This window comes from Plantactinospora sp. B24E8 (assembly GCF_039871735.1).
In the GTDB taxonomy this organism is placed as follows: Bacteria; Actinomycetota; Actinomycetes; order Mycobacteriales; family Micromonosporaceae; genus Plantactinospora.
Map to the genome: position 1 here is coordinate 114470 of NZ_JBDPMH010000007.1, position 56822 is coordinate 171291.

Genomic DNA, 56822 nt, shown 5'->3' on the forward strand with positions numbered 1-56822 from the left:
GCACTGCGGCTTCGGCGGGCGGTGAGGCGAAGTGCGCCGGGATCCTGGTGGAGGGGGTGGCGACCACGACCGGGGAACCGCCGGCGGTCGTGCTCGGCATCGGGCTGAACGTGACCCTGCGGGCCGACGAACTGCCGGTCACCACCGGCCTGCCGGCGACCTCGCTGCAACTGGCCGGTGCCGTCGCCACCGACCGGGACCCGCTGCTGCGGGCCCTGCTGCGCGCCGTCGAACGCTGGTACGGCCGCTGGCGGGCCGCCGCCGGTGACGCGGAGGAGTGCGGACTACGCGAGGCGTACCTGCGGCACTGTGCCACTCTCGACCGGGAGGTACGGGTCCTGCTGCCGGACGGTGACGACCTGGTCGGCACGGCCAGGACGATCGACTCCGACGGTCAGCTGGTCCTCGACACCGCGAGCGGCGAGCGGCGGGTCGCCGCCGGCGACGTCCTGCACCTCCGCTGAACCCGTCTCTCCCGCACCCTGGGCCGCCGGGATCGGTGCGCCGACCCGCCCCGGGCCGGGCGGATGTCGCCAGGGGGACAGCGCGGTAAAGAGTCGGTACCGGATGGCGTGTCGGTGGCGGACAACCGCTACGGTCACCGGCGGACATTCGTGTATGGACGAGGAGGTTGGGGTGGCATTCCCTGAGGACGTGCTCACTTCGGACGAGCATGTCGTGGCGCACCTGCACCCACACTGGAAGGCGTTGATCCGGCCGGTCCTGGTGCTGGTCCTGGCCGTTGCCGCGGTCGTGGTCGGGTTCGTCCTCCTGCCGTCGGGCGGGGCGGGCGCGATCGCCGGCTGGGTGATCGCAGCCGCCGCGCTGGTGGCGGTGGTTCTGTTCAGCCTGTGGCCGTTCCTGGTGTGGCGGACCACGCACTACCTGTTCACCAACGAGCGGGTTCTGCTGCAGAAGGGCGTTTTCAACCGTGACCGGCGGGACATCCCGTTGAGCCGGATCAACGACCACTCCATGAACCAGCGGTTCCTCGAGCGGATGCTCGGCTGCGGCACGCTGACCATCGAGTCGGCCGGCGAGCGTGGGCAGTCCGTCCTGGCGGACATCCCCGGTGTGGAGAAGATCCAGACCACCCTGTACGAGCTGGTCGAGGCGAACCACGACAAGCACTCACTGGGCGACGGCGAGATGCGGGAGATCCTCGCCGACATGGCCGATGGCAAGCCGCTGCGCGAGGAGCAGGCCAAGCCGGCCAAGTAGGTCTCGAACGGTTCCGCGCCGGTCCGGATCCCGGGCCGGCGCGGTGGTGTTCTCCGCGTAGGTGCTGTGCCCCAGGGGGCACAGGTGTCTCAGCGGAGGCGTCGACGGGCCGCGGTGTCCAGTCTTGTGGCCTTCAACTCCGCGACGAGTTGTTTGTCCAGTTCCACGTCGAGGGTCTCGGCGAGATCGGCCGGCAGCGGTGGGACCCGGCGTTGGGCCGGCCGCTTCGCCCCGTTCGGCGCCGGAACCGTGTTGTTGCCGAACGGGGGCGTGGCACCGTCCAACGGGGTGGCGGCACCCTCGAGCGGGGCGCTCCGCCGAGCGTCGACGCCGCTGCGACCGGTCTGCCGCTCGCCGTCCGGCCGTGCCGCACGCGCATCGTCCGGCTGTGCCGCACGTTCGCCGTGGGGCTGCACCGCACGTTCGCCGTCGGGCCGTGCCGGACGCTCGTCGGAGAACTCGGCGGTCGCCTCGGCAAGCTCGGCCACGGGGTCCAGTTCGGCGAGGACGTCACCTTCGGGACCGTACGTCGGCTTCGCCCCCGTCCGGTCGACCTTGTCCGGACTGCTGGGCGGCTTCCGGAACACGAAGGTGCGGTACGACCAGAACCGGAAGATGGTGGCCAGTCCCACCCCGACCGTCTTCGCGATGTTCAGGGCGAGCAGCCCGCTGAGGCCGAAGCCGTACTTGGCCAGCGCCAACACGCCCAGTTCGATGGCCAGGCCGGTCGCGTTGAACAGGAAGAACAGCGCGGTTTCCCGGTGCACCGCCGACTTGGGCCGGTCCCGGTAGGTCCAGTGCCGGTTCATCAGGTACGACGTGCAGGTGGCGACGATCGTGGCCACGACGTTCGCCTTCAATTGCCCATCGGCGAACACGGTGAGCGCCAGCGCGTTGAACACCGCGTAGTTGATGACGGCGTTCACACCTCCCACGGCGCCGAACTTCAGCGCCTCATGGAGGAATTTCTGCCAGCGTTCAGGCAATAGTCGGACGAAACGCATTCGCACACCTTAGGCCAGTAGGACGGGCCGGGCGCACCGACCGTACGCGGATGGGCTGCTGGTCACGGCCCCGGGTGACCCTTGAGCACCTCGGGAGCGTCGGACGCCGCCGGACCGACGAAGACGAACCGCCGGTAGGACCAGAACCGGAAGAAGGTGCCCAACGCGGCACCGACGAAGTTGCCCGCGATGTTGTCGGCGACCAGGGACTTGAAGACCCCCGGCCAGATGCTGCCCAGCCCGTAGTGGCTGACCGCCAGGCAGACCAGCCCGATGCCGAGACCGACCGCGTTGAAGAAGAAGTAGAGCGAGTACTCGCGGGCCATGCCCGAGCGTTCCCGGTGTCGCCAGGTCCAGAACCTGTTACCGACGAACGCCAGGGTCGCCGCGATGACGGTGGAGAACGTCTTCGCGGTCAGGGTCTCCCAGTCGAGACTCGCCTTGGCGTAGTTGAACAGGGCGAAGTCGACCGCGAAGGCGATCGCGCCCACCGTGCCGAACTTGCCCAACTCGTGGACGAGGTGTCCGAACCGATGCCAGAGCTGCTGGAGGAGGCCGCGACGGGTGCCCGGGGATGACGGGGGTTCGCCGGTCGCGGTCGGGGACACGGGTCGAGCGTACCGGTTCCCGACGATGCCCACGTCCCGCAAGCGGCGACTCGCGGGCGCCGCCGTCGCGACCGGACGGTCGGGGTGCGTGTGACCTGAGCGTCGAGGTGTGTCCCTCCGGCAACGGGTGAGGAGCCAGTGACGCGATGTCATCGCCGGGAAGATTTGCGTGAAACTGCGCGCGGCGGCGGGGAAAGAGGCGCCTTATCGCACGGGCGCCGGATCCTGTGCAGTTCTTCACAACCAGTCTCGCTGCCCTGAACGGCCGCTCGGTTTACGCTGACGGAAATCCCAGGCTTTCACCGGCGGCACCGTCGCCGGTCTGTTCGGCACCGCAAGCTCTGTAAACGGTCAGCGTCGACCAAAGGAGATATGCCATGGCCGCTCCGGCTACCATCCGGGGACTCGATCAAGCTCCGACCAGCCACTCCAAACTACTCGCCTGGGTCAAAGAGGTGGCCGAACTGACCAGTCCGGACCAGGTCGTCTGGGCCGACGGCTCGGAGGCGGAATGGCGTCGACTCACCGACGAACTGGTCGAGGCAGGCACCCTGGTACGACTCAACCCGGACCGTAAGCCCAACTCCTTCTGGGGACGTACCGATCCCTCCGATGTGGCCCGCGCCGAGGACCGTACGTTCATCTGCTCCGTCGACGAAGCCGACGCCGGCCCCACCAACAACTGGATGGCCCCGGCCGAGATGAAGCGCATCATGACCGACCTCTACCGGGGTTCGATGCGCGGACGCACGATGTACGTCATTCCGTTCTGCATGGGCCCGCTGGAGGCGGAACAGCCCATGTTCGGGGTGGAGATCACCGACAGCGCGTACGTCGTCGCCTCCATGCACATCATGACCCGGATGGGCGCCAAGGTGCTGGAAGGAATGGGAAAGAACGCCGACTTCGTCCCCTGCCTGCACTCGGTCGGTGCCCCGCTGGAGCCGGGGCAGCAGGACGTGGCCTGGCCGTGCAACGACACCAAGTACATCTCGCACTTCCCGGAGACCCGGGAGATCTGGTCGTTCGGCTCCGGGTACGGCGGCAACTCGCTGCTCGGCAAGAAGTGCTACTCGCTGCGGATCGCGAGCGTGATGGGCCGGGACGAGGGCTGGCTCGCCGAGCACATGCTCATCATGAAGCTCACCTCGCCCGAGGGCCGGGTGCACTATGTCGCCGGCGCCTTCCCGTCCGCCTGCGGCAAGACCAACCTGGCGATGCTGGAGCCGACGCTGCCCGGCTGGAAGGTCGAGACGATCGGTGACGACATCGCCTGGATGCGGTTCGGTTCCGACGGCCGGCTCTACGCGGTCAACCCCGAGTACGGCCTCTTCGGTGTCGCCCCGGGAACCGGCTGGAAGACCAACGCGAACGCGATGCGGACCATCGACCGGGGCAACTCCCTCTTCACCAACGTGGGACTGACCGACGACGGCGACATCTGGTGGGAGGGAATGGGTGACCCGCCGGCCCACCTCATCGACTGGAAAGGTCGGGACTGGACGCCGGACAGCGACGAACTCTCCTCGCACGCCAACAGCCGGTTCTGCACCCCGCTCCTACAGTGTCCGATCGTCGCCGACGAGTTCAACGACCCGAACGGCGTACCGATCGACGCGATCCTGTTCGGTGGGCGCCGTAAGGACACCATCCCGCTGATCACCGAGTCCCGGGACTGGGTGCACGGTGTCTACATGGGAGCGACGCTCTCCTCGGAGACCACCGCGGCGGCCTCCGGCGAGGTCGGCGTGGTCCGCCGGGACCCGATGGCGATGCTGCCGTTCATCGGCTACCACGCCGGTGACTACTTCCGGCACTGGATCGAGATGGGCAAGGGCACCGACGGCGACGAGGCCAAGCTGCCGAAGATCTACTACGTCAACTGGTTCCGGAAGAACGCCGACGGCGACTTCATCTGGCCCGGCTTCGGGGAGAACTCCCGGGTGCTCAAGTGGATCGTCGAACGGCTGGAGGGGCGGGCCGAGGCGGTGGAGACGCCGATCGGGTTCGTACCCGCCCCGGGCGCGCTCGACGTCGACGGTCTCGACATGAGCCCGGAGGACCTGCGGATCGCCACCCGGGTCGACGTCGAGGAGTGGCGCCAGGAGTTGCCCCGGATCACCGAGTGGTTCGACAAGTTCGGCGAGAAGCTGCCGGGCGTGCTCTGGGCCGAACTGGACGCGCTGCGGGCCCGCCTCGACGAGGAGGCCGCCCGCACCGCCCGGTAGCGGGGTGGGGCAGGGCGCCCTTCTGACGGCCCGGTCCACCTGGTGTACGGGTGGACCGGGCCGGGCATCATCGACGGCATGACGACGGCTGTACCGACGGCATGACGACGGCGGCCGGAGAACCGCGCCGGCGGCCGTCCGCCGGTGGCAGACCGGACCGGAGGCCGGCCGCCGTCCGGGCCCTGACCTGGCTGCTCGTGGCGACCGCCGCGGCCACCGTCGTGGTCGACGTGCTCAACTGGTGGTACGCCCCGGAGCGCGGCTTCGGGCTCGCCGTCCGCAGCGGCTGGGCGCTGCTGCGGACGCTCGGTTTCCTCATCCTGATCCGGCACGTGCGGCGGGGACGGGCCGGTGCCCGCCCGTTCGGGCTGATTCTCGCGGTGACCACGATCTTCGCGGTGGGCCGGCTGGTCGTGCCCCGGGCCGGGGTGCCACCACTGCCGGGGCTGCTCGGGTTCGCGATCCTCGCCGCGCTCTGCGTCGCCGTCGTCTGGCTGCTCTACCGCTCGCCCTCGATACGTGACCACCTCGTCCGGCATCCCCACCGGCTGGTCATCGACCGGCGGGGCGTCTCCTGGCAGGAGGCGGTCCCGCGCCGGCCACCGGTGACCGGCTGGCTGCTCACCGCCCGGGTCGCGGCGTTCACGTACAGCCCGTTGACGCTGGTGCCCGCTCTGGTGGCAATCGGCACGATCCTCGACGGGCGGCTGCTCGCCGCGCCTACCGTGGTGCTGTGGTTCGTCGTGGGCGTCGCGGTCAGCTACGCGGTGCTGTTCAGCAGCTTCTTCCTGCTCCGCGGCAAGCGGTGGGCGGGCGTGCTGCTGATGCTGGTCACCGTACTCGTGCTCGGGGTGAACCTGCCGATGTGCTGGCTGCTGCTCGGGGTGGACGGCCTGGTCCGGGACGGTACGCCACTGGTAGTCGCTGCGGCCATGACGCTGTACGGGCTGCGCCGGGCCGCCCGGGCCGCCGCGCAACCGGGCCGGTCCGGGCCGGTGCCGGATCCGGGGCGGGCCGCCCGGGACCCGGCCGGTCCGCCGGTGACCGTGCGTCCCGGATGAGGTGAGTGGGCGTGGAGACGGTCGACGTGGCGGTGGTCGGGGCCGGTCCGGCCGGGGCGAGCGCCGCGCTGGCCGCCCGCCGGCTCGGGGCGAGCGTGCTGCTGCTGGACCGGGCGGACTTTCCCCGGGACAAGGCGTGCGGGGACGGCATCGCGGCGCACGCGCTGGACGTACTCGCGGAACTGGGTGTGCCGGACGCGGTGGCCGGCTATCGGCCGGTGCCGGCGCTGCGGCTGGTCGCGCCGGGTGGCGGTCAGGTGGCGCGCCCGCTGCCCCGACCCGCGTACACGGTGCCCCGCCAGGTCTTCGACGCCCGGCTGGTGGCGGCGGCGCTGGCCGCCGGCGCGGAGCTGCGCCGGCATCCGGTGCGGCGGGTGGAGGTCCGGGACGAGCGGGTGGTGCTCGACGGGCTGGTGGCCGCCCGGGCGGTGGTCGGCGCCGACGGCGCCGGTTCGGTGGTCCGCCGGGCGCTCGGGCACGGCGTCAACCCGGCCGGGCACCTGGCGTTGGCCATCCGGGGCTACGCGCCGGCCGCCGCCGGGCCGGTCGAGCAGCGGATCGTCACCTCGGCCCGGCACTGGCCGGGCTACGCCTGGGTGTTCCCGATCGGGGACGGCCGGGCCAACATCGGGTACGGCGAGGTGCTCGCCGGTCGTCCGCTGCGCCGGGACCAGCTGTTGGACCGGCTGGCCGCCCTGCTGCCCGAGATCGACACCGGCGCGGCGACCGGGATCCGGGCTCACCACCTGCCGTTGTCGACCCGCCGTCCGGTGCCGGGACGGGGCCGGATCGTCCTGGCGGGTGACGCTCTGTCCCTGATCAACCCGTTCACCGGCGAGGGGATCTTCTACGCGGTTCTCTCCGGTTCGCTGGCCGGGGCGGCCGCCGCGGGTTCGCCACACGTCGCGGCGGACCGGTACGCCGCCGCGCTGCGTCGACGGCTGGGCCGGCACCTGCGGCACAGTTCGGCGGTGGCCTGGCTGGCCCGGCGCCGGCCGGTGGTGGACACCGTGGTCCGGGCCGCCGACCGGGACGCCGAGGTCTTCCGGTCGCTGGTCGAACTGGGCCTCGGTGACGGGCGCTTGGACCTGCGGACATTGACCAGGATGGTCGCCGCCGTCCCAGCCGGGGTCAACCGGCACTTCCCTCGGCGGTTCTGATCGGTACGCTGCAGAGGATGAGTCTGCGCGACCTTATCTACTCGGTGTACGAGCGACGTCTGACGGCGAAGCTCGCCGGTAAGCCCGTACCGAGGCACGTCGGGGTGATGTGTGACGGCAACCGGCGGTGGGCCCGTGAGATGGGCTTCGTCGACCCGAACGACGGGCACCGGGTCGGCGCAGCCAAGATCAAGGAAGTGCTGGGCTGGTGTGACCAGGCCGGTATCGGGCACGTCACGTTGTATCTGCTCGCCACGGACAACCTGCGTCGGCCGGCCAGCGAGCTGGACCCGCTGGTCCAGATCATCGAGGATCTGGTCGTCGAGTTGGCCGAGGAGGGAAACCCCTGGCGGCTGCGGATGGTCGGCGCGCTCGACCTGCTGCCGGCGCAGACCGCGGCGGCGCTCAAGTCGGCCGAGGAACGGACCCGGGACCGGGTGGGTGGCGCCCAGGTCAACGCCGCCGTGGGGTACGGCGGCCGGCGGGAGATCGCCGACGCGGTCCGCTCGCTGCTCTGGGAGCACGCGGCGGCCGGCGGCACCATCGAGGAACTCGCCGAGGTCCTCGACGTGGAGCACATCGCGGAGCACCTCTACACCAAGGGACAGCCCGACCCTGACCTGGTCATCCGGACCAGTGGCGAGCAGCGGCTCTCCGGCTTCCTGCTCTGGCAGTCGGCGCACTCCGAGTTCTACTTCTGCGAGTTGAACTGGCCGGACTTCCGGCGCGTCGACTTCCTCCGGGCCCTGCGCTCGTACGCCAACCGGCAGCGCCGCTACGGCGCGTGACAGTCGCCCGGGCAGGGCAGCGGGAGCGCGTCACAGTCGCCCGGCCCGGCAGGGCGCCGGCGGCGCCTGCCAGTTGCCGGCCCGGCAGGGCAGCGGGAGCGCGTCACAGTCGCCCGGCCCGGCAGGGCACCGGCGGCGCCTGCCAGTTGCCGGCCCGGCAGGGCGCCGGCGGCGCGCGACCGGCCGGCGCCGGTCAGGTGAGCCGGTGCAGGGCCTCGGTGAGGAAGTCGCCGAGCGCCTCCGGCGACTCGATGGTCAGGTCGGCGGCGGTGGAGACCTCGTCGCCGGTCTCCGGGTTGGCGACGGCGACGCAGACGCCGAAGAAGTCCGGGTCGGCGGCCTCGCGGGCGCGCAGCGCGGCGAACGCCTTGATGTCCGAGACGTCGTCGCCGAAGTACCACGCGCAGCTGGCGGAGCGGACCGCCTCGCCGATCACCATCCCCTTGTCGCGGTCGACCGGGGGCTTGAGCTCCAGCACCATCCGCCCGACCTGCAGCCGCAGGCCCAGCTGTTCGGCCTGCTCCCGGCCCCACCGCTCGACGACGTCGGCGAGGTGCGGCGCGGTCCGCCAGTGCAGGGCGACCGAGAGTCGCTTGTATTCCACAAGCGTGCCGTCCGGCAGTTCCGCGCGGGCCCGGTCGGAGAGTTCGGCCATGGTCGGCACCCAAGGCAGGGCGGCTTCCTCGGTCACCGTCTCACCGGAGGCGAGCATGTGCTCCAGGCCGTAGAGCCCGTAGATGTCCACCCCCTCGACGCTGGCGAGCCGGTCCCGGAGGAACTCCACCGGCCGGGCCGAGACGATCGCCACCCGCCGTACCACCGAGGTGAGGGCGTTGATCGCCGCCAGGGCCTTCGGCGCCGGCTCCACCGCGGTCGGGTCGTCCCGTACCGGCGCCAGGGTGCCGTCGAAGTCGAAGAAGAGGACGCAGCCCTCGAGCCGGTCGGCAGTGGCCCGCCATGCCTGCTCAGCAGTCAGGGAACCGGTCGGGGACTGCCCCCCCGTGTTGATCGGCCGCACGGGCGTCAGCGTACCTCGACAGGTTGCCGCCGCAGACGTCGAAACGAAAACCTCTCACTCCGGCGTTGCGGCGGCAACCGCGTGCCATGGCGACGGCCGGTCGTCCAGCGGCGACCGCTCGTCCGCCGGCTCAGTCGTCGCCGCTGATCATCGCCCGGCGTCCGCGTAGCCGGGGTCCGATCGGTACCACCGCCGGGTCCTGGGCCCGGCTCAGCAGGTATCCCTCGACAAATCCCGTGTTGTGGTCGCCCGCGTTGCGGTCCAGCTCGTTGAGCCGGGCGACGAGGAACTCGGTGAGCGCGGTGACCCGCGCGTTGAGCCGTTCGTGGAGATCCGCGACGACGGCCAGGACGGTCGCGGTCCCGGCGACGGTCAGGGCCAGGGCGTTCACCAGGAACGGTGCGGTGCTGCTGTCACGGACGGCGCCGACCACGACGTTCGTGGTCACACACAGGGTCAGGGACACCGACGCGACGACAACTGCCATCCATTTCAGGGTCATGGCTAGACCCCTCCTTCTGTCCCGCAGGGCTGGGTTCGGCCTTGTCCCGTCCCCCCGCCGACGACGAGCCCAAGCAGTACGAAGAGGGACGTTAGCGCCTGCGTTTGACTACCGGAGGTGGTTGGATGAGTGCCATGCGCGAAGTTGCGCCATTTGACTAACTACCCAGCTCGTTTGCCCGCTTTTCGGACGTCCGTCGGCAAAGCGGGACGATAGGCCAGATAACGGATGGTCTCCCGGATGTGGAACTTCTCCGTGTCGGAGACGTTCGGATCGACCAGGCGACGGAGCAGTGCCTCGACGTCGGGATCCATCGGCGGGGCGGTCGGGGTGGGGCGCGCCGGGGCGTTGCGGTCCCAGCCGAGCACCCCGAAGGCCACCCCCGGGTCCAGTCCGAGGCCTTCGCAGAACGCGACGACCCGCTTCGCCTCGGGGTCGCTGGCCCACTCGCCGCGTACCCAGCGGTTGATGGTCTGGCGGGACACGCCGGTGCGGCGGGAGACCTCGGTGCCGGTCCAGGCGCGGGTGGCGCGGGCGTCGTCGAGTGCCTTGCGTACGAAGGCGGCGAAGGCAATCTTCCGTCCTTGACTGCGGTCCGGCACCCGTTGACGGTACGGCCAGCCGCCCTGTTTCGGGGGGTCAGGGGCCGAGGTGTACTGCGTGCGTGACAAAGGTTCACGTTCCCGTGGTGTCCTAGCACGGCTTGTGTCGAGGGGTATCACGTGGCCACAATAGGTGTACGTAGGTGTGGGGGTAATCAGACGAAGAGCTGATACTGTCACGCGTATGGGACGATTTACGGTGTGTCTCGTGCTTGAGACATTCTGTGTTCGCGAGGGTCACACCCTCGTGACAGGAGGAGTCCGGTGACCGAACTAGCAACCCGGGCCCAGGCATTCGGTCTGATCGCCGACGGCGTCGCCGCCGGTCTCAGCGCGCCCTGGCGGCTCTACCTCGCTCGCGGCTGCCGTTATCTCTCCCTGAACGTGGGTGACCGGGCGGAGTGGAACTCGTGGCGGGCCCATCTCGGCTGTCCGGAGCTGAGTGTGCGGGTGTACGACGCCGGGGGTGAGATTCGCCGGGCCTCGGTTGCCGAGGTCGTGCTCGACGGCTGCCGGATCAGCGTCGAGTTGATCGAGGAGGTGAGCACCGACGATCTCGACCGGCTGCTCGTCTCCGACCCGACCTCCTTCGACGCGGAGGGGACATGAGGGAGCGGACCGGCCGACCGGACGGGATGGTCCACGACGGCGCCGGACACCACGAGGAGAGGCCGTGAGCGGGAGCGGAGTGGAAGCGCGGGGGGAAGGAGTCAGTAGCGGGGGCGGTCGACGGGTCGATCGGGGTCGGGGTGGGGTGACCGGATGAGTCCCTTCTTCGCGGTTTTCCTCATACTGCTGCTCGCGTCGTCCAGCTACGCCGTCGGGCGGCTGCACGGCCAACTCAGCTACCGGCTCGGTTACCGGTTCGGCTACCGGCAGGGGTACTTCGACGGTGACCGGGGCGCCTGGAACCGTCGACGTCGGGAGGCGCAGGCGGCCATCGCCTCGGTGTTGGCGGTGCCATCACCCACCACACCGCACAACGCCCACACCGTCGTAGGTCAGGGAACGACGTATACGGGCGCCTCTTTCGCGGGGACCGCGACCAACGGCGGACGGCACTCCACCGACGCCTTCGCCGGTCGGAATGTCTGACCGGTGCGCGGTGGGGTGAGCGGTCACCCGCGAGCACGGTGCGGGGTCCGGCACGGACCCGCACCGTCGGGATCACCTCAGACCGGTGACGGTGATCCCCGCCGGCCGGGATGTGCGCAGGGGGCATGCATCCCGGCCGGTCCCCCGGCCGGCCCGTGGCTTTGCCGCAGGCCCTAGCCCAAGCTGGCATTCTCCGGTTAGCGTCTAGGCATGGCGCGGGGTCGTCCCGGGCCAGCCGGCCGGCCCGGACCTTGCGCGACCATGCACGCCACGGGGCCCGCATCCGACCCCGTGTCTCCGGGCACCGGACGAGGCGGATCGCGGGTGGACGGGTGCACGCCCGCCGGAGCAGGCCTGTGACGACTCGCCGTACCAATCCTCGGGCCGACAACCAGAGCGTGACCGCCGCCGAGAAGACCCCGGGCCGGGCCCGGGGCGGGCGCCGGACCAGGACCACCCCGCCGGCCGACACCGCGGAGCCCGGACCAGCCGGCCGGGCGTACGTCCTGGACACCTCGGTCCTGTTGTCCGACCCCGGAGCCTTCCACCGGTTCGCCGAACACGAGGTGGTCGTGCCGCTGGTGGTGATCACCGAACTGGAGGGGAAGCGTCATCATCCGGAACTGGGCTGGTTCGCCCGGCAGTCCCTGCGGCTCCTCGACGACCTGCGGGTCCGGTACGGGCGGCTGGACCAGCCGGTGCCGGCCAACGAGTCGGGCGGCACGCTACGGGTCGAACTGAACCACAGCGACGACGGTGTACTGCCGCCCGGGTTCCGTACCGACTCCAACGACGCGCGGATCCTCTCGGTCGCGCTCAACCTGGCCGCGGAGGGCCGGGAGGTCACCCTGGTCAGCAAGGACATGCCGCTGCGGGTGAAGGCGGCCTCCGTCGGGCTGACCGCCGACGAGTACCGGCACGGCCAGGCCAGCGACCCGACCTGGACCGGGATGGCCGAGCTGGAGTTGGCCGAGGAGCAGGTCAACCAGCTCTACGAGGATGTCTCGCTCGACCTGGACGAGGCGGCCGGCCTGCCCTGCCACACCGGACTGGTGCTGCACTCGCCGCGTGGCTCCGCGCTGGCCCGGGTGCTGCCCGACAAGACCGTACGACTGGTCCGCGGTGACCGGGAGGCGTTCGGGCTGCGCGGTCGGTCGGCCGAGCAGCGGATCGCGCTCGACCTCCTGCTCGACGAGTCGATCGGCATCGTCTCGCTCGGCGGCCGGGCCGGGACCGGCAAGTCGGCGCTCGCGCTCTGCGCCGGCCTGGAGGCCGTGATGGAGCGCCGCCGGCACAAGAAGGTCGTCGTCTTCCGACCGCTGTACGCGGTGGGCGGCCAGGAGTTGGGATACCTGCCCGGCTCGGAGGCGGAGAAGATGTCGCCCTGGGCGCAGGCGGTCTTCGACACCCTCGGCGCGGTGGTCCACGAGAACGTGGTGGACGAGGTGCTGTCCCGGGGAATGCTCGAGGTGCTGCCGTTGACCCACATCCGGGGCCGGAGCCTGCACGACGCGTTCGTGATCGTCGACGAGGCGCAGTCGCTGGAACGCGGGGTGCTGCTCACCGTGCTGTCCCGGGTCGGCCAGGGCTCCCGGGTGGTGCTCACCCACGACGTGGCGCAGCGCGACAACCTGCGGGTCGGACGACACGACGGGGTCACCGCGGTGATCGAGGCGTTGAAGGGCCATCCGATCTTCGCGCACGTCACGCTGACCCGTTCGGAGCGGTCCCCGATCGCCGAGGTGGTCACGGATCTGTTGGAGGAGGTGCCGCTGTAGGCGGCGCTCCCCAGGTGGTTCGTCCGGATCAACGGCGATTCGTGGCGTGACCCAGGTCACATATTTCTCCTCTGCTTTCCCGGCAGCCTCACCTTGCGCAATGGTGTCCCTCGAGCGTCCAGAGCCGGCGGGGATCGTCGACGATCGTCTTCCCCGCCGGCCACGGCGCCGACGGCCGCCGGTCGATCGGGGCCACGACCGGGTCAGGTCGGGGCGCTCGCGGCGTGACCAGGGCAGACCCGGATCGGGTTCCGGTGCGCCGTGTCCTTGCCCCCGACGAAGGGAACACTTTGTGAGTCGGCTGTGGAGCCGGTTCGGTGTCCGGGGACTTGCCGTCGCGTTGCTCCTCGGGGGCGTCGGAGGCGGTTACTACCTCGGCGAAGACCGGGAAGCGCAGCAGCGGAGCATCGACGCCCAGTCGGCCTACGACGCACAACAGGCCGAGTGGGAGCTGATCCGCCAGCGGCGCGCGGCACACCTGCTGGCCACCCTCGACCAGCGGGCCGCCGAGCGGGAGGCCGCGCGCAAGGCCGCCGAGGTCGCCGAGGACGCGGCCGAGCGCGCCGAGCGGGCGGACGAGGCGGTGAGCCGTAAACGGGAACGCGAGCGGCGGGAGCGGGAGGAGGCGGAGGCGGCGATCAAGCCGTACGACGGCCCCATCCCGGACTCGTGCAACGAGTACAGCGGTCACCGGGCGACCGGCTGCGCGCTGCTGCTCGACGCGGGCTTCGAACTCTCCGAGATGCCCTGCCTGGACAAGCTCTGGACCAAGGAGAGCGGCTGGAACCCGAAGGCCGCGAACCCCTCCGGGGCGTACGGGATTCCGCAGGCCAGGCCGGGGGACAAGATGTCCAGCGTCGCCTCCGACTGGAAGACCAACCCGGCGACCCAGATCAAGTGGGGACTCGGCTACATCAAGGGTCGCTACAGCACCCCCTGCGGTGCCTGGGGACACTCCCAGGCCGAGGGTTGGTACTAGAAGCACAGGGGCCTTCCCGAGGGGGCGCGGACCGGTTGGTCCGCGCCCCCTCGGCACTGGTGTCGGCTCGGTGATGCCGGCTCAGGTGGCGGTGAGCCTCCGGAGCTGATAGCAACGTGAGGGTGACGTTCGACCCGTACTCCCGGGGTAACGACCCCCACCGGTTCGGCACCGAGGCGTTCTACGCCTCGCTGGGCCGGGCCTTCGTAGCCATGTGCGCCGTCGTACCGGTGCTCTTCGCGATCGAGGCACTCGACGTCTGGCTGCAGGCGGGGCTCGACGCCAACGCCGGGATCATCCCCCGGCACATCGAGGGACTCGACGGGGTCTTCTTCAGTCCCTTCCTGCACCACGGCTGGGACCACCTCTACAGCAACAGCGTGCCGCTGATCCTGCTCGGCACCTTCGTGCTGGCCGCCGGGTCACGGCGGTTCATCTACTCCACACTCGTGATCATCTTCGTCAGCGGTCTCGGCGTCTGGTTCACCGGTTCGCCGCAGTCGATCGTGGTGGGCGCGAGTGGTGTCGTCTTCGGCTACCTCGGCCTGCTCTTCATGCGCGGCATCGTCGAACGGAGCTGGTGGAACCTCGGGGTGGTCGTCCTGGTCGGCCTGCTCTACGGCTGGCAACTGCTGGGGGTGCTGCCGACCGACGAGCTGATCTCCTGGCAGGGGCATCTCTTCGGACTGCTCGGCGGCATGATCGCCGCGGTGCTGTTCCGTCGGCGCCAACCGCGCGACGACGACCCGTACCGGTCGGAGTCGAGCATGACGCTGCCCTGACGGGCTCGTACCGGAAAGGCTTTTCCGGTCCGGTCCACCGGTGGTGGGACGACTATTGCCCCCATCCCGTCGGCCGCCTACGGTCAACGGCAGCAAGCCCGTGATCAGGCCATCGGCGGAGAGCGACGGTGAGCGGTACATGCGCGAGGTTGACGTCGCGATAATCGGGGCTGGTCCCACCGGACTCTTCGCCGCGTACTACGCGGGATTCCGGGGGCTCTCCGTCGCGGTCATCGACGTACTGCCGGAGCCCGGCGGACAGGTGACCGCGATGTACCCGGAGAAGATGATCTACGACATCGCCGGGTTCCCCTCGATCAAGGGTCGCGACCTGGTGGCCAACCTCGTCACCCAGGCCGCCACCTTCAATCCCGAGTACCTGCTCGGGGTCCGCGCCGAAAAGCTTTCCTACCTGGACAGCCGACCGGTGCTCAGCCTCGCCGGCGGCGACGTGCTGCGGTGCGGCGCGATCATCGTCACCGCCGGCCTCGGCAGTTTCACCCCACGGCCACTGCCGGCGGCCGAGAACTTCGTCGGCGGCGGCATCGTCTTCTTCGTGCCGCAGCTGGCCGAACTCGCCGGGCAGGACGTCCTGATCGTCGGCGGGGGCGACTCGGCGTTCGACTGGGCGTTGGCGCTGCAGCCGCTGGCCAGGTCGGTCACCCTGGTGCACCGCCGGGAGAAGTTCCGGGCCCACGCGGCCACCGTCGACCGGGTCCGGGAACTGCCGGTACGGATCATCGTCAACGCCGAGGTGACGAGGCTGCACGGCGACGGCGCGGTGACCGGGGCGGACATCCTGGTGAAGGGTGGCGAGTCGGAGACCGTGCCGGTCGACACCGTGGTGGCGGCGCTCGGCTTCACCGCCGACCTGGGACCGCTCACCGAGTGGGGTCTGGCGCTCGACAAGCGGCACATCCTGGTCGACAGCACCATGGTCACCAACCTGCCGCGGGTCTTCGCAGCCGGCGACATCACCGAGTACCCGGGCAAGGTCCGGCTGATCGCCACCGGTTTCGGCGAGGCCGCGACGGCGGTCAACAACGCCGCGGTGGTGATCAATCCGGCGGCCCACCTCTTCCCCGGTCACTCCTCCGACGCGGGCTGACCGGGTGCCGTGGGGCCTGACCCCGGCTGGTCGGGCAGGCCGGCGAGGTCGGCCATCAGCCGCATCTGGTGGTCGAAGTACGGCGTCCGGTCCTCGATCACCTGCGCCAGTCGTCCGAACACCTCGAAGTTGACCAGGCCGAAGAGTTGGCTCCAGCCGGCCAGCCCCCGACCGAGTTGCTCGACCGAGAGCGGCCGGTCGGCGGTGGTGTCGCCGGGACCGGCCGCGTCGAGGTCGGGTCGTTCCCGGATCAGCCGGTCCAGGTCGGCGCGGACCGCCGGCGGGGGTTCCGCTGCGGCGGGCGGGGCGAGCCGACCGGCGGCGGCACCGTCGATCAGTACCTGGATCAGGGCGAGGACCACCCGCTGGGCCGGGCCCACCGTCTCGGCCGGCGCCGCGTAACCGGGCACCGGGCTGCCGTACAGCAGTGCGTACTCGGCGGGGTGGGCCAGCCCCCAGCTCCGTACGGCGTGGCTGATGGCCAGCCATCGACCGCGCAGGTCGTCCCGGGGGCGTGTCGCGTCGGCCGCCTCGGCGGCGTCGCCGAGCGCCTGGTACGCCTCGACGATCAGCGCGGTGAGCAGGGAGTCCCGGCTCGGGAAGTACCGGTAGATGGCGGACGAGACCATGCCGAGCTCCCGGGCGACGGCCCGGAGCGAGAGGTTGCCGCCATCGGTGGCGAGCTGCCGCCGGGCGACGGCCTTGATCTCCTCGATCAGTTCGGCGCGTACCCGGGCCCGGATCGACGGTGCGGACATGCGTCCAGCCTGCCACATCGGACGGATGGGAGGGAGAGCGCCGTTCGGGTGGAAGAGCGGCAGACGTGACGAGGATCGCCAGTCAGAAATGAGAGCGGTGCTCTTGACGACGAGGTGATCACGGAGAATCCTCTCATCCGAGAGCGCTGCTCTCGGATCGGATTGCCGGACTTCAGGAGTGGCGGAGATGGATCTCCAGGTAATCGTCGGTGCGGGTCCGGTCGGCCGGGCCACCGCGCGACTGCTCGCCGACCGGGGCGACCGGGTACGGATCATCAGTCGGCGGGGCGGCGGACCCGACCACCCCGGCATCGAACGGGTCGCCGCCGACGCCGGCGACCCGAACCGGCTCGTCGAGGTGACCGCCGGGGCGGCAGTGGTCTACAACTGCGTCAACCCGGCGTACCACCGCTGGGCGACCGACTGGCCGCCGATCGCCGCGAGCCTGCTGACCGCCGCCGAACGGCACCGCGCCGTCCTCGCCACGGTCAGCAACCTGTACGGCTACGGTCCGGTGGACGCCCCGATGACCGAGCAGACGCCGATCCGCCCCGCCGGGGTGAAGGGGCAGGTCCGGGCGCGGATGTGGCAGGACGCGCAGGCCGCACACCAGGCGGGCCGGATCCGGACGACCGAGGTGCGCGGCTCCGACTACCTCGGTGCGGACGCGCAGACCATCTTCACCCGGCTTGTGGTGCCGAAGGTGCTGGCCGGCCGTCAGGCGCTCGTACCGGCGGACCTGGACGCCCCGCACAGTTGGACGTACGTCGGGGACGTCGCCCGTACCCTGGTCGCCGTCGCGACCGACGAGCGGGCCTGGGGTCGGGCCTGGCACGTACCCAGTCAACCGCCGGAGTCGATCCGCGGACTCGCCGACCGGCTCGTCGAGCTGGCCGGGGTACGACCTGCCCGGCTGGCCACCATGCCGGCGCCGGTGTTGTGGCTCGGCGGTCTCTTCGACCCGACGGTACGGGAACTGCGGGAGACCGCGTACCAGTTCCGCCGGCCGTTCGTGCTCGACTCCTCGGCGGCGACCGCGGCCTTCGGGATCGAACCGACGCCGCTGGCGACCGCGCTCCGGGAGACCGCCGGACTGCCGCCGGTGACCGGCGACTGACCGACGGGACCGTGCCCTGTGCCGCCCACCGGTCCGGTCGGTCGCGACCGGACCGGGGCCGGGTGACCGGCTACTCCTGTTCGGCGATCGGGCGGCCGTCGAAGTCGACGGCGGAATAGAGCGCCAGCTTCTCCAGCCGGTGGTAGGAGTCGATCACCCGGATGGTGCCGCTCTTGGACCGCATCACGATCGACTGGGTGTACGCCCCGCCGGCCCGGTAGCGGACCCCGCGCAACAGGTCCCCGGAGGTGATGCCGGTGGCGACGAAGAAGCAGTTGTCGCCGGTCACCAGGTCGTCGGTGCCGAGCACCCGGTCCAGGTCGTGACCGGCGGCGAGCGCCTTCTCCCGCTCCTCGTCGTCACGCGGCCAGAGCTTGGCCTGCATGGCCCCACCCATGCACTTGAGCGCACAGGCAGAGGTGATCCCCTCCGGGGTGCCGCCGATCCCCATCAACACGTCGACGTCCGACTCACCCCGGGCGGCGGCGATCGCGCCGGCGATGTCACCGTCGCTGATGAACCGGATCCCCGCGCCGGCCCGCCGGATCTCCTCGACCAGCCCGGCGTGTCGGGGCCGGTCCAGTACGCAGACCACCACCTCGGAGACACTGGCGTTCTTGACCTTGGCGATCCGGCGCAGGTTCTCCGCCACCCCGGCGTTGATGTCGATCACATCCGCGTAGACCGGCCCGACCGCGAGCTTCTCCATGTAGAAGACGGCGCTCGGGTCGAACATCGCCCCCCGCTCGGCGACCGCGAGCACGGCGAGCGCGTTCGGCATGCCCTTCGACATCAACGTGGTCCCGTCGATCGGGTCCACCGCGACGTCGACCTCCGGCCCGGAGCCGTCGCCGACCTGCTCCCCGTTGAACAACATCGGGGCGTTGTCCTTCTCACCCTCGCCGATCACCACCACCCCGCGCATCGGGATCGAGTTGATCAGCTTGCGCATGGCGTCGACGGCCGCGCCGTCCCCACCCTCCTTGTCGCCCCGGCCGACCCACCGGCCCGCCGCCATTGCCGCCGCCTCGGTCACCCGGACCAGATCAAGCGCCAGGTTGCGGTCGAGATTCTGTGGTACCCGGGTCCTGCTGTTGGTCATGTCGGCTCCTCCTCGCGACACTGCGGGGTGGCCCGGCACCGCGCGGCGTCCCGCCCCGCGGCCGGCTTTGTCAGGGATACTGACACGCTGGTCAACGTAACGCCGTTCGAGGGCTGGTGGCCCGGATCCCGGTAACCGGTGGAGCTGCCAAGATAGGTGGGTGGACACCACTGAGGCCGCCGGCCGTACCCCGGATGACCGCCTGACCGACGAGCCCGGCGGCCGGGTCGGCGCGCCACCGGCCGCGGACGCCGCCGCCCCGGACGGATCCGGGGCCGACGAGCGGCAGGTCGTCTCGACCGCGATCCGGTCACAGCGGTCGACGAAGGACATCGTCATCTCGCTGCTCGTGCTGCTCGTACCGATCGCCCTGTTGATCGGGCTCGGCCGGGTCTTCCTCGGCGCGGACACCCCGACCCAGGTCGACCCGGCGCCCACCGTCCAGCAGGCCCGGGCCGCCAACCTCTTCCCGGTCGGCGGGGTGACCGGGCTGGACGACGACTGGCGTACGGTCACCGCCGACTTCCGGCGCGGCGACACCGGCGCGACGCTGCGGATCGGCTACCTGACCCCCGGCGACGACGGGGTGCAGCTGGTGCAGAGCAGTGTGCCGGCCGAGCAGCTGCTGCCGGCCGAACTGACCCGGACCGGCCAGCCACAGGGTGCGGTCGAGATCGGCGGCCGCAGCTGGCAGCGGTACTCGGCCCGTGCCGGTGAGCTGGCGTTGGTGCTGCTCGAACCGGCGCGGACGGTGATCATCGTCGGCCCGGCGCCCGAGGAGGAACTACGTGAACTGGCCGCCTCCCTGACATAGCCCGCAGAAAAGCGGGCCTGCTGGTCAGGCTGCCGGGCCCCGGCGGTTGCTCAGGCCGACGGGGTCTGCCGGGCCTGGCGGGCGGCGTCGATCCGTTGCCGGGCGCCGTCGAGCCACCCCTGGCAGACCTCGGCCAGGCGCTCGCCCCGCTCCCACAGCGCCAGCGACTCCTCCAACGAGGTGCCACCCGCCTCCAGCCGTTCGACCACCGAGGCCAACTCGGCCCGGGCCTGTTCGTAGCTGAGTCCCTCGGCCGGTGCGCCGGCGCGCTTCTCCGCATCAGTCATGATGCTGCCATTCCAACACGGTGCCGGGTCGGAACCGTCGGCGGATCACCGTCGTACGGTCGCGGACAGTTCACCCTCGGCGAGGCGTACCCGGAGCGGGTCGTCGGCGGCGACCTCGTCCGGTGCCCGCACCACGTGCCCGTCGGCGCGCTGCACGATCGCGTACCCGCGCTGCAGGGTCGCGGCCGGCGACAGGGCACGCAGCCGGGCGAGGGTGTGCCGCAGCTCGTCGCTCGCCGTACCCAGCCGGTGCACCACACACCGGCCGGCGCGGTCCCGCAGCGCCGTCACGTCGGCGGCCCGCTGGTCGAGCATCACCTGCGGGCGGGCCAGCGCCGGGCGGGACCGCCACGCGTCCAGCCGGTGCCGCTCCCGGTCGATCATGCCGACGACCGCCCGGTCGAGCCGGTCGCGGGCCAGCCGGATCAGCCGGACCTCCTCGCCGAGGTCCGGGACGATCCGCTTCGCGGCGTCGGTGGGGGTGGAGGCCCGCAGGTCGGCGACGTAGTCGACAAGCGGGGTGTCGGTCTCGTGGCCGATCGCGCTGACCACCGGCGTACGGCATCCGAAAACCGCCCGGCACAGCGCCTCGTCGGAGAACGGGAGCAGGTCCTCGACACTGCCGCCGCCCCGGGCCAGCACGATGACGTCGATCTCCGGATCCGCGTCGAGCACCCGGAGCGCGTCGATGATCTGCGGCACCGCCGTCGGGCCCTGCACCGCCACGTTCACCGTACGGAACTGGACGGCAGGCCAGCGTCGCTGGGCGTTGGTCAGTACGTCCCGTTCCGCCGCCGACGCCCGGCCGGTGATCAGACCGATCCGGCCCGGCAGGAAGGGCGGACGGCGCTTGCGGGCCCGGTCGAACAGCCCCTCGGCGGCAAGCAGCTTCTTGAGCTTCTCCAGCCGGGCCAGCAGCTCCCCGAGGCCGACCTGCCGGATCTCGTCGGCGCGCAGGCTCAGCGTGCCCCGGGCGGCGTAGAACTCCGGCTTGGCGTGCAGCAGCACCCGGGCCCCCTCGGCCAGCTCCGGGGCACCGGCGTCCACCACGTCCCGGTTGGTGGTGACGGTCAGACTGAGATCGGCCGACGGGTCCCGCAGGGTGAGGAAGACGGTGGTCGCGCCGGGCCGCCGGCTGATCTGGGCCACCTGGCCGTCGACCCAGACCCAGCCGAGCTTGCCGATCCAGGCGCTCAGCTTCTGACTGACCACCCGGACCGGCCAGGGCTCTTCGGGCGTACTGCGGGGGGCGCCGGAGTCGGTCATCCGATCAGCGTACGGCGGCACCGGACCCCACCCGGTCCGGCGGTGCTGGCGGCGGGCGGATCCGACGGCGGCCCGTAGACTGGGCGGGTGACCGAGGCTCAGGCGACACCCCAGACCGGTAAGCGGGTCCTGCTGGCCAAGCCCCGTGGCTACTGCGCCGGCGTCGATCGTGCGGTGCAGACCGTGGAGGAGGCGTTGAAGCTCTACGGGGCGCCGATCTACGTCCGCAAGCAGATCGTGCACAACAAGCACGTGGTCTCCACCCTGGAACGGCAGGGCGCCATCTTCGTCGAGGAGAACGAGGAGGTGCCGGAGGGGTCGATCGTGATCTTCTCCGCCCACGGGGTGGCGCCGGAGGTCTACGAGCAGGCGAAGGCGCGGTCGCTGCGGGCCATCGACGCCACCTGTCCACTGGTGACCAAGGTGCATCACGAGGCCCGCCGGTTCGCCGCCGAGGATTACGACATTCTGCTCATCGGGCACGAGGGGCACGAAGAGGTGATCGGCACCGCGGGGGAGGCGCCGGCCCACATCCAGCTCGTCGACGGTCCGGAGGACGCCGACAAGGTGACCGTACGGGACCCGTCGAAGGTGGTCTGGCTCTCCCAGACGACCCTCTCGGTGGACGAGACCATGGAGACCGTGGCCCGGCTCAAGCGCCGGCTCCCGCTGCTGCAGTCCCCGCCGAGCGACGACATCTGCTACGCGACCCAGAACCGCCAGCACGTGGTCAAGGAGATCGCGGCCGAGTGTGACGTGGTGCTTGTCGTCGGCTCCCGCAACTCCTCCAACTCGGTACGTCTCGTCGAGGTGGCGGTGGACGCGGGTGCCCGGGCCGGTCACCTGATCGACTACGCGTCGGAGATCAGCGACGAGTGGCTGGCCGGGGCCGGCACGGTGGGGCTGACCTCGGGGGCGAGCGTGCCGGACGAGCTGGTCCGGGAGGTGCTCGACCACCTGGCCGCGCGGGGCTTCACCGACGTCACCGAGGTGACCACCGCCGACGAGCGGCTCACCTTCTCCCTGCCGCAGGAGCTCAAGCGGGACATGAAGGCCGCCCTGGCGGCCGGGTCGGCGAACGGGAACGGGCGGGGTGTCGTACCCGTCTGACCGACCATGAAGACGATGCGGATCGCCGCCGCTGTCCTGGCCGTCGGCCTGACCCTGACGGCCTGTGACGGGTCGGGCCCGTCGACCGAACCGGAGGGAGCGCCCATGACGTCGTCCGCCCAGCCGGACCCGACCGGCTCCGCCGCTCCGACCGGTCCGGCTCCCGGGCCGACCGGTTCCGCCGCTCCGACCGGAGTGCCGCCGACCGGTCCGACCCGGGGAGCGCCACCGTCGCCTGGGTCGGAGCTGACCCTGACCGGTGTGGTCCGGGAAGGTGTGGAACGCGGCTGCTACCTGCTCGACAACTACCTGCTCGTCGGCGGGCCGCGTGACGTGATCACCGCGGGCGGTCGGGTGACGGTGACCGGTCGGGTCCAGACCGATCTGATGACCACCTGCCAGCAGGGTGTGCCGTTCCGGGTGGAGACCGCGACCCGCGGCTGAGTTCTCCGCCGCCCGTCCGTCGACCCGTTGTCGACAACCGCCCGGTGGGCTGCCCGCCCCGGGCGTCGGCGTCGTATGCGACGAGTGCCGGGTCGCTACTCCCGGACGGCTCCCGGCTCCGACCTCGGTGCCGCGACGGCGGGACGCGGGACCGGCGGGTCGAGCAGCTCCGGGGCCTGCGGCTGTCGGGGGGCGGTCTCGACCTGCGGCGGGGTCGGCAGCTCGTCGTCGGCCACGCCCAGCTCGGCGAGCTTGCGGGCGCTGACCAGCACCCGCGCCTCCAGCGAACCGACCGCCCGGTTGTACGCGGTCACCGCGCCGCCGAGCGCGCCACCGAGCTTCGACACGTGGTCGCCGAGGGTGCCGAGCCGGCCGTACAGCTCCCGGGCCAGGGTGTGTACGGCCACCGCGTTGCGGGCCAGCGCCTCCTGCCGCCAGGAGTAGGCGACCGTACGCAGCAGCGCGACCAGGGTGGCCGGGGTGGCCAGCACCACGTTGCGGGCGAAGGCGTGCTCGAGCAGTGTCGGGTCCCGCTGCAACGCGACGTCGAGGAACGGGTCGGCGGGCACGAAGAGCACCACGAACTCGGGGGACTGTTCGAACGCCGCCCAGTAGGACTTCGCGGCCAGCGCGTCGACGTGCGCCCGCAGGTGCCGGGCGTGGTTGTCCAGTTGCCGGTCCCGTCCCGCCTCGTCCCGGGCCTCCATCGCGGTCAGGTACGCCTCGAACGGCGCCTTGGCGTCGACCACCACCGTTCGGCCACCGTGCAGGCGTACCACCAGGTCGGGGCGTACCCCCTGGTGGTCGGTGGCGGCGGTGACCTGCTCGGAGAAGTCGCAGTGTTCCAGCATGCCGGCGGCCTCGACGACCCGGCGCAGCTGGTGTTCGCCCCACCGGCCCCGGACCTGGGGGGCGCGCAGTGCCGCCACCAGCTGTTTGGTCTCGGTGCGCAGTTCGCCGGAGACGCTGGTCATCGCGCGGACCTGTTCGCGCAGTTCGGCGTAGGCGTCGACTCGGTCACGTTCCAGTTCGGCGACCCGCTGCTCGTAGCGTCGCAGGGTCTCGTGCAGCGGTGCGACGGCCCGGGCCACCGCCTCCTGGGACTGCGCGGTCGCCTCGTAGGAGAGCGCGCGCATCGACTGCTCCAGTCGCCCCTCGCCGTCCCGGGCGGCCCGCAGGGTCGCGTCGAGTCGGGCGATCTCGGCGCTCGACCGGGCGGTCGCGGCGAGCCAGCCGACCGCCCCGCCGGCGACGAGGCAGACCAGCACCACGGCCACCGTCGTCAGCTCCACGTGACGAAGCATGCCAAACGGGTACGACCGCCGCTCGCCGTCCTCGGCAGGTGGGCTGGTGGCCGCGCGTGGGTACCGTTGAATCATGAGCAGGTTCATCTGGTTTCTGCTGCTGCTGGTCCTGCTGGTCGGCGGCCTCCTCTGGTGGCGGCAGCAGAGCGCGGCCCGACAGGCCCGGGAGCTGGCCGAGGCGAGCCGCTGGTACGAGCGGCTGGGCGGGCAGCTGATGAACCTGCACGGTGACGCGCCGGCGGTCCGGCAGGCCCTCGCCGACGCGGGGGAGCGTTACACCGCGGCCGGCAGTCAGCTCGAACAGGCCCGCAGCACCCGGCAGTACGAGCTGGCCCGGGAGACCGCGTTGGAAGGGTTGGCCTATGTCCGGGCGGCCCGGGTCGCACTCGGCCTCGACCCCGGCCCCGACCTGCCGCCGCTGGCCGCCGCCCAAGGCGCCGGGGCGCTCACCAAGCCGCGTGAGGTGCAGGTCCAGGGCGAGACCTTCCGGGCCGGGCCGCAGCCCGGCGCCGCCACCCCCTACTACTACCCGGGTGGGCGGTGGCAGGGCCGGCCGGTGCCGGCCGGCTGGTACTCCACGCCCTGGTGGAAGACCGGTCTGGCGGCCGGCGCCGGGGTGCTGGGCGGCATGTTGATCGCCGACGCGCTCTTCTCACCCGCCTTCGCCGACCCCGGGTACGGCTTCGACGCCGGCTACCAGGAGGGCTTCTCCGACGGCGCGGACTTCGGCGGCGACTATGCCGGCGGTGATCTCGGTGGTGGCGGTGACTTCGGCGGTGGCGATTTCGGTGGTGGTGACTTCGGCGGCGGCGACTTCTGACCGGTGGCGGCGTCCTTGGCCCGGGTGACGCTCTCCCCGGGGTGACGCTCCGCCCGGCGTACTGCCGCCAGCGGGACGGGCGAAACGGCGGCTAACCGGCGGGCGGATGGTAGGGCTGGCGGGATGGTCCGGACCGGTGGCGGGCGGCAGAGTCGACAACTGTGAGTGTTGAGGTGGAGACGGTGGCGGTGGGCCGGCCGGGTACGGCCGCCCGGTGGTTGGGCAGCCTGGCCGTGGCGGGCCTTGCGGTCGCGGTGATGACCGCCACCGCGCAGGCGGTCGGCCGGTTCCACTGGTGGGCCGGCTTTGTCCTGGTCCCCGGGGCGTTGATCGCGGCGACCGGCGGGCCGCTGCTGTTCCGTACCGGTGGGCGGGCGTTTGTCGGCTACCTGCTGGCCTGTGTCGGCAGCCTCGTCTTCGCGGTCGGCGGGCTGCTGATGCTCGGACTGATGGGCCAGGGCTGGCCGTTCATGATCACGTTGCCGGCGTTGGCGGTCGCCGGTACCTATCTCTGGCGGTCGAACGATCCACTGCCGAGGGCCTTCCACCGGACCATCGCGATGCTGGCACTGGTCACCGCCGCGCTCGGCGTCACCTTCCTGCTGCTGGTCAACGACGTACTCGGCTTCGGGGCGCGCGGCTGGTGGGGCGGTTTCATCATGGCCGCCGGCGTGGTCATCCTCGGCAACGGGCTGGAACTGCTCCGGCACCGGATCGCCTACCGGGCCCAGGCGGTGACGTTGGCCATCGGCCCGGCGGTGATCGCCCTGCTGCTCGGCCTGCGTTTCCTGCGCGACTGGCCGTTCTACTTCTGAGTCCTCTACTTCTGAGCCCGCTTGACGGGGCACCGGCTGGGCGGGGGCCGGGCTCGCCTCAGCACTCCTCGCCCGCGCGTACCACCCCCGCCTCGTATGCGAACACCACGGCCTGGACCCGGTCCCGCAGGCCGAGCTTGCCGAGGACCCGACCGACGTGGGTCTTGACGGTCGCCTCGGCAACGCTGAGCCGCTCGGCTATCTCGGCGTTGGAGTGACCCCGGGCCACCTCGACCAGTACCTCCCGTTCCCGGTCGGTCAGCCGGTGCAGCCGCTCGTCGACCGGTGACCGTCCGGTCGACGGATCGGGCAGGTACCCGGCGAACGCGTCGATCAACCGGCGGGTCACCTTGCGGTGCGACCACCGCGTCGCCGGCCGCGACCGCCCGGATCCCGCTGAGCAGGTCGACTGGGGGCACGTCCTTGAGCAGGAAGCCGCTGGCGCCGACGCGTAGCGCGGCGAAGACGTACTCGTCCAGGTTGAACGTGGTGAGCACGAGAACGCGGGCCGGGGAGCCCGATTCGACGATTCGCCGGGTGGCCTCGATACCGTCCAGCACCGGCATCCGTACGTCCATCAGTACCACGTCCGGGCGGTGCGTACGGGTCATCGAGACGCCCTGTTCGCCGACCGCCGCGAGGTTGGTTTCGGCGGCGTCGGCCGTACGCCTCAGGTCGTACGTCGTCCGGCTGGCGGCTACCAGGTCAGGCCGTGGCCGTACGGGTCCCGGACGGCGACCACGATCACCGGCCGCCCGGCGGCAACCGAGGCGTCGATCCGGGACTCGGTCAGTTCGCCGTCGGCGACCGCGGCCAGCCGTCGGTTGTCGGTCAGAGCCTGTCGGCCACCTTCCGGGCCAGTTCGGCGTACCTGTCCTGTGGGATCAGCGCCGGCCCACTGAGGACGGCCATCCGCAGCTCCTTCTCGTACGGCTCGACGAACGCCAACACCCGGACGTTGTCCTTGGTGTAGGCGACCGCGTCGGCGCCCACCGAGTCGACCCGGGTGGTCTCGGCGTTGCTGCCCTCGGCCACCGCGTCGATCGTCTCGGTCGCGGTGTCGGCGCGGTCGGGATAGGCGATGGTGACGAGGGAGAGAACCTCACGGCCGTCGTTCTCGTACAGGCAGCTGTAACGCTTGGGGTCCGCCTCCGCGTCCGTGGAGTCCCGGGCCTCCAGTTCGGTGCCCTTCGAGCTGCCGAGGATCTTGACCACCACACTGGCGGACAGCAGATCGCAGGCCGAGGTGACCGTCTTGACCCTGGCCGGCGGACGGGCCGTCGCGGCGCTCGACTCGGGAGCCTGCCACACGGCGCCACCCGAGGCGCCGGCCCCGGTGTCACCGCCACAGCCGCCAAAGGCGAGCGCCGCCGCCGGGGCGGCGATGAGCGCGACAGATCGGCGTGCCTTCGTGAAAGGGAGCACGTGGGGATTCTCCTCATCGGTTTCTGGTGGAAATTCTCGATCTCTCGTGGAAATTGTCGGATCGGTCGGCGGCGGCATTGTTGCCTCCGGTGGCTGAGCCCGCCGAGCGAGTTTCTGCTGGCAGGGTGTCCGGCCCGACGGGTCAAGACAAGCAGAGTCACGATATTCCTGTCCAATACGCGATTCCCGTTTGGCGATATCCGAACGCGTATAGGTGCGCCGGTCGACGCGGATCGGCAGTCTGTGGAGGCCCGGCCACGTGGGCGCTGTGGGGTAAGCGCCCGAGCTATCCGATTTGTCAGTCCGATGTTCTGGGTTCCCTTGATCGGGTGTGCGTCATCGGGTCGGAATGTGTTACGTCGACGCGCGGCACAGGGCACGGGACATCAATCACGCTTTCCGCGGCGCTCATCGGGTCGTTCGTGCAGCAAGATCAATCCATGTCCGGCAACAACCGCGTCACGCCCGACACCCGTCCACCGGAGGTGCAGAGCATGTCATCAAGGTTGCCCCGTCGTCCGAGAAGATCCGCCGCGAGCCGGGGCGTCGCCACCGGCACAGTACCCGTCCAGGGCCCGGTACGGCGGACCGCCGTACCGTCGTCCGCGGGCGGGCCCGTCGGTGTCACGCTCAGACGCCACCTCGCGGTGGCGGCCGTGGCGCTCGTCGGGGTCGCCGGATCGACGGTGCTCGCCACCGGGCCGGCTGTCGCCCAACCGCTGCAGGCGCACTGCGGCACGGAGACCGGAAACAAGCCGGTCTCGGGCTTCATCAGCCACGACGAGTTGCGCGACCGCCTCCAGCAGATCGAGCACACCAGTGGCGGCAGGGTCGCCGTCGACATCGCCGGCCGCAGCAACCAGGGCCGGGAGATCTGGACGGCCCGGGTCGGTGAGGGCGACACGGTCGTGCTGATCCAGAGCCAGATCCACGGCAACGAGATGAACGGCACCGTCGCCCTGCTGGAACTGCTGAAGAGGCTCGGGGACAACTCGGCGCGCTCGGCGCAGATCCGCCAGAACGTCACCGTGGTCGCCGTACCGAGGCTGAACGCGGACGGCGGCGAACTGGACCAGCGGCAGAACGCCCGGACCTGGGACCAGGTCGTCGCCGACTTCCCACAGCTCGCTGGCGCACAACCGGCCTGGAACTACAGCTCCCGGGTCGGCGGTTTCGACGTCAACCGCGACTTCAACCCCAACCTCGACTACGTACCGCAGCCGGCCGACCTCCCCGGCGACAGCGGCTCGGTCGGCTGGTACCTCACCCCCGAGGCCCAGACCACCCGCGACGTGTACCGGGCCCTGGAGCAGGAGTTCGGCACGGTGGACGTCTTCGTCGACCTGCACAACCAGGCGCCGTGCTACACCGGCGAGGGGATGGACGACTACACCACCCTCTCGATCTCGGGCCGGTTCATCGCCGACCCGGCCGCGCACGGCAACTGGCCCAGGTTCGACTACGACGCCTCACGCCGGGTCAACGTGGCCGTGTACGACGCCCTGCAGGGTGGCAACTCGCCGCAGAGCAAGGTGACGCTCTACCCGCAGGACACCGACCTGCCCGGCACCGCGCTCGGCTCGTTCGCCCTGCGGGGCAGCGCGACCATCCTGTTCGAGACCCGGGGACAGACCCAGTCCTGGAGCCAGAAGCAGAACGGCCTGCTGAACAAGCAGATCGAGGTCGGGCTCTTCGGTATCGTCGACGCGATCACCGACGGAACCCTGGACGACATCAACCCCGCGCGGTACGAGTTGATCCCGGAGCGGACCAACCTTCCGAACGACTGACCGTACGGACACGCCCCCGCTCCGGCCGCCGTCGGCGGGAGCGGGGGCGTGCCGGTCGTGGTCCGGTAGTGGGCGTCAGCCGCCGTCACGACCGGAGTCGGCGGTCACGGCCGGAGTTGGGCCAGGGCGGCGACCGCCACCCCGTACGCCGACCGCCTACCTGCCTCGTCGAAAATCCTCTGGTGGTTGGGGAAGTCGAGCGGTGCTCCCCACGCCCACCGTCCCACCTGGTACTCCGTCCAGGAGCCGACGGTGGGGTCGCCGCTGACCGAGAAGCAGGTGTACCAGGCCGGAACCCAGCTCTCCCCGGGATACATGTCCCAGTACTCCTCCGACACGTTGGGCGTGGCGTAGCAGTACGGCGTGAACGAGATCCTGATCCGGTCGAAGGCCGCGACCAGCAGCGCCTTCAGGCCCGTGGTGTCGAACCGGGCCTGGGCCCGGGCCACCAGTGCGATCGGTCCGACCGCGCCGAGCGCCATGCCCAACTCGTGTCGCGTCACCGAGTTCCCCGGACCGCCGACCGCTCCGTAGAGGCTGTCGATCAGGGTGACGCAGGCGGTGACGTCCTGCGCCCAGCGCTGCTTGAGGCTGAGCGAGAACTCCTCGATGTCGGCGAACTCGAGCACGTGGTGCCGGGCGCACGCCTTCGCCTCGGCGGCGGCGAGCTGGTCCATGTGCGCGATGATCGCCGTCTGCGACGCCTGCACCTGCTGCACGATAAGCGTTGTCGCCTGTTCCAGCGTCATTCCGCCGCTCTGTGAACTGTTGTAGTACGACAGCGCCTGCGAGGCGAAGGAGATCACGGTCGCGATCGTGCCCACGTCCACCGCCCGGGCCGGTTGCGCACCCCCGGGCACCACGAGTGCGGTCGCCAGGGCGCTGGTCGCCACCACCCGTAGCAGTCTTCGTCTCATCCCGTCTCCTTCGGTTCCGGCCGGCGTCCGCGGCACTCCGGTCCACCCGGTGCCAGCCGCACGGTATTGAGCCGGGTTGGACGCGTACTGGAACGGAACTGGACGCGGTCGGTGGGGGACCAGTGGTGGACCAGCCGAGGTCCAGTCCCGTTCGGCACCCTGCCGGCAGCAGCTGTGAGAGGAGAGTCAGTATGAGAGCCAGTGCGCTGCGGAAACTCGCCGCCGCGGCGGTCGCCCTCGCGGTCGTGCTGCCCGGAACCGCGCAGCCGGCCCAGGCCGACCCGGACGGCCCCAACCCGTCACTGATCGAGTTCGTCGACCTGGCGCTCGACCTGGCGGGCCGGCTCGGCAGCGGCGGTGGTCTGAGCCCGGAGGCCATCGCCGGGATGACCCAGGACATCATCAACGCGCTCAACAACGCCGAGTCGGCGGTCATCGCACACGTCGACAGCATCGCCGCGGCGGACCTGCGGGGCGCCGCCCGGCACCACCTGCTGGAGTTCGACGACATCAACAACTTCGAGGAGGAGACGCTGGAGGACTGGGCCCAGTCGGTCAGCGGCGCGGCCAGTCTCGCCAACGAGTACCTCAACACGGTCTCGGACCGGCGGGCGGTCGACGACATCGGGTACGCCGCCATCACGCTCTACGGCCTGGCGTTGGTGGCCCGGGCGAAGGCCGGGTTCGGCACCACCCGGCTGAGGCAGGACTACCAGACCGCCCTGCTGAAGATCATCAACCGGCTGGCACCGAGCTGCCGCTACCACTATCCGGAGCCGAACGCGGTACCGATGATCCGGGCGTACACCTGCGAGGTGTACGGCGCCCACACGGCAACCCAGCTGGAGCAGTACCACCTCGGGGTGTGGCAGCTGGGACCGATCGACCCGGCGGCGGTGGAGGCGGCGTCGTACGCGAACACCAGCCGCCGGGTCGCGGTCGAGGTGCTGTCGACGCTGCCGTAACGGCACCCGGGCGCCTCGCGGGCCGGCTGACCGACCGGTCACGGCTCTCCGGCCGATGCCGGCCCGCCGCAGCCCCTGGCACACTGACCGGTATGGATGTCCTGGTGTCCTGGCGGCAGCGGGCCGTTCTCGCGGTCGCCGTGCTCTCCCTTGTGGTCAGTGGGGTCGCGCTGGCGGTGGCTCTGGCGGCGCGGCCCGACCGGACCCCGGTCGTCGCCGGGCGTGGCGAGGCCGGTCCGGACCTGACCCTGCGGTTGAGCGCCGCGATCGAGTTGCTCGGCGCGCCGAGCGAGACGGTACGGGCCGGCGCGGTCTTCACCCTGGAGGGCGTACTGCGGGACGCCCCCGAGCGGCAGCCCACGGTGACCGCCGTCCTCGCCGGGTTCATCCGGCAGCGGACCAGCACGGCGGATGCCACCGGCCGGACCGGACCAGACGGCGCGGTAAGGCCGGACAGTGCGGTAGGACCGGACAGTGCGGTAGGACCGGACGGCGCGGTGGAGCCGGACGGGGTGACACGGCGGCCGGCGGTGGACGTGCAGGCGGCGCTGACCGTGCTGGGCCGCCGGGACGTCGGCCGGGACCGTCCGGGGGACCGGCTCGACCTGACCGGCGCGGTGCTGACCGGGGTGTCGTGGCGGGGCGCGCCACTCGCCGGTGCACTGCTCGCCGGCGCCCGCCTGGACGGCGCCGACCTGCGGGGGGCCCGCCTCGACGGCGCCGACCTCACCGACGCGAGCCTGGTCGGGGTGACCCTGGACCGGGCCACCCTCCGGGACGCGGTGCTGGTCCGGGCCGACCTGACCAATGCCCGGATCAACCTGTCGACGCTCGACGGCGCGATCCTGACCGGGGCGGAACTCGTCGGCGCCGGGCTGGACGGGACCGGGCTGGTCGGCGCCGCCCTGATCGGCGCCGACCTGCGCGGGGCGCGGCTGGACGCCACCAACCTGGCCGACGCGAACCTGACCGACGCCGACCTCAGCGACGCGTACCTCGGCTACGTGACCGCGCCCGGGGCCGATCTCACCCGGGCGAGACTGGTGGGCTCGAACCTGATCGACATCGACCTCTCGGAGGCGCTGCTCGCCGACACCAACCTGAACCGCGCCTGGCTGCACGGGGCGACACTCGACGACACCCGGGTCACCGCCGACCAGATCAGCTGCGCGCTGCTCAGCGACCGGACCCTGCTGCCGGCGGCGATGCCCGTACCGGCCCGCCCCGCGCCCAGCTGCGCCGACTGACCGGCGCCCCACGCCACGGCGAGGACCACCACCGGCCGCCGACCGGCGACAGGAGAGGCCGGCCCCTTCCGCACACTCGTCAGAACGCGCAGGCGATGACCAGTTCCGGCGTACGGTCGGGCAGGAAGTCGAGCTTGCCGATCCGGCCGGCCGCCTTCAGGTCACCGGCGATGGTGGCGAGCTGCTCCAGCAGCGCCGCCGGTCCCAGGGCCTCGGCCAGCGGCACCTCGGTCCGCATCGAGAGCTTGCGTTCCGATTTCGCCCGCCGCACCTGGGTCAGTGCCGCGCCGGCCAGGTCCAGCAGCGCCGGGTCGCCGTCGGCGGCCACCCGCTGGACCTCGTACGTCGTCGGCCAGGGTGCCCGGTGCACCGAACCGTACCGCCACCAGGACCAGACCTCCTCGGTGACGTACGGCAGGAACGGGGCGAAGAGTCGCAGTTGCGCCGAGAGTGCGGCGGCGAGCGCGGCCCGGGCCGAGTCGGCGCCCGGCCCCTCGCCGTACGCCCGCTCCTTCACCAGCTCGATGTAGTCGTCGCAGAACGTCCAGAAGAACGATTCGGTGACCTGCAGCGCGTCGGTGTGGTCGTACCGGTCCAACGCGGCGGTCGCGTCGGCGACCACGGCGGAGAGCCGGGCGAGCATCGCGCGGTCCAGCGGCTCGGTCGCCGGCGCCCGCAGCGCGTCGGCGGCACCGAGACCGAGGGCGAACTTCGACGCGTTCAGCAGTTTGGTGCCGAGCCGCCGGCCGACCTTGATCTGGGCCGGGTCGAAGGCCAGGTCGGTGCCGGGCCGGCCGTTCGCCGCCCAGTACCGGACCGCGTCCGGGCCGTGCTCGTCGAGCAGGCCCATCGGGGTCTGCACGTTTCCCTTGGACTTGGACATCTTCTTCCGGTCCGGGTCGAGGATCCAGCCGGAGAGGATCGTGTCCCGCCAGGGCAGCACGCCGTGTTCCAGGTGCGACCGGACCAGCGTGGCGAAGAGCCAGGTACGGATGATCTCCTGCCCCTGGGGCCGCAGGTCCATCGGGAAGACCCGGGCGAACAGGTCCGGATCCCGCTCCCAGCCGCCGACGATCTGCGGGGTCAGCGACGAGGTGGCCCAGGTGTCCATCACGTCCGGGTCGGCGACGAAGCCGCCCGGCTGGCCACGTTGCGCCTCGACGTAGCCGGCCGGCACGTCCGAGGTGGGGTCCACGGGCAGCGCGGACTCGTCCGGCGTGAGAGGCTGGGCGTGGTCCGGCTCGCCAGTGTCGTCGAGCCGGTACCAGACCGGGAACGGCACCCCGAAATAGCGCTGCCGGCTGATCAGCCAGTCGCCGGTCAGGCCGCTCACCCAGTGCTCGTAGCGGTGCCACATGTGCGCCGGCACCCAGTTCAGCTCCCGCCCGCGGGCCAGCAGTCCGGCCCGGAGTTCGGCGTCCCGACCACCGTTGCGCAGATACCACTGCCGGGTCGAGATGATCTCCAGCGGGCGGTCGCCCTTCTCGTAGAACTTCACCTGGTGGGTCACCGGGGTCGGCTCGCCGACCAGGTCACCGGAGGCGGTCAGCAGCTCCACGATCCGCCGCCGGGCCGCGTTCACCGGCAGCCCGGCCAGTTGTGCGTACGGCTGCGCGGGCACCGCCTCCGGCGGCTCGGGGAGCAGCCGTCCGTCCCGGCCGATCACCACCCGGGTCGGCAGCCGCAGCTCCCGCCACCAGGTCACGTCGGTCAGGTCGCCGAAGGTGCAGACCATCACCAGGCCGCTGCCCTTCGCCGGGTCGGCCAGCGGGTGCGCGTACACCGTCACCTCGACCCCGAACAGCGGGGTGGTGACGGTGCCGCCGACCAGGTCGGCGTACCGCTCGTCGTCCGGGTGGCAGACCAGCGCCACGCAGGCGGGCAGCAGTTCGGGGCGGGTCGTCTCGATGTGCACGTACCGCTCGTCGCGTCCCGGCCCGGGCGCCGCAGCGGTGCCGGTGCTGCCCGGCCCCGACGCCACGACCTCGAACCGCAACCGGTGGTACGCCCCCTGGCGCTCCCGGTCCTCCAGTTCGGCCTGGGCGACCGCGGTGCCGAAGCCGACGTCCCAGAGCGCCGGCGCCTCGGCGGTGTACGCCTCACCCCGGGCCAGGTTCCGCAGGAACGCCCGCTGGGCGGCGGCCCGGGCCACCGGCCCGATCGTGGTGTACGTCAGCGACCAGTCCACCGACAGCCCGAGCCGCCGCCACAGCGCCTCGAACGCCTGCTCGTCCTCGGCGGTCAGCTGCTCGCAGAGCTCGACGAAGTTCCGTCGGGAGATCGGCACCGGCTGTTTGCGCGCCTCGTCGCTGACCGGCCGCCGCGGCGGCTGCCACGCGGGGTCGTACGGCAGTGTCGGGTCGCACTTCACCCCGTAGACGTTCTGCACCCGACGTTCGGTCGGCAGCCCGTTGTCGTCCCAGCCCATCGGATAGAAGACGGTCCGGCCGCGCATCCGCTGGAAGCGGGCCACCAGATCGGTGTGGGTGTACGAGAAGACGTGCCCCATGTGCAGTTCGCCGGATACGGTCGGCGGCGGGGTGTCGATCGAGTACACGTCCGAACGGGCCCTGCTCCGGTCGAACGCGTACGTGCCCTCCTCCTGCCAGCGGGGTGCCCACTTCTCGGCCAGCCCGTCCAGGCTGGGCCGCTCCGGGACCCCGGTGCGGTGGTGCCGCTCCGTATCGGTCATCCGCCGATGGTACGGGAGCGGTCTCACCGGCCGAGAGCTGTTTTACCGCCGCTGGCCAGCGGTTCCGCCGGTCGACCCGGTTCCGCGGGTCGCTCCGGTTCCGCCGGTCGGTCCGGGGTGGCGGATCCGGTGGGCCAGTCGTCGAGCAGGAACCGGCGGACCAGGGCGGCGTGCGACAGCGGGCTGCGTTCGTCGGCGACGTCACCGTTCGTGGTGTAGTCGAGCAGGACCACGTCCCGTTCGGCGGCGAGGCGCCGCAGCTCGGTGACCAGGTCGGCGGCCGGGTGCTCCAACACCCACCGGTACGCCGGCAGGTAGATCCGACGTCGCGCCTCGGCGTAGCCGAGCAGCGTCCGACCGGTCAGACCGGCCCGGTGACCACGCACCGGGCCGTACCGGCGTACCGTCCGCTTCAGGCCCGTCATGCTGGTCACCCGCAGTTTGCCCGGGTCGACGTCGGCACCCTCGAAGACCTTCAGCGCCTGCCAGATCCCCTCGACCGACTCGGCGTGGACCCCGGGGGTCAGCGGCACCGGGATGTTGCCGTGTGGATAGAACGGGCTGAGCCGGACCCAGGGCTGCGGGCCACGTGAGGTCACGTCGAGCACCAGGGCGCCGGGCGCCGCCGCCTCGATCGCCGCCGCCGACCGACGTCGGCTCAGTACCCGTACGACCATCGGTGTCCGTCCCCTTCCGGATCTGGTGCCCGGCATGCTGCCGTACGGGTACGACACGGTCGCTCACACCAGGGAGTCCCGCCACTGCCGGTGCAGGGCCGCGTAGCGTCCGCCCCGGGCCACCAGGCTCCCCGGTGGGCCGTCCTCGACCACCCGGCCGCCCTCCAGGACCAGCACCCGGTCGGCGATCTCGACGGTGGAGAGCCGGTGCGCGATCACGATCGCGGTCCGGTCGGCCAGGATGGTCCGCAGCGCCCGTTGCACCAGCCGTTCGCTCGGAATGTCGAGCGACGAGGTCGCCTCGTCGAGGATCAGCACGGCCGGGTCGGCGAGGAACGCCCGGGCGAACGCGACGAGCTGGCGTTGCCCGGCGGAGAGCCGGCCGCCGCGCCGGTGCACGTCGGTGGCGTAACCCTCGGGCAGCGCGGTGATGAAGTCGTGCGCCCCGATGGCGTCGGCCGCGGCCATGATCTCGGCGTCGCTCGCCGTCGGCCGGCCGAACCGGATGTTGTCGGCGACCGACCCGGCGAAGAGATGGTTCTCCTGGGTCACCATCACCACCGCCCGGCGCAGCTCGTCGTCGGCGACGTCGCGCAGGTCGACGCCGTCCAGCCGGACCACGCCCCGGGTCGGGTCGTAGAACCGGGCGACCAGCTTGGCCACCGTCGACTTGCCGGCCCCGGTCGCCCCGACCAGCGCCACGGTCTGGCCGGCCGGGATGGTCAGGGTCAGCTCCGGCAGGATCGTGGTCTGCGGCCGGTAGCCGAAGCCGACCGCGTGGAACTCGACCGCCCCGCGTGGCGGATCGGTCGGCAGTGGACGCGGGTGTGCCGGCTCCGGCACCTCCGGCCGTTCGTCCAGCACCCCGGCCAGCTTCTCCAGCGCGGCGGTGGCGGACTGCAACGAGTTGTAGAACTGGCTCAGCTCCTGCATCGGCTCGAAGAACCGGCGCAGGTAGAGCAGGAACGCGGCGAGTACCCCGATCTCCATTCCGCCGTCCAGCACCCGGGTGCCGCCGTACGTCAGCACCACCGCGATCGTCACGTTGCCGATCACCTTGATCGCCGGGGAGTAGACGGCGAGCAGCCGGAACGCCCGCAGGTTGGCCCGCCGGTAGTCGTCGTTGACGACGGTGAAGATCTGCTGGTTGCGGGGTTCGCGGCGGAACGCCTGTACGGCCCGGATGCCGCCGAGCGACTCGACGAAGTGGACGATCACCAGCGCCACCGCCTCCCGGGTACGCCGGTAGGCGTGCGCGGAGGCGCGGGCGAACCAGCGGGACAGCCAGAGCAGGAACGGGAACGCCAGCAGGGTGGCCGCGGCCAGCGGCGGGTCCAGCCAGAGCAGGATGCCGGCGACCGAGACGATGGAGAGCCCGGCGAGGACGAGGTCGTCGATGCCGCCGTCGACCAACTCGGCGATCGAGTCCATGTCGCTGGTCAGCCGGGCGACCAGCCGACCCGAGGTGTAGCGCTCGTGGAAGCTGACCGACAGGCGCAGGAAGTGGTCGTACACCCGGCGGCGCAGGTCGAGCAGGATGGCCTGGCCGATCCGGGTGGAGAGGGTGAGGAAACCGCGTTTGCCGGCGTACTCGGTGAGCGCGGCGAGCCCGAACGCGACGGCGACGGTGAGCAGCGGCCCCGGATCTCCGGCGCGCAGCGGCCCGATGGCCCGGTCGATGCCGAGCATCACCAGGTACGGGCCGGCCATACCGGCCGCGTTCTGCACCAGCAGCAGGGCGACGGCGACGGCGATCAGCCGCCGGTGTGGTCGGATCAGCGAGCCGAGCAGCACCCGGCTGCGGACCCGGAGCCGGCGGAGGCCCTGCGCGGTGTCGCTCTCGGCGGCGGTGCGGTCCGCGCCCGGGTCGGCGGCGACGCCCCGCCACCCGGCCACCCCGTCGACGGCCACGCCGTCAGCCACACCGGCGGCCGGTCCGTCGGCTACGCCGTCAGCTGCTCCGGTCGGCGTCACGACCGGACCAGTCCGAGTTCGTCGGCGTCGCCGGTGGCGGAGAGTACCGCCCGGTACGCCGGTACGGTGCCGAGCAGTTCGCTGTGGGTGCCCACGGCGGCGATCCGACCGTCGGCGAGCAGCGCGACCCGGTCGGCGAGCGCCACCGTCGACGGTCGGTGCACCACCAGCAGCGCGGTGGTGTTCCGCAGTACCCGGGCCAGCGCCGCCTCCACCAGGGCCTCGGTGTGTACGTCGAGGGCGGAGAGCGGATCGTCGAGGACCAGCACCCGGGGCCGGCCGAGGACGGCCCGGGCCAGGGCCAGCCGCTGCCGCTGCCCGCCGGAGAGGGAGAGCCCCTGCTCGCCGATCCGGGTGGCGAGCCCCCACGGCAGGTCGTACGCGAAATCGGCCTGGGCCACCCCGAGCGCGGCGCGGATCTCGTCCTCGTCGGCGTCGGGATTGCCGAGGGTGAGGTTCTCCCGGACGGACATCGAGAAGAGGGTGGCCTCCTCGAACGCGACCCCGACCCGCTGCCGCAGCGAGTCGAGTCGGATGTCCCGCACGTCGTGCCCGTCCAGGGTGACCCGTCCGGCGGTCACGTCGTAGAGCCGGGGAACCAGGGACAGCAGGGTGGTCTTACCGCAGCCGGTGGCACCGACGATGGCCAGTGTCTCGCCGGGTTCGACGGTCAGGTCGACGTCGCGCAGCACCGCCGGCCCGGTCGGGTAGCCGAACCGGACCCCGTCGAACCGCAGCGCCCCGCCGGGGTCGGTCGGTCCGGGTACGGCCAGGGCCACCGCGCCGGGCCGGTCGACGATCGTCGGCCGGGTGTCGAGCACCTCGTGGATCCGGTCGGCGGCGGCGATCGCCTCCTGGGCGTTGGCGATGATCCAGGCGAGGGACTCGATCGGCCAGATCAGCATGAGCTGCAGGGTCACGAAGGCGACCAGTTCGCCGATGGTGAGGGCGTCGTGTGTCACGGCGACGGCGCCGGCGGCCAGGACCGCGCCGAGGGTCAGGTTGGGCAGCAGGTCGAACTGGGCCGAGGTCCGGGCCAGCAGCCGGCCCTTGCCGGTCGCGGTGTCGTGCAGTTGCCGGGTGCCGGTGGCGAACCGACGTACCATCTCCGGCCGGCGGCCGAACGCCTTGACGGTGCGCATCCCCTGCGCCGACTCCTCGATCAGGGTGGCCAGGTCACCCTGTTCGTCCTGGAGCCGGCGGGCCGCCACCAGGTAGGCCCGGGTGAACCGCCGGCTGGCCAGGAAGAGCGGCACGGTGCCGGCGGCGACCAGCAGGCCGAGCCCGACGTGCAGGGTGGTCAGCAGCACCACCACGGTGACGTAGGTGGTGGTGTTGACGATGAGGAAGAGCAGCCCGAAGGAGAGGAAGCGGCGGATCACCGAGAGGTCGCTGGTGACCCGGGAGAGCAGTTGGCCGGACTGCCAGCGGTCGTGGAAGCCGATGTGCAGCCGTTGCAGGTGGGCGTAGAGGTCGTCGCGGATGCTGGTCTCCATGCCGACGGCCGAGGAGGACTGGGCCCACCGCCGTATGAAGATCAGGAACGCCTCGGCCAGCCCGAGCAGCAGCGCGAGCAGGCCGAGCTGGAGCACCCCGGCGGGGTGGCGGTCGGCGATCGGCCCGTCCACCACCTGCCGGATCACCAGTGGTACCGCGATCCCCGCCCCGGTCGCGGCGAACGCCGCGATCAGCAGCCAGCCGAGCTGACTCCGGTAGGGGCGGAGGTAGTGGCGTAGTCGCCAGAGGTTGCGGGGCAGCCGGACGGGTGCCGGGCGTGCTTTCCGGGAGGCCGGTCCAACCCTGGGCTCGTCGTCACGATCCGGGGCCATTCCCCGACGGTACGGTAAACATCGACGCCGGTTGAGTCATGTTGTTGTCAGCTGTTCGCCGGCTCCGTCCTGGACGGCACCGGTGGGGTGGCGCCGGTCGCGCGCAGCTCGTGGTCGAGCAGCCAGGTCTTGACCGGCAGGCCCCAGCGGTAGCCGCCGAGTCCGCCGTCGGTGCGCAGCACCCGGTGGCAGGGAACGAAGAGCGCGACCGCGTTGCGGGCGCAGGCCGCCGCGGCGGCCCGGACCGCGCTGGGACGCCCGGCCAGGTGGGCAAAACCGGTGTATGTCACCGGCGCACCCGGCTTGACCTCCCGCAACGTCTGCCAGGCGTACGCCATGAAGGCGCCCTCGGTGTGCTGGGTCACCGGCACCTCGTCGATCGCGGCCAGCTCACCGTCCAGATAGGAGCGTACTGCGGCGGTGACCGGACCGAGGTCGGCCCGGTCCCGGACCGGCCGGCGCAGTCGCGGATGCACCCGGCCGAGCAGCTCCTCGCCGTCCGTGCGGAAGCCGGCGGCGTACACCACGCCGGCCGGGTCGGCCAGGACCGTCAACGGGCCGGCCGGGGTGCCGACGGTGGCGCTGTGCAGTTCACTCACTGTGTTCTCCAGAGTCTGATCACCGCGTACGAGCGCCAGGGGCGCCACCGTTCGGCGTACGCGTCGAGGGTTGTCGGGGTGCTGGGGAGGCCGAGGGCGGCGGCGCCGTGCCGTACGCCGAGGTCGGTGGCGAGGAAGACGTCGGGGTCGCCGAGGGCGCGGAGCGCGACGTAGCCGGCGGTCCACGGCCCGATCCCGGGCAGCGCGACGAGTCGCCGCACCAGTTCCGCCCGGTCGGTGCCCGGGTCGAGGTCGAGGTCCCCGGCGGCGACCGCCCCGGCCACCGCCCGGATGGTCGCCCGCCGGCTGGCCGGCATGCCGAACGCGGAGTCCGGCAGCGCCAGTATCTGCGCGGCGGACGGGAACGGCCGCAGCGCCGGCTCCGGCGCCCCGTCCTCCTCGCCCGCCCCGTCCTCCTCGTCAGGCGTGGCCGATGCGGCGGCGACCAGCCGGGCCAGCGTGGTACGGGCGCCGGCGACCGAGATCTGCTGGCCGACGATCGCCCGGACCGCCATCTCGAAGCCGTCGACCGCCCGGGGCACCCGGACCCCGGGCTCCTTCGCCACCGCCTCGGCGAGCGCCGGGTCGGCGCCGAGCAGCCCGTCCACCGCGTCCGGGTCGGCGTCGAGGTCGAGCAGCCGGCGGCAGCGGGCCACCGCCGGGGCCAGGTCCCGTACGTCGGCCAGCCGCAGCTCGGCCGCGACGTGCCCGGGCAGCGGGGTCAGCGCGACGGTGGCCGGTCCGTGTGGCAGCCGCAGCCCGCGCCGGTACGTGCCACCGGTCACCTTCTCCACCCCGGGTACGGCCCGGAGGGCGAGGAACTCCAGCAGGGCGTCGGCGTGCAGCGGCGGCCGGTACGCCAACCGCAGGTTGATCGCGCCGACGGTGCCGGAGGGGTCCGGGTTCGGTGACGTTCCGCCGCGCTGGCGGGTCCGGCCGGCGCGCAGCTCGGACGGCGACACCGCGTACACCTCGCGGATTGTCTCGTTGAACTGCCGGACGCTGCCGAACCCGGCGGCGAAGGCGATCTCGGCCAGGCCGAGACCGGTCGTCTCGATCAGGATCCGGGCGGTCTGCGCCCGCTGGGCCCGGGCCAGGGCCAGCGGCCCGGCGCCGACCTCGGCCACCAGCATCCGGTGCAGGTGCCGCTCGGTGTAGCCGAGTCGCCCGGCCAGCCCGGGTACGCCCTCCCGGTCCACCACCCCGTCGCCGATCAGCCGCATCGCCCGCCCGACCACGTCGGCCCGGGTGTTCCAGTCCGGCGAGCCGGGGGCGGCGTCGGGCCGACACCGTCGACAGGCCCGCAGGCCGGCCCGCTTGGCGGCGGCCGCCGACGGGAAGAACCGGACATTTTCTCGTTTCGGGGTCACCGCCGGACAGGACGGTCGGCAGTAGATTCCGGTGCTGAACACACCGGTGTAGAACCAGCCGTCGAACCGGGGGTCTCGGCTGTCGACCGCCCGGTAGCACCGTTCGAAGTCCCACTCCACGCCTTCGATGGTGCCGCGCGGCGGCCGGCTTGACTGGCGGGATTCGGACCTGTGCCTGCTCAGCGGTGCCGACCGGCATGCTCGGCGAGGTCGACGGTGGTGCCGACGGGCAACCGCCGCCGGACCGGTGCGCCGGCGGCGGACGGACGTCGGTACGGCGCCGGTCCGCTGACCAGTAGACTGGCCGCCCGTGAGCCTAACCATCGGCATCGTCGGCCTGCCCAACGTCGGCAAGAGCACGCTCTTCAACGCGCTGACCAAGAACGACGTCCTCGCGGCGAACTACCCGTTCGCCACCATCGAGCCGAACGTCGGGGTGGTCGGGCTGCCGGACGACCGGCTGGCCAGGCTCGCGGAGATCCACGACTCGCAGAAGATCATTCCCGCGCCGGTGTCGTTCGTCGACATCGCCGGCCTGGTCCGGGGTGCCTCGAAGGGGCAGGGGCGCGGCAACGCGTTCCTCGCCAACATCCGGGACGCCGCCGCGATCTGCCAGGTGGTCCGGGTCTTCTCCGACCCGAACGTGGTGCACGTCGACGGCAAGGTCTCGCCGGGCGACGACATCGAGACGATCAACACCGAGTTGATCCTCGCCGACCTGCAGACGATCGAGAAGGCGCTGCCCCGGCTGGAGAAGGAGGCGAAGGTCCGCAAGGACCGCAACGCCGCCGTCACCGCCGCGAAGAAGGCGGCCGAGCTGCTCGACACCGGGGTCACCCTGTACGCCGGTGCGGCCAACGCCGGCATCGAGGTGGCCGAGCTGCGCGAGCTGCACCTGCTCACCACCAAGCCCTTCCTGTACGTCTTCAACGTCGACGAGGGCGAGCTGGCCAACGCCGAGCTGCTGGACGAGCTGCGGGCCCTGGTCGCCCCCGCCGAGGCGATCTTCATGGACGCCAAGGTCGAGTCCGAGCTGACCGACCTGCCCGAGGACGAGGCCCGGGAGCTGCTGGAGTCGATCGGCCAGTCCGAGCCCGGTCTCGACCAGCTGATCCGGGTCGGTTTCCGGACGCTCGGGCTGCAGACGTACCTGACGGCGGGGCCGAAGGAGACCCGGGCCTGGACCATCCCGATCGGGGCGACCGCGCCGGAGGCCGCCGGGGTGATCCACTCCGACTTCCAGCGCGGCTTCATCAAGGCCGAGGTGGTCTCGTTCGACGACCTGAGCGCGGCCGGCTCGATGGCCGCCGCCAAGGCCGCCGGCAAGGTACGGATCGAGGGCAAGGACTACGTCATGCAGGACGGCGACGTGGTGGAGTTCCGCTTCAACGTCTGAGTCAAGCTCGTCGTCATGCGGTAATACCGTGGTATGGTCGATCGATGGCGAGGACGAGGAAGGTCACGATCACCCTGCCGGTGGAGCTGTTGGAGAGCATGAAAACGCACACCGACAACGTCTCCGGCTACCTCACCGAGTTGGCCGAGCGAGCCGAGCGGCGCAGGCTTCTGCGCGAGGATCTGGACCGCTACCAGGAGGAGTTCGGGGCGTTCACCGACGCGGAGATGGCGGAGACCCGGGCACTCCTGCAGGGGGCCGAGGAGAGGGACCGTGCGGCGTGAGCCTGGAGTCGTTGGTGCTCGACTCGCAGGGTCTCTCGGGGTGGATCGACCGGGATCGCAAAGTGATGCGTCTGCTGGAGCAGGCGGAACGTGACGGAGTCGATCTCGCCATGTCGGCCGCGACGGTCATCGAAGTTTCCCACCCGGGTGTGGACGTCGCACGGCTGAGCTGGTTGCTGTCCCGGATCCGGGTGGAGCCGGTGACGAAGGAGAGTGCCCGTCGCAGTGCGGAGCTACTGAAGGCGGCGGGGCTGCATGGGCACAGATACGCCATCGACGCCATGGTCGCCGAGGTGGCACTCCGGCTAGCCGCGCCGGTAGCGGTCCTCACATCCGATGTCGATGACATGGCCAAGTTGTGCGGGCAGCGGGTTCGGATCATCGGGCTGTGAGTGGCTTCTCCGGCAGCAGCCCCTGCGCCGGGATCAGTCTTCCCTGAGGCGGTGACCCAGCGGCTCGCCGAGTGCCTGACACAGGACCTCGTACGCGGGATCAACTCTCAGCCACAGCAGCTTGTGGCGGCTGCCATCGCGCATTCTCAGCGCCAGCCGGTCCGTGAGAATGCCGCGATGGAGCCGAGCCTCAGCTACGGCGTCGAACGCCAGAACCTTGTTGGTCCGGTGGGCGTCGGCGATCTCGTTCAGGTCCAGGGACGCCGCCTCTACTTCGGGCAGCGGCTGGGACACCGTGGGAAGGTTCTTGTTGGCACGGGTGGCCTTGAGGGTCAGGCGACGTCGTACCAGCAGGTCGGGAAGCAACCACAGCTCTCCATGGATCCAGTCCGCCCAGCCGGTGGTGCAGCTTCGAGTGATCAACCGTGCCGTGTGGTCCACGGCGACACGCTAGCCAACCCGATCGCGGCCGTTCGGCTCGGGACACCGTCCGCGTCCGTGGGCGACGTAGTCCTCGCCCTTTACGTGGGCGACCGGTCCGACAACGACGTACGCCGTGCCCGATTGCGCTGACCCGTTGGCGAGAGTCAGCGCCCGACTCAGCTCTTTCGGCCGGGCACGAGCCCGTCCAGGTCGAGCTTGATCGCGAACGGTGTCGTGGTGCGCAGTTCGTGCCGATGGATACCGGTCGGCACGTACGACCGGGTGGGTTCGTCGAGCTCGTAGGCGTGGATCGCCGGTGATCCACCCTCGTCCTCGACACGCCAGTAGTTCGGTATGCCGGCTTCCGCGTACTTGCGCAGCTTGACCGTGCGATCTCGGTGTGCCGACTCCGGCGAGACCACCTCCACGACCAGGAGTACCTGGTCGGGTGTGTAGAAGGTACGGTCCGGGTCGAAGCACGGCGCCCGCGTAGCGAGGAGGTCGGGCTCGGGTCGATTGTGTCTGTCGAGCCGGATCGTCATCTCCCGTTCGACCTCGACACCATCCGGAGCCTGTTCCGTGAGGGCGAACAGCAACGCGGAGACAGCCCGGCTGTGCCAAGCCCGCTGCGGGGACATCATGAAGACGAGTGCTCCATCGATCAGCTCGGTGTGGCGGGGCGCCTCGGGAAGGTGATCGAGGTCGTCGGCGTACCACCCCTCAAGGCGAGGCGGGCGCATCCACTCCGGCACCGCGGTCATGCGGCCACCGTAGCATTCGGTAACCGTGGCTCAGGAGTGTTGGTGCGCCGCCGTCCGCCCTGATGGTTCACCGGACCGGCGGTCCTTGGCGAGGCGACGGGTCCAACCCTGAGCTGGTTCAATGATTCACCGTGGAGTGGGTGTTCGACGGCGAGATCATCGAGTGGCGTGGCCCGGCACCGTACTTTTTCGTGGCCATGCCCGAGTCCGACAGCGCCCAACTCAGGGAAGAGGCGCGGTCACTCATCTACTGGGGCCAGGTTCCGGTGCACGTCGTGATCGGTGGCACCGGGTTCAGGACGGCCCTTTTCCCCAGGGAGGGCCGTTATCTGGTACCGGTCAAGGCTGCCGTCAGACAGGCCGAAGACCTGGGCGAGGGCGATGCCGTGGCGGTGACGCTGCGTCCCGCATGGCGCGATAACGAGCAGCGTTGACGGGGCTGCCGGCGGTGGGATGAGGAAAGCCCGACCCTCGTTCGGCATCCGGTGTCGCCCGTACGCCTTGGCGCCCCCTGCTGTCCTGACCGAACCGGTGGTGCTGGCCTGACTGCCCGGCGGTCACGAGATGTAGTGCAGGATCACGTTGTGTACGTGGTGGCTCTTTTTGTCACCCCGGAACTCGACCTCGTACGTGTGGGTGCCGACGTGGATCGCGATCGCGCCGGTGGAGAAGAAGGATCCGCCCCAGGATTTGTTGCTGACCACGCTCACGCTGGTGATCTTCGCGTACGGAATGCTGGTGATGGCGTACTTCTTGCCGACGAACGACTTGTCCTGGATGATCACGCGTCGGTCGGTCAGCCCGATGAAGCCGGTGCCGGTGCCGATCGCGTCGTAGACGGCGATGACCTGCTCCCCGTCGAGCAGCCCGCTCTGGATCTGCTGAAGCTGTTCCCGACGGTCGTAGGCGATGTTGGTCATGACCCCAGGCTAGGCGCGCCGCGCCACCCGGCCTGACATCGCTCGATGGCGGGTCAGCTGTTGCTGGTCACGGCCCGGTAGACCTCCTCGATCCGGGCAGCGAGCGTGACCTCACCCTCGGTGAGTTCCTCGCCGTCCCGGCAACCGATCCTGATCTGGGTGTGACCGTCCAGGCGGCGCATCTCGGGGCGCAGGTGCAGGGCGTCCGCGATGATCTTCACGCGTTCGGTCAGCGCCGCGTGCTGGGTGTCGTCGAGTACCAGGGTCCGTCTGATCTGCTGACCCTCACGGGTCCAGTCGCCCAGTAAGGTGAGTGCGTCACTCAGGTAGTCGCGGTCCACCCGGCCACCCCACAGAGCACGCATCGCCATACCTCCCAGGCGTCGTTGCCGGCTTGTGGCCAAATCGTCGCCATCCCGTGTCTCGGTCGGTGTTCCCTAGTCTGTCGCTGAGCGGCTGGTGTGTCCACGTCCACCCTTCCGTGTTCTGCTGACCGTGGGGACGGCTCCGGTACCCGAATTCCCGATTGATCTGGCACGCTGGATGCTCGTGCGTGACGAACGGGCGAGTGGTAGCGGCCATCCCGTGCCGGATGGGGGATTTGCCGGGCGGGGAAGGCGTGACCCCCGGATTGTGGTGGGGGCGGCGATCATCGTGGCCGGGCGGGTGCTCGGCTGCGAGCGGTCCAGTCCGCCAGAGGCCGCCGGCCGCTGGGAGTTCCCCGGCGGCAAGGTCGAGCCCGGGGAGACGGAGATCGCCGCGCTGGTCCGGGAGTGCGCCGAGGAACTCGGCGTACGGGTGGAGATCGGTGACCGGGTCGGCCGCGACGTGCCGATGGGCCACGGCCGTTCGGTGCTCCGGGTGTACCTGGCCCGGCTGGTCGGGAACGACCAGCCCCGGGCGCTGGAGCACGCCGAACTGCGCTGGCTGCGTCCGGAGGAGCTGGACAGCGTCCCCTGGCTGCCGGCGGACGTGCCGATCGTGGCCGCGCTGCGCCCGGTACTGGCCGCCGAGACCGCCTGACGGCGCGGACCCGGACCGGGTGCCGGCGGAGAACCCGCAGAGCGTACGAGGGCCACCGGCATCGCCTCGGCCCTCGTACGCTCCGCGAGAGAAATCAGTCCTTCTGCTCCGGGTGGGCGTAGTTCAGATCCTGCGCCGGCATCGGGAAGGTCACGTCCTCGCCGAACGGCGACGGCGCGGCCGGCTTGTCGAAGGTGAACTCGCTGATCGGGAGGCGACCCCGGGAGTCCACCGCCGGAGCCTGCGGCTGGGGCACCTGCCGGTCCCAGTGCACACCCCGCTCGGCCTCGGCCTCGGCCTGCGCATCGTGGGACCCGCCGGCATGCGAGTGCGCCTCGCCGAGCTGGTCTGGATCACGCGGCGTCGGCTGCTCGGCCTGGCTCTGCCCGCGTCGGAAGATCTTGCTGCCCAACCACACAAGAGGATCGTACCGCCGGTCGACGACGCGTTCCTTCATTGGGATGATCGCGTTGTCGGTGATCTTGATGTGCTCCGGGCAGACCTCGGTGCAGCACTTGGTGATGTTGCAGTAGCCGAGGCCCTGGGACGCCTGCGCGTACTCCTTGCGGTCGGTCTTGGTGTCGAGCGGGTGCATGTCCAGCTCAGCCGCCCGGATGAAGTACCGCGGGCCGGAGAAGGCCTCCTTGTTCTCCTCGTGGTCCCGGACCACGTGGCAGGTGTTCTGGCACAGGAAGCACTCGATGCACTTCCGGAACTCCTGCGACCGCTCGACGTCGACCTGCTGCATCCGGTACTCGCCCGGCGCCAGGTCGGTCGGCGGCGCGAACGCCGGGGTCTCCCGGGCCTTCTCGTAGTTGAACGAGACGTCGGTGACCAGGTCCCGGATGACGGGGAACGTCCGCAACGGGGTGATCGTCACGGTCTCGGTCTCGTCGAAGGTCGACATCCGGGTCATGCAGCCCAGCCGGGGCATGCCGTTGATCTCCATGGAGCAGGAGCCGCACTTGCCGGCCTTGCAGTTCCACCGGCAGGCCAGGTCGGGCGCCTCGGTCGCCTGCAGCCGGTGGATCACGTCGAGGACCACCTCGCCCTCGTTGACCTGCACCTGGTAGTCGGTCAGGTCCCCGCCGGTCTCGTCGCCCCGCCAGACCCGGAAGTGCCGGGTGGTGCCGGCGTTGGCCGTCGCGTCCTGGGTGCCCATTACTTGGCCGCCTCCTCAGCGTGCGCCTCTGCGGAGAGGGCGTCGAACTCCGCCAGCTCCTCCTCGGTCAGGTACTTGCCCAGCTCGGTGCGGTCGAAGAGCCGGATCAGCTCCGCGCGCATCTTCGGCAGCGGCTTGTGCTCCAGCCGCACCTTGTCGCCGTCGAGCGAGCAGACCAGGTTGACGGTGCGCCACTTCGGCGCCATCGTCGGGAAGTCCTCCCGAGTGTGCCCGCCGCGCGACTCCTCGCGCTCCAGCGCCGCCTTCGCGGTGCACTCCGAGACGACAAGCATGTTGCGCAGGTCGAGGGCGAGGTGCCAGCCCGGGTTGTACCGGCGTCCGCCGGTGACGCTGACCTTGTTCACCCGGTCGCGCAGCTCGGCGAGCCGGACCAGGGCGTCCTCCAGCTCGCCCTTGCGTCGGATGATGCCGACCAGGTCGCCCATCACCGCCTGGAGGTCCTGCTGCAGCTTGTACGGGTTCTCCCCGCCGTCGCGCTCCAGCGGGGCCAGCGCCCGGTCCACCGCGGTCTCGACGTCGGCCGCCGACACCTTCGGGCGCTTGCTGAGCCCCTCGGCGTACGACGCCGCGTGCCCACCTGCCCGCTTGCCGAAGACCAGCAGGTCAGACAGGGAGTTGCCGCCGAGCCGGTTGGAGCCGTGCATGCCGCCGGAAACCTCACCGGCGGCGAACAGACCCTGCACGTGCCCGTGCGCGGCACCGCTGTCCGGCTCCACCTCGACGCCACCCATCACGTAGTGGCAGGTCGGGCCGACCTCCATCGGCTGCTTGGTGATGTCGACGTCGGCCAGCTCCTTGAACTGGTGGTACATCGACGGCAGCCGGCGCTTGATCTCCTCGGCCGGCAGCCGGCTGGCGATGTCCAGGTAGACGCCACCGGCCGCGCTGCCCCGACCGGCCTTGACCTCGGCGTTGATCGCCCGGGCCACCTCGTCGCGGGGGAGCAGTTCCGGCGGGCGCCGGTTGTTGTCCGGGTCGGTGTACCAGCGGTCCGCCTCCTCCTCGGTCTCCGCGTACTGCTTCCGGAAGACGTCCGGGACGTAGTCGAACATGAACCGCTTGCCCTCGGAGTTGCGCAGCACGCCGCCGTCACCCCGGACCGACTCGGTGACCAGGATGCCCTTCACCGAGGGCGGCCAGACCATGCCGGTCGGGTGGAACTGCAGGAACTCCATGTTGATCAGCGTCGCGCCGGCCCGCAGGGCCAGCGCGTGCCCGTCTCCGGTGTACTCCCAGGAGTTCGAGGTGACCTTGTACGACCGGCCGACACCGCCGGTCGCCAGCACCACCGCCGGCGCCTCGAAGAGCACGAACTCGCCGGACTCCCGGTAGTAGCCGAACGCGCCGGCGACGCGGTCCCCGTCCAGCAGCAGTTCGGTGATGGTGGTCTCGGCGAAGACCTTGATCCGGGCCTCGTAGTCGCCGTGCTGCCGCTTGTCCTCCTGCTGCAGCGAGACGATCTTCTGCTGCAGGGTACGGATCAGTTCCAGCCCGGTACGGTCACCGACGTGCGCCAGCCGCGGGTACTCGTGGCCACCGAAGTTGCGCTGCGAGATCTTGCCGTCCTTGGTGCGGTCGAAGAGCGCACCGTACGTCTCCAGCTCCCAGATCCGCTGCGGCGACTCCTTGGCGTGCAGCTCGGCCATCCGGAAGTTGTTGAGGAACTTGCCGCCCCGCATGGTGTCCCGGAAGTGCACCTGCCAGTTGTCCCGCGAGTTCACGTTCCCCATCGCGGCGGCGGCGCCACCCTCGGCCATCACCGTGTGGGCCTTGCCGAACAGCGACTTGGAGATGATCGCGGTCCGCTTCCCGGCGAGCCGGGCCTCGATCGCCGCGCGCAGACCGGCGCCGCCGGCACCGATGACCACGACGTCGTAGTGGTGTCGTTCGATTCGGGTAGTCATGTCAGAGGCCCTTTAGTTGATGAACCGCAGGTCGTCGAACCAGTTCAGGGAGAGCGCCATGATGTAGAAGTCGGTCAGCGCCAGCGTGCCGAGCGTGATCCAGGCGAGCTGCATGTGCCGGACGTTGAGCTTGGAGACGAACGTCCAGAACCGGTACCGGACCGGGTGCTTCGAGAAGTGCTTCAACCGGCCGCCGGCGATGTGCCGGCAGGAGTGGCAGGAGAGCGTGTACGCCCACAGCATCACCACGTTGCCGAGCAGGACGATGTTGCCCAGGCCGAACCCGAAGCCCTCGGGGCTGTGGAAGGCGAGCACCGCGTCCCAGGTGTTGATGACCGAGATGATCACGGCGGCGTAGAAGGCGTACCGGTGCAGGTTTTGGCCGACCAGCGGGAACCGGGTCTCCCCGCTGTAGGTCTTGTGTCCGTCCGGGACGGCGCAGGCCGGCGGCGACAGCCAGAACGACCGGTAGTACGCCTTGCGGTAGTAGTAGCAGGTCAGCCGGAACAGCAGCAGGAACGGCAGGGTCAACGCGGCGTCCGGGATGATCGGCCAACCCGGCAGCACCCGGCCGAAGTGTGCGGCCTCGGGGATGCAGGCCTCCGTCACACACGGCGAGTAGAACGGCGTCAGGTAGTGGTATTCGGCGATCCAGTAGTGGTCGTGCATGAACACCCGCACCGTGGCGTAGGCGACCCAGGCGGTGAGCCCGACCACCGTGATCAGCGGAGCGAACCACCAACGGTCGGTACGCAGGGTTTTTGCCGCGATGGCCGCGCGCTGACGCACGCTCCCCGGCAGTCCGGCCGGAGGTGGGGCCGTCCTCGTAGTCATCTGTGTCTCCCTGACGGGGCCCGATCTGGCTGACGGGCACTGGTGATGTTTCCGGCGGGGCCGCGCGGGCAGGGGAGGACCCGCAGCCGCGCTACCTGCGTCCGCGTCGGTGCACACGTTACGCCGCACACGGACGGTCATCTGCGCAAGGGAGTGTGGCGGGTTTCCCGTCGGTTACGAAAGTCCTGTCACCGGATCCGGGCATTGTTGTGCAGAACTTCACTCGACCCGACGACCTGTTCGTCTTTCCGCGCCGTCACGGATGCGGGCCGGCGGCTGTCCGATGAGGTCGGAGAGCTGCCGGCCCGGCGGTGTTGTTGTTCAGTGGGCCCGGTGGTGTCGCCGGCTCACAGGTCGGGGGCGGCGAGTCGGCGGGCGGCCGCCGCGCACGACTCGGGGCCGCGCGTCAGGCGCTCCAGCACCGGATCGCCCCGGTGGTCCCGCGGTGCGACAAAAAACGCCGGTTCGCCGGCGGTCACCTGCCGGTCGAGGGCGTCGGCGTAGCTGGACCGTGCGTCGACCAGCCGGCGCCACGCGTCGAGCCGGCCGTCACCCACCTCGTCATCGTCATCGTCGTCGCGCCAGCCCGGCAGTCGCTCGATCTCGGACAGGAACGGGCGGAGCGCCGCGTTCTCGTCCCGGATCGCCGATGCCCGCTGACCCGGGTTTCTCGCCGCGCCCGGCGGTACGAGGCGGTTGAGCCGCCGTTCCAGGTCCTGACAGGCGGTCTCGGCGCGGTCGCGTACCTCGTGACCACGCTCGACCCGGTTGGCGAGCCGACCGAAGCCGGCGGCGGCCGCGCCGAGAACACCGCAGACCAGCAGGACGAGTACGGCCGCCGCCACGCCGCCGCCGATCAGCAGGCGGCGCCGACGCCGGGCTGCCGGATCGGTCCGACCCCGCCGACCGGTTCCGTCGTCCGGCCGTACGGTGCCGGTCCCGCCGCCCGGGTCGGCCGGTCCCGTCGCGCCCACGAACGGCGGATCGTCCGGGCCGGGGGAGCGCGGAGTGTCGGCGCCCGGGTGGGGAGAGCGCGGGGTGTCGGCGCCCGCCGGGGGCGGGTCGCCAGCGGCGGCGGAGGGCGGATCGTCCGGGCGGGGGGTGGTGGCGTCGTCCGTCACGCCACCAGTCAAGCACCGCCGCGCGAACCCGGCATCCCGCCGACGGTCGGCCCGACGACCCGACATCGTCAGCCGGAGGCACCGCCGGTGAAGTTCCACGAGGCCAGCCGGAGCGCCGGCGCCGACCACCAGGCGCTGCTGAAGGTCTGCGACAGCAGCACGGCGTGCCGGCCGATCCCGAGCACCGCACCCGGGGCGAGCGCCTGCGGATACGACTGGGTGAACCGGAGGTTCTGTACCGCCGTGGTCACCTCGCCGTCCTCGACCAGCCAGACACCGTTGCGGGTCAGACCGGTGACAACAAGCGACTTCGGGTCCAGGACCCGGGTGTACCAGAGGTCGGTGACGAGTAGCCCGCGGCGCATCCCGGCGACCAGGGCGGCGGTGTCGGAGTCGACCACCGGACCGGAGACCTCGGTGGCCCGGGGGGTGCCGTTCGGCGAGTCGGTCGGCAGCAGTCCCAGGTGGAGCGGTATGCCCCCGACCGCGGCGCCACCCGGCACCGCGTGTCCGGTCGAGACCGTCCCGGCCACGGCGGCGGTACGCCGATCGTGCGCCACCGCGGTCGTCACACCGTGCTCGACCAGGGCGAACGGTGTCCGGGGCGTACCTTCGGCGTCGAACGGCAACGCCGGGGTGACCAGCGGGTCGTCGACCAGCGTCACCGTCCGGTCGAACTGCTCGGCACCGGGCACCGCGAACGACCGCTGCTCCTGGTACGCCTTGCCGTTGAAGCCGTACATCGCGAGGTTCTGCAGCAGGTCGACGACGGCGCTCGGCTCCAGCACCACCTCGTACCGGCCGGGCGGCAGTTCGACCGGGGCGACGCCGGCCCGGGCCTTCACCGACGCCCGGGCCCCGAGTACGGCACCGTGCAGGTCGGTCAGCCGTACCGCGCCGAGCCGGGCGACCCCGTCGACGCCGCCGGAGCGGGCGATGCCCTCCATCGCCGCCTCGGTGCTCCGGCCGGTCGCCGAGTGGCCGGCCGTGTTCGCGAACGCACCCTCCCGACGTCCGGTACGGCAGTAGCCGGCCGCCTCCAGCCCGCCGGCGGCGTCGACGAACTCGCGTACCCGCTCGGCGCGCTGCTCGGCGGTGGCGGTGGCGGTGCCATCGTCCCAGTTGCCGGTGCCGTCGACCGGGGTCGGTGTGGTCAGGCCCGGCCAGGCCGGGTCGGGTGGGCTGAGCCGGGCCGCGCCGACGGTCCGTTCGACCAGGTCACGCAGGCCGTCGTGATCGACCACGGTGGACGAGCCACCGGCGGTCCGGCCGTCGAGGTGCAGGCGCAGTCGGACTGTGGTGCCCTGTTCGGCGACGTTCTGGTGGATGAACGAGTTCGCGAACCGGGTCAGCGCCGACTCGGCGGTGTCGGTGCCGACCTCCGCCTCGGCGTTCGGGCCGGCGATCTGACGGACCAGGTCGACGACCCGGCCGGCGAGGTCGAGTGGAGTGGTCATCGGTGCGGTCCCTTCCTCTGCCGGTGGCTGCTGTTCACGGGACCTGCTTTCGTTCGCGACTGCGGGGCTCGCACACCCCGCTCACTCCTCGCGCTCACGGGACCTGCTTTCGTTCGCGACTGCGGGGCTCGCACACCCCGCTCACTCCTCGCGCTCACCCGTGGACTCCGACCCGGACGCCGGTGAACCGGGCCGGTGCGGCCGGGTGGCCGGTGTGCCCGATCTGCCCCGGCTGGCCCTTGCCGCAGTTCGGGGTGCCCCAGGAGACGATCTCCGAGGAGAGCATGTCCATCGAGCGCCAGAAGAGCGGCCCGATCCCGGTGTAGGTGGGGTTGCGGAGCATCCGGCCCCGGCGTCCCTTCTTGATCTCCCAACCGATCTCGCAGCCGAACTGGAAGTTGAGCCGCTTGTCGTCGATCGACCAGGACCGGTTGAGGTCCATCAGGATGCCGTCGTCGGTGGCGGCGATCATCTCGTCCAGGGTGTGCGGGCCGGGTTCGAGGCCGACGTTGGTCATCCGGACCATCGGCAGCCGGGCCCAGCCGTCGGCCCGTACGCTGCCGGCGTAGTCGAGGCCGGCGACCGCGGCGGAGTCGCGCCCGGCCAGGGTGCCCACCCATCGTCCCTCGCGGACCGCGTCCCGTTTTGTCGCCGGGGTGCCCTCGTCGTCGAAGCCGAAGCTGCCCAGCGCGCCGGGGATCGTCGGGTCGATGGTGATGTTCATCAGCTCGGAGCCGTACCGCAGTGTGCCGAGCTGGCCCAGGTCCAGCCAGGAGGTGCCGGCGAAGGCGGCCTCCCAGCCGAGGATGCGGTCCAGTTCGATGGCGTGCCCCACCGACTCGTGGATCTGCAGCGCCATCTGCTCGCCGCCGAGGATCAGGGTGGTCTCGCCGGCCGGGCAGAGCGGGGCGGTGACGAGTTCCCGGGCCTCCTCGGCGATCCGGCCGGCGTGCGCGGTGAGGTCGAGCGAGTTGACCAGCTCCCAGCCCTGCGTGCCGTACTGGCCCCGGTAGCTGGGGTAGGAGCGGCGCTGCGTCTCGCCGTCACCGATGACGGTGGCCGAGATGCCGGCGCCGCACTCCCGGATGTGCTGGTCGATCCGGTGTCCTTCGCTGGAGACGAACCACTTGCGGGTGTCCCAGATCTGGTAGATCCCCTCGGCCTGGTCGGCGCCGTGGTCCCGGGACAGGCCGGTGGCCCGGACCAGCAGGTCGCCCTTGTCGGCCAGGGAGACCGAGAGCGGGTCGATCTCGCAGGGGGAACTCCACGAGCCGGTGCTGGCCGGCACCGGGAGCAGGGTGCTGCCGGGGCCGGCGACCCGGCCACTGGCGGCGGCGATCCGCGCGGCCCGCTCGCCCGCCGCCCGGGCCGCCGAGTCGGTGAGTTCGGGTACGGCGTAGAAGCCCCAGCCCGAGCCGACCAGCGCCCGGACCCCGAGGCCGGCGCTCTCGTCCTGGTTGACCGACTCGACCTCGGAGTTGCGGGCGGTCATCGACTCGTAGCGGCGGTGCATCACCCGGGCGTCGGCGTACCGGGCCCCGGCGTCAAGGGCCGCCTGGACCGCCGCCGTCGCCACCTCGAACTCGGCCATCAACATCCCCCTCGGTGCGCCCCCGGATCGTTCCGCCGATTCCGGTCGACCGGCTCCAGCGGAGGCCCGGCCGGTCCGACGGCGTGACCGGCTGCCGGGGTCACCGGCAGCCGATCATGGAACGACCTTATGCGAAGAAGCCGCTCAGCGGGGTGGGAGGAGTTCTTCGGGCCGGATTTCCGCCGTCACCGGTTCGGTCAGCCGCAGCACCTCGCCGGGCTTGACGATCGCGTGCTCGACGTAGTGGGCACCGTCCAGCCGGTGCAGCCGCAGGGTGCCGGTGTCCTGCTCGACCAACAGGTACCACGGGATGGCGGCGGTCGCGTAGTAGTGCATCTTGAGCACCTGGTCGGTCGCGGCGTTGCTCGGCGAGGTGATCTCGCAGACCAGCCGGACCGCCCCGGCGTCGACGACCAGTTCGTCGAAGTTGATGTCTTCGACGATCACCAGGTCCGGGATGGGGATCCGACCCGTACGCAGTCGTACGTTGACCGCCTCCAGCACGTGCAGGCCGGCGGTGTCGGCGCCGGTCTCCAGTGCGTTCCCGAGTCGCCGGGAGATACGCTGGTGTCGAGGGGTGGGGGCAGGGCTCACGTGCAGGCTCCCGTCGAAGAGTTCGACGCGATCCCGGGTCTCGCCGAGGGCGAAGTATTCCGCTTCGGTCCACGGGCCGCCGTGGTCGAACACCGCCGCGGTCATGGTCACCTCCGAGTCGTCGTCGCGGTGCCGGGTCTGGGCGCCTCCACCCGTACGGCGCCAGTCTGGCACAGCCGACCGACACGACGGGGTGGCGACCGGTCACTCACTGTGGACGGGGTCGACAGGTTCCGGTGCGGCGGATTTGAATGGGGCCACGTGATGTGCAGGCTTCCGTCGAGCCGGCGGACAGATCAGGATCTGGAGCTTATTTTCACTCTCTGAACTCTGTTGTAAGTTACCTTCACCCGCTGTCCGGGTGCGTCTCCGCCGGAAACCGGCAGACGACCAGCGGAAACCGGCGGCGGTGCGGGAGAGGAGGGTGGAGCGTGGCGGCACCGACCGTGACTGCCCCGGTCGCCGACGACGGGCCGTACCTCGACGTGCGTGACCTGCGGGTCCGGTTCCGTACCGAGGATGGACCGGTCCGGGCGGTCGACGGGGTCTCGTTCGCCGTCCACCGTGGGCGGACCCTCGGCATCGTCGGCGAGTCGGGCTCCGGCAAGAGCGTCACCAGCCTCGCGATACTCGGCCTGCACGATCCCCGGCGCACCGAGATCAGCGGCGAGATCCGGGTCGCCGGACGGAACCTCGTCGGGCTCCCCGACGCCGCGATCCGCAAACTACGTGGCCGGGACCTGGCGATGATCTTCCAGGATCCGCTCTCCGCGCTGCATCCGTACTATCCGGTCGGACGGCAGATCGCCGAGGCGTACCGCACCCACCATCCGGGCGCGGGCCGGCGGGCGGCCGCACGGCGCGCCGTCGAGATGCTGGACCGGGTCGGCATCCCGCAGCCGGCACGCCGGGCCGAGCAGTACCCGCACGAGTTCTCCGGCGGCATGCGCCAGCGGGTGATGATCGCGATGGCCCTGGTCAACGACCCGGACCTGCTGATCGCCGACGAGCCGACCACCGCGCTGGACGTCACCGTGCAGGCGCAGATCCTCGACCTGCTGGCCGACCTGCAGCAGGAGTTCAACTCCGCGATCATCCTGATCACCCACGACCTCGGCGTGGTCAGCCAGGTCGCCGACGACATCCTGGTGATGTACGCCGGCCGTGCCGTCGAGCACGGCAGCGTCGAACAGGTGCTGCGTCGGCCGCAGCATCCGTACACCTGGGGTCTGCTCTCCAGCGTGCCGTCGTTGCACGGTGACCCGGACGCGGACCTGGTGCCGATCGCCGGCAACCCGCCGAGCCTGATCCACCTCCCACCCGGCTGCGCGTTCCACCCCCGCTGCCGGTACGCCGACCACACCGGCGACCGGTCCCGCACCGCGGTGCCGGAACTGCGTCCAGCAGGTGGGACCGGGCACCTGGTCGCCTGCCACCTCCCCGAGGAGGAGCGACGGCGGTACGCCGAGCAGGCCGCCGAGGCGGGGGTGGACCGGTGAACGCGCCGCACGAACCACTGCTGGAGGTCTCCGGGCTGACCAAGCACTTTTCGGTCCGGGGCGGGTTCCGGGGGCGGGGCGGCGGCGTGGTCCGGGCGGTCGACGGGCTGGACTTCGTGGTCCGGCCGGGGGAGACGCTGGGTCTGGTCGGCGAGTCCGGCTGTGGCAAGACCACCACCGGCCG

At 71.2% G+C, this 56822-nt stretch carries 55 protein-coding genes and 3 pseudogenes (1 of these 58 cut by a window edge); 28 read left to right on the plus strand and 30 right to left on the minus strand.

All coding sequences use genetic code 11. The annotated features are described in order from the left end of the window. Window positions 1–20: 20 nt before the first annotated feature. Window positions 21–464, plus strand: a pseudogene (locus ABGB21_RS13700) (biotin--[acetyl-CoA-carboxylase] ligase); the annotation flags it as partial. Window positions 465–636: 172 nt separating this feature from the next. Continuing rightward, on the plus strand, window positions 637–1221 hold the full coding sequence (locus tag ABGB21_RS13705) for a PH domain-containing protein (RefSeq protein WP_347678039.1): 585 nt from the start codon (window positions 637–639) through the stop codon (window positions 1219–1221). A 458-nt stretch (window positions 1222–1679) separates the two neighbouring features. Here the strand turns inward: ABGB21_RS13705 and ABGB21_RS13710 are convergent. Further along, window positions 1680–2225, minus strand: a pseudogene (locus ABGB21_RS13710) (GtrA family protein); the annotation flags it as partial. 62 nt (window positions 2226–2287) lie between these two features. Next, on the minus strand, window positions 2288–2833 hold the full coding sequence (locus ABGB21_RS13715; protein ID WP_347652968.1) for a GtrA family protein: 546 nt from the start codon (window positions 2831–2833) through the stop codon (window positions 2288–2290). A 377-nt stretch (window positions 2834–3210) separates the two neighbouring features. On the opposite strand from ABGB21_RS13715, the gene ABGB21_RS13720 reads away from it, so the two are divergent. From ABGB21_RS13720 to ABGB21_RS13735, 4 genes are all read left to right on the plus strand, one after another. Further along, entirely contained in the window at window positions 3211–5061 is a 1851-nt protein-coding gene (locus ABGB21_RS13720) for a phosphoenolpyruvate carboxykinase (GTP) (RefSeq protein WP_347678041.1), read from the plus strand. 101 nt (window positions 5062–5162) lie between these two features. Beyond that, a complete protein-coding gene (locus ABGB21_RS13725; protein ID WP_347678043.1) occupies window positions 5163–6122 on the plus strand; it encodes a hypothetical protein in 960 nt (319 codons plus the stop codon). An 11-nt stretch (window positions 6123–6133) separates the two neighbouring features. Further along, window positions 6134–7282, plus strand: a complete 1149-nt coding sequence (locus ABGB21_RS13730; RefSeq protein WP_347678045.1) for a geranylgeranyl reductase family protein — start codon at window positions 6134–6136, stop codon at window positions 7280–7282. A 17-nt stretch (window positions 7283–7299) separates the two neighbouring features. Then, window positions 7300–8070, plus strand: a complete 771-nt coding sequence (locus tag ABGB21_RS13735; protein ID WP_347652964.1) for an isoprenyl transferase — start codon at window positions 7300–7302, stop codon at window positions 8068–8070. Between the two features lie 193 nt (window positions 8071–8263). Here the strand turns inward: ABGB21_RS13735 and otsB are convergent, their stop codons facing one another. The 3 genes from otsB to ABGB21_RS13750 all read right to left on the minus strand — a co-directional run bounded on the left by otsB (window position 8264) and on the right by ABGB21_RS13750 (window position 10192). Further along, window positions 8264–9088, minus strand: coding sequence for a trehalose-phosphatase (otsB, locus tag ABGB21_RS13740; protein ID WP_347678047.1), 825 nt, complete (start codon window positions 9086–9088; stop codon window positions 8264–8266). 130 nt (window positions 9089–9218) lie between these two features. Continuing rightward, the gene (locus ABGB21_RS13745; RefSeq protein ID WP_347678049.1) at window positions 9219–9590 is read right to left on the minus strand and encodes a hypothetical protein; all 372 of its coding nucleotides are present in this window, start codon (window positions 9588–9590) and stop codon (window positions 9219–9221) included. Between the two features lie 161 nt (window positions 9591–9751). Beyond that, window positions 9752–10192, minus strand: coding sequence for a helix-turn-helix transcriptional regulator (locus tag ABGB21_RS13750; RefSeq protein ID WP_347678051.1), 441 nt, complete (start codon window positions 10190–10192; stop codon window positions 9752–9754). Window positions 10193–10456: 264 nt separating this feature from the next. On the opposite strand from ABGB21_RS13750, the gene ABGB21_RS13755 reads away from it, so the two are divergent. The 6 genes from ABGB21_RS13755 (at window position 10457) to ABGB21_RS13780 (ending at window position 15934) form a co-directional block, all read left to right on the plus strand. Then, window positions 10457–10801: a hypothetical protein gene (locus tag ABGB21_RS13755; RefSeq protein WP_347652960.1), complete on the plus strand. Its 345-nt coding sequence runs from the start codon at window positions 10457–10459 to the stop codon at window positions 10799–10801. Window positions 10802–10954: 153 nt separating this feature from the next. Further along, window positions 10955–11287 (plus strand): hypothetical protein, encoded by a 333-nt coding sequence (locus ABGB21_RS13760; RefSeq protein WP_331212082.1) that lies wholly within the window; start codon window positions 10955–10957, stop codon window positions 11285–11287. Between the two features lie 506 nt (window positions 11288–11793). Then, the gene (locus ABGB21_RS13765; protein WP_347653073.1) at window positions 11794–13065 is read left to right on the plus strand and encodes a PhoH family protein; all 1272 of its coding nucleotides are present in this window, start codon (window positions 11794–11796) and stop codon (window positions 13063–13065) included. Between the two features lie 292 nt (window positions 13066–13357). Beyond that, on the plus strand, window positions 13358–14044 hold the full coding sequence (locus tag ABGB21_RS13770) for a transglycosylase SLT domain-containing protein (RefSeq protein ID WP_347652959.1): 687 nt from the start codon (window positions 13358–13360) through the stop codon (window positions 14042–14044). Window positions 14045–14166: 122 nt separating this feature from the next. Then, window positions 14167–14826, plus strand: coding sequence for a rhomboid family intramembrane serine protease (locus tag ABGB21_RS13775; protein WP_347652958.1), 660 nt, complete (start codon window positions 14167–14169; stop codon window positions 14824–14826). Window positions 14827–14965: 139 nt separating this feature from the next. After that, the gene (locus ABGB21_RS13780) at window positions 14966–15934 is read left to right on the plus strand and encodes an NAD(P)/FAD-dependent oxidoreductase (RefSeq protein ID WP_347652957.1); all 969 of its coding nucleotides are present in this window, start codon (window positions 14966–14968) and stop codon (window positions 15932–15934) included. Here ABGB21_RS13780 and ABGB21_RS13785 read toward each other — a convergent pair. Then, a complete protein-coding gene (locus ABGB21_RS13785; RefSeq protein WP_347652956.1) occupies window positions 15913–16692 on the minus strand; it encodes a TetR/AcrR family transcriptional regulator in 780 nt (259 codons plus the stop codon). The two genes, ABGB21_RS13780 and ABGB21_RS13785, sit on opposite strands and share 22 nt — an antisense overlap. Window positions 16693–16879: 187 nt before the next feature. On the opposite strand from ABGB21_RS13785, the gene ABGB21_RS13790 reads away from it, so the two are divergent. Next, on the plus strand, window positions 16880–17809 hold the full coding sequence (locus ABGB21_RS13790) for an NAD-dependent epimerase/dehydratase family protein (protein WP_347678053.1): 930 nt from the start codon (window positions 16880–16882) through the stop codon (window positions 17807–17809). Between the two features lie 70 nt (window positions 17810–17879). On the opposite strand, the gene glpX is transcribed toward ABGB21_RS13790, so the two are convergent. Continuing rightward, window positions 17880–18911, minus strand: a complete 1032-nt coding sequence (glpX, locus tag ABGB21_RS13795) for a class II fructose-bisphosphatase (RefSeq protein ID WP_347652954.1) — start codon at window positions 18909–18911, stop codon at window positions 17880–17882. A 160-nt stretch (window positions 18912–19071) separates the two neighbouring features. Here glpX and ABGB21_RS13800 point away from each other — a divergent pair, with 160 nt between their 5' ends. Beyond that, window positions 19072–19725, plus strand: coding sequence for a DUF4245 domain-containing protein (locus ABGB21_RS13800; protein ID WP_347678055.1), 654 nt, complete (start codon window positions 19072–19074; stop codon window positions 19723–19725). Window positions 19726–19775: 50 nt separating this feature from the next. Here ABGB21_RS13800 and ABGB21_RS13805 read toward each other — a convergent pair whose 3' ends face one another. Beyond that, window positions 19776–20012, minus strand: a complete 237-nt coding sequence (locus ABGB21_RS13805; RefSeq protein ID WP_347652952.1) for an exodeoxyribonuclease VII small subunit — start codon at window positions 20010–20012, stop codon at window positions 19776–19778. Between the two features lie 45 nt (window positions 20013–20057). After that, window positions 20058–21278, minus strand: a complete 1221-nt coding sequence (xseA, locus tag ABGB21_RS13810; protein ID WP_347652951.1) for an exodeoxyribonuclease VII large subunit — start codon at window positions 21276–21278, stop codon at window positions 20058–20060. Between the two features lie 87 nt (window positions 21279–21365). Between xseA and ABGB21_RS13815 the strand changes: the two genes are divergently transcribed. Continuing rightward, entirely contained in the window at window positions 21366–22388 is a 1023-nt protein-coding gene (locus ABGB21_RS13815) for a 4-hydroxy-3-methylbut-2-enyl diphosphate reductase (RefSeq protein WP_347652950.1), read from the plus strand. Between the two features lie 6 nt (window positions 22389–22394). After that, a complete protein-coding gene (locus ABGB21_RS13820) occupies window positions 22395–22832 on the plus strand; it encodes a hypothetical protein (RefSeq protein WP_347678057.1) in 438 nt (145 codons plus the stop codon). 95 nt (window positions 22833–22927) lie between these two features. Here the strand turns inward: ABGB21_RS13820 and ABGB21_RS13825 are convergent, their stop codons facing one another. Further along, a complete protein-coding gene (locus tag ABGB21_RS13825; RefSeq protein ID WP_347652948.1) occupies window positions 22928–24136 on the minus strand; it encodes a DNA recombination protein RmuC in 1209 nt (402 codons plus the stop codon). A 73-nt stretch (window positions 24137–24209) separates the two neighbouring features. Here ABGB21_RS13825 and ABGB21_RS13830 point away from each other — a divergent pair, with 73 nt between their 5' ends. Both ABGB21_RS13830 and ABGB21_RS13835 read left to right on the plus strand, forming a co-directional pair. Beyond that, entirely contained in the window at window positions 24210–24956 is a 747-nt protein-coding gene (locus ABGB21_RS13830) for a hypothetical protein (RefSeq protein ID WP_347678059.1), read from the plus strand. A 161-nt stretch (window positions 24957–25117) separates the two neighbouring features. Next, a complete protein-coding gene (locus ABGB21_RS13835) occupies window positions 25118–25771 on the plus strand; it encodes a hypothetical protein (protein ID WP_347652946.1) in 654 nt (217 codons plus the stop codon). Between the two features lie 58 nt (window positions 25772–25829). Here the strand turns inward: ABGB21_RS13835 and ABGB21_RS13840 are convergent. Together ABGB21_RS13840 and ABGB21_RS13845 are read right to left on the minus strand one after the other, a co-directional pair. Further along, a pseudogene (locus ABGB21_RS13840) lies at window positions 25830–26370 on the minus strand (response regulator transcription factor); the annotation flags it as partial. Window positions 26371–26602: 232 nt separating this feature from the next. Beyond that, window positions 26603–27196 carry a hypothetical protein gene (locus tag ABGB21_RS13845; protein ID WP_347678061.1) on the minus strand — a complete coding sequence of 198 codons (594 nt, stop codon included), beginning with the start codon at window positions 27194–27196 and terminating at the stop codon, window positions 26603–26605. Window positions 27197–27852: 656 nt separating this feature from the next. Between ABGB21_RS13845 and ABGB21_RS13850 the strand changes: the two genes are divergently transcribed. Next, window positions 27853–28986 carry a M14 family zinc carboxypeptidase gene (locus ABGB21_RS13850; protein ID WP_347678063.1) on the plus strand — a complete coding sequence of 378 codons (1134 nt, stop codon included), beginning with the start codon at window positions 27853–27855 and terminating at the stop codon, window positions 28984–28986. A gap of 104 nt (window positions 28987–29090) precedes the next feature. Here the strand turns inward: ABGB21_RS13850 and ABGB21_RS13855 are convergent, their stop codons facing one another. Then, the gene (locus ABGB21_RS13855) at window positions 29091–29903 is read right to left on the minus strand and encodes a hypothetical protein (RefSeq protein WP_347652943.1); all 813 of its coding nucleotides are present in this window, start codon (window positions 29901–29903) and stop codon (window positions 29091–29093) included. A gap of 191 nt (window positions 29904–30094) precedes the next feature. Between ABGB21_RS13855 and ABGB21_RS13860 the strand changes: the two genes are divergently transcribed. Together ABGB21_RS13860 and ABGB21_RS13865 are read left to right on the plus strand one after the other, a co-directional pair. Beyond that, window positions 30095–30868 (plus strand): hypothetical protein, encoded by a 774-nt coding sequence (locus tag ABGB21_RS13860; protein ID WP_347652942.1) that lies wholly within the window; start codon window positions 30095–30097, stop codon window positions 30866–30868. Window positions 30869–30960: 92 nt separating this feature from the next. Then, window positions 30961–32115, plus strand: coding sequence for a pentapeptide repeat-containing protein (locus ABGB21_RS13865; RefSeq protein ID WP_347652941.1), 1155 nt, complete (start codon window positions 30961–30963; stop codon window positions 32113–32115). A gap of 79 nt (window positions 32116–32194) precedes the next feature. On the opposite strand, the gene valS is transcribed toward ABGB21_RS13865, so the two are convergent. The 6 genes from valS to ABGB21_RS13895 form a co-directional block, all read right to left on the minus strand. Next, the gene (gene valS / locus ABGB21_RS13870) at window positions 32195–34807 is read right to left on the minus strand and encodes a valine--tRNA ligase (RefSeq protein WP_347678065.1); all 2613 of its coding nucleotides are present in this window, start codon (window positions 34805–34807) and stop codon (window positions 32195–32197) included. 23 nt (window positions 34808–34830) lie between these two features. Further along, a complete protein-coding gene (locus ABGB21_RS13875) occupies window positions 34831–35484 on the minus strand; it encodes a hypothetical protein (protein WP_347652939.1) in 654 nt (217 codons plus the stop codon). A gap of 63 nt (window positions 35485–35547) precedes the next feature. Beyond that, a complete protein-coding gene (locus ABGB21_RS13880; protein ID WP_347652938.1) occupies window positions 35548–37407 on the minus strand; it encodes an ABC transporter ATP-binding protein in 1860 nt (619 codons plus the stop codon). Window positions 37408–37454: 47 nt separating this feature from the next. Then, entirely contained in the window at window positions 37455–39287 is a 1833-nt protein-coding gene (locus tag ABGB21_RS13885) for an ABC transporter ATP-binding protein (RefSeq protein ID WP_347678067.1), read from the minus strand. A gap of 47 nt (window positions 39288–39334) precedes the next feature. After that, complete coding sequence (locus tag ABGB21_RS13890; RefSeq protein ID WP_347652936.1) at window positions 39335–39886, minus strand: methylated-DNA--[protein]-cysteine S-methyltransferase; 552 nt, start codon at window positions 39884–39886, stop codon at window positions 39335–39337. Further along, window positions 39883–41376 carry an AlkA N-terminal domain-containing protein gene (locus ABGB21_RS13895; RefSeq protein WP_347678069.1) on the minus strand — a complete coding sequence of 498 codons (1494 nt, stop codon included), beginning with the start codon at window positions 41374–41376 and terminating at the stop codon, window positions 39883–39885. Before ABGB21_RS13895 ends, ABGB21_RS13890 begins: the two co-directional genes overlap by 4 nt. Before the next feature lie 190 nt (window positions 41377–41566). On the opposite strand from ABGB21_RS13895, the gene ychF reads away from it, so the two are divergent. The 3 genes from ychF to ABGB21_RS13910 are packed head-to-tail and all read left to right on the plus strand — an operon-like array spanning window position 41567 to window position 43328. After that, entirely contained in the window at window positions 41567–42652 is a 1086-nt protein-coding gene (gene ychF, locus ABGB21_RS13900; RefSeq protein ID WP_347652934.1) for a redox-regulated ATPase YchF, read from the plus strand. Window positions 42653–42696: 44 nt separating this feature from the next. Further along, entirely contained in the window at window positions 42697–42936 is a 240-nt protein-coding gene (locus tag ABGB21_RS13905; RefSeq protein ID WP_347652933.1) for a hypothetical protein, read from the plus strand. Then, entirely contained in the window at window positions 42933–43328 is a 396-nt protein-coding gene (locus ABGB21_RS13910; protein WP_347652932.1) for a PIN domain-containing protein, read from the plus strand. The genes ABGB21_RS13905 and ABGB21_RS13910 overlap by 4 nt, the downstream gene beginning before the upstream one ends. A gap of 33 nt (window positions 43329–43361) precedes the next feature. Here the strand turns inward: ABGB21_RS13910 and ABGB21_RS13915 are convergent, their stop codons facing one another. After that, entirely contained in the window at window positions 43362–43769 is a 408-nt protein-coding gene (locus ABGB21_RS13915) for a hypothetical protein (RefSeq protein ID WP_347652931.1), read from the minus strand. A 158-nt stretch (window positions 43770–43927) separates the two neighbouring features. After that, on the minus strand, window positions 43928–44512 hold the full coding sequence (locus tag ABGB21_RS13920) for a Uma2 family endonuclease (RefSeq protein WP_347652930.1): 585 nt from the start codon (window positions 44510–44512) through the stop codon (window positions 43928–43930). Window positions 44513–44652: 140 nt separating this feature from the next. Between ABGB21_RS13920 and ABGB21_RS13925 the strand changes: the two genes are divergently transcribed. Further along, entirely contained in the window at window positions 44653–44946 is a 294-nt protein-coding gene (locus tag ABGB21_RS13925) for a DUF1905 domain-containing protein (protein ID WP_347678071.1), read from the plus strand. Between the two features lie 123 nt (window positions 44947–45069). Here the strand turns inward: ABGB21_RS13925 and ABGB21_RS13930 are convergent, their stop codons facing one another. Together ABGB21_RS13930 and ABGB21_RS13935 are read right to left on the minus strand one after the other, a co-directional pair. Continuing rightward, on the minus strand, window positions 45070–45432 hold the full coding sequence (locus ABGB21_RS13930) for a PH domain-containing protein (protein WP_347652928.1): 363 nt from the start codon (window positions 45430–45432) through the stop codon (window positions 45070–45072). 53 nt (window positions 45433–45485) lie between these two features. Continuing rightward, a complete protein-coding gene (locus ABGB21_RS13935) occupies window positions 45486–45797 on the minus strand; it encodes a 4a-hydroxytetrahydrobiopterin dehydratase (RefSeq protein WP_347652927.1) in 312 nt (103 codons plus the stop codon). A 265-nt stretch (window positions 45798–46062) separates the two neighbouring features. Here ABGB21_RS13935 and ABGB21_RS13940 point away from each other — a divergent pair, with 265 nt between their 5' ends. Then, the gene (locus tag ABGB21_RS13940) at window positions 46063–46455 is read left to right on the plus strand and encodes a (deoxy)nucleoside triphosphate pyrophosphohydrolase (protein ID WP_347653072.1); all 393 of its coding nucleotides are present in this window, start codon (window positions 46063–46065) and stop codon (window positions 46453–46455) included. A 94-nt stretch (window positions 46456–46549) separates the two neighbouring features. Here the strand turns inward: ABGB21_RS13940 and ABGB21_RS13945 are convergent, their stop codons facing one another. From ABGB21_RS13945 to ABGB21_RS13975, 7 genes are all read right to left on the minus strand, one after another. Beyond that, window positions 46550–47617: a succinate dehydrogenase/fumarate reductase iron-sulfur subunit gene (locus ABGB21_RS13945; RefSeq protein ID WP_347652926.1), complete on the minus strand. Its 1068-nt coding sequence runs from the start codon at window positions 47615–47617 to the stop codon at window positions 46550–46552. Next, on the minus strand, window positions 47617–49542 hold the full coding sequence (locus tag ABGB21_RS13950) for a fumarate reductase/succinate dehydrogenase flavoprotein subunit (protein WP_347652925.1): 1926 nt from the start codon (window positions 49540–49542) through the stop codon (window positions 47617–47619). The genes ABGB21_RS13945 and ABGB21_RS13950 overlap by 1 nt, the downstream gene beginning before the upstream one ends. A 12-nt stretch (window positions 49543–49554) precedes the next feature. Continuing rightward, entirely contained in the window at window positions 49555–50376 is an 822-nt protein-coding gene (locus ABGB21_RS13955) for a hypothetical protein (RefSeq protein WP_347652924.1), read from the minus strand. Between the two features lie 347 nt (window positions 50377–50723). Next, on the minus strand, window positions 50724–51497 hold the full coding sequence (locus ABGB21_RS13960) for a hypothetical protein (RefSeq protein ID WP_347678073.1): 774 nt from the start codon (window positions 51495–51497) through the stop codon (window positions 50724–50726). Window positions 51498–51565: 68 nt separating this feature from the next. After that, a complete protein-coding gene (locus tag ABGB21_RS13965) occupies window positions 51566–52954 on the minus strand; it encodes a metallopeptidase TldD-related protein (RefSeq protein WP_347652922.1) in 1389 nt (462 codons plus the stop codon). Between the two features lie 154 nt (window positions 52955–53108). Continuing rightward, window positions 53109–54545, minus strand: a complete 1437-nt coding sequence (locus ABGB21_RS13970; RefSeq protein WP_347652921.1) for a TldD/PmbA family protein — start codon at window positions 54543–54545, stop codon at window positions 53109–53111. Window positions 54546–54689: 144 nt separating this feature from the next. Continuing rightward, window positions 54690–55244, minus strand: a complete 555-nt coding sequence (locus tag ABGB21_RS13975) for a Uma2 family endonuclease (protein ID WP_347652920.1) — start codon at window positions 55242–55244, stop codon at window positions 54690–54692. A 326-nt stretch (window positions 55245–55570) separates the two neighbouring features. Between ABGB21_RS13975 and ABGB21_RS13980 the strand changes: the two genes are divergently transcribed. Then, a complete protein-coding gene (locus ABGB21_RS13980) occupies window positions 55571–56638 on the plus strand; it encodes an ABC transporter ATP-binding protein (protein WP_347652919.1) in 1068 nt (355 codons plus the stop codon). After that, window positions 56635–56822, plus strand: partial view of a dipeptide ABC transporter ATP-binding protein gene (locus ABGB21_RS13985; protein WP_347678075.1) — the beginning only. Its footprint extends 853 nt past the window's final position; only the first 188 of its 1041 coding nucleotides appear in the window; it begins with the start codon at window positions 56635–56637; its stop codon lies off the right edge, out of view. Before ABGB21_RS13980 ends, ABGB21_RS13985 begins: the two co-directional genes overlap by 4 nt.

Bases quoted from the DNA above. Each gene is read 5' to 3' on its own strand.
- ABGB21_RS13720 (WP_347678041.1), top strand. From the start codon at position 3,211: ATGGCCGCTCCGGCTACCATCCGGGGACTCGATCAAGCTCCGACCAGC.
- ABGB21_RS13785 (WP_347652956.1), bottom strand. From the start codon at position 16,692: ATGTCCGCACCGTCGATCCGGGCCCGGGTACGCGCCGAACTGATCGAG.
- ABGB21_RS13905 (WP_347652933.1), top strand. From the start codon at position 42,697: ATGGCGAGGACGAGGAAGGTCACGATCACCCTGCCGGTGGAGCTGTTG.
- xseA (WP_347652951.1), bottom strand. From the start codon at position 21,278: ATGACCGACTCCGGCGCCCCCCGCAGTACGCCCGAAGAGCCCTGGCCG.
- ABGB21_RS13760 (WP_331212082.1), top strand. From the start codon at position 10,955: ATGAGTCCCTTCTTCGCGGTTTTCCTCATACTGCTGCTCGCGTCGTCC.
- ABGB21_RS13820 (WP_347678057.1), top strand. From the start codon at position 22,395: ATGAAGACGATGCGGATCGCCGCCGCTGTCCTGGCCGTCGGCCTGACC.
- ABGB21_RS13805 (WP_347652952.1), bottom strand. From the start codon at position 20,012: ATGACTGATGCGGAGAAGCGCGCCGGCGCACCGGCCGAGGGACTCAGC.
- ABGB21_RS13745 (WP_347678049.1), bottom strand. From the start codon at position 9,590: ATGACCCTGAAATGGATGGCAGTTGTCGTCGCGTCGGTGTCCCTGACC.
- ABGB21_RS13945 (WP_347652926.1), bottom strand. From the start codon at position 47,617: ATGGGCACCCAGGACGCGACGGCCAACGCCGGCACCACCCGGCACTTC.
- ABGB21_RS13790 (WP_347678053.1), top strand. From the start codon at position 16,880: ATGGATCTCCAGGTAATCGTCGGTGCGGGTCCGGTCGGCCGGGCCACC.
- ABGB21_RS13780 (WP_347652957.1), top strand. From the start codon at position 14,966: ATGCGCGAGGTTGACGTCGCGATAATCGGGGCTGGTCCCACCGGACTC.
- ABGB21_RS13955 (WP_347652924.1), bottom strand. From the start codon at position 50,376: ATGACTACGAGGACGGCCCCACCTCCGGCCGGACTGCCGGGGAGCGTG.
- ABGB21_RS13830 (WP_347678059.1), top strand. From the start codon at position 24,210: ATGAGCAGGTTCATCTGGTTTCTGCTGCTGCTGGTCCTGCTGGTCGGC.
- ABGB21_RS13735 (WP_347652964.1), top strand. From the start codon at position 7,300: ATGAGTCTGCGCGACCTTATCTACTCGGTGTACGAGCGACGTCTGACG.
- ABGB21_RS13825 (WP_347652948.1), bottom strand. From the start codon at position 24,136: ATGCTTCGTCACGTGGAGCTGACGACGGTGGCCGTGGTGCTGGTCTGC.
- ABGB21_RS13885 (WP_347678067.1), bottom strand. From the start codon at position 39,287: ATGGCCCCGGATCGTGACGACGAGCCCAGGGTTGGACCGGCCTCCCGG.
- glpX (WP_347652954.1), bottom strand. From the start codon at position 18,911: ATGACCAACAGCAGGACCCGGGTACCACAGAATCTCGACCGCAACCTG.
- ABGB21_RS13930 (WP_347652928.1), bottom strand. From the start codon at position 45,432: ATGACCAACATCGCCTACGACCGTCGGGAACAGCTTCAGCAGATCCAG.
- ABGB21_RS13875 (WP_347652939.1), bottom strand. From the start codon at position 35,484: ATGGTCGTACGGGTACTGAGCCGACGTCGGTCGGCGGCGGCGATCGAG.
- ABGB21_RS13970 (WP_347652921.1), bottom strand. From the start codon at position 54,545: ATGGCCGAGTTCGAGGTGGCGACGGCGGCGGTCCAGGCGGCCCTTGAC.
- ABGB21_RS13935 (WP_347652927.1), bottom strand. From the start codon at position 45,797: ATGCGTGCTCTGTGGGGTGGCCGGGTGGACCGCGACTACCTGAGTGAC.
- ABGB21_RS13950 (WP_347652925.1), bottom strand. From the start codon at position 49,542: ATGACTACCCGAATCGAACGACACCACTACGACGTCGTGGTCATCGGT.
- valS (WP_347678065.1), bottom strand. From the start codon at position 34,807: ATGACCGATACGGAGCGGCACCACCGCACCGGGGTCCCGGAGCGGCCC.
- ABGB21_RS13865 (WP_347652941.1), top strand. From the start codon at position 30,961: ATGGATGTCCTGGTGTCCTGGCGGCAGCGGGCCGTTCTCGCGGTCGCC.
- ABGB21_RS13725 (WP_347678043.1), top strand. From the start codon at position 5,163: ATGACGACGGCGGCCGGAGAACCGCGCCGGCGGCCGTCCGCCGGTGGC.
- ABGB21_RS13975 (WP_347652920.1), bottom strand. From the start codon at position 55,244: ATGACCGCGGCGGTGTTCGACCACGGCGGCCCGTGGACCGAAGCGGAA.
- ABGB21_RS13860 (WP_347652942.1), top strand. From the start codon at position 30,095: ATGAGAGCCAGTGCGCTGCGGAAACTCGCCGCCGCGGCGGTCGCCCTC.
- ABGB21_RS13920 (WP_347652930.1), bottom strand. From the start codon at position 44,512: ATGACCGCGGTGCCGGAGTGGATGCGCCCGCCTCGCCTTGAGGGGTGG.
- ABGB21_RS13965 (WP_347652922.1), bottom strand. From the start codon at position 52,954: ATGACCACTCCACTCGACCTCGCCGGCCGGGTCGTCGACCTGGTCCGT.
- ABGB21_RS13855 (WP_347652943.1), bottom strand. From the start codon at position 29,903: ATGAGACGAAGACTGCTACGGGTGGTGGCGACCAGCGCCCTGGCGACC.